This window comes from Macrococcus epidermidis (assembly GCF_024205965.1).
Lineage (GTDB): Bacteria > Bacillota > Bacilli > Staphylococcales > Staphylococcaceae > Macrococcoides > Macrococcoides epidermidis.
Genome location: NZ_CP073819.1, coordinates 692059 through 749729 on the forward strand (window position 1 = coordinate 692059; position 57671 = coordinate 749729).

General features: G+C 33.8%; 57 protein-coding genes and 2 pseudogenes (2 of these 59 only partly in view). 41 read left to right on the plus strand and 18 right to left on the minus strand.

All coding sequences use genetic code 11. From position 1 onward, the window contains the following. The 5 genes from recQ to KFV12_RS03750 form a co-directional block, all read left to right on the plus strand. Positions 1-156: the 3' end of a DNA helicase RecQ gene (gene recQ / locus KFV12_RS03730; protein ID WP_254257621.1), read on the plus strand. It extends 1617 nt beyond the left edge of the window; 156 of the gene's 1773 nt are visible here — the last part of the coding sequence; its start codon lies off the left edge, out of view; its stop codon occupies positions 154-156. Positions 157-249: 93 nt separating this feature from the next. After that, a complete protein-coding gene (locus KFV12_RS03735; RefSeq protein WP_254257335.1) occupies positions 250-1173 on the plus strand; it encodes an ABC transporter ATP-binding protein in 924 nt (307 codons plus the stop codon). Next, positions 1173-2687, plus strand: a complete 1515-nt coding sequence (locus KFV12_RS03740; RefSeq protein WP_254257336.1) for an ABC transporter permease/substrate-binding protein — start codon at positions 1173-1175, stop codon at positions 2685-2687. The genes KFV12_RS03735 and KFV12_RS03740 overlap by 1 nt, the downstream gene beginning before the upstream one ends. Before the next feature lie 95 nt (positions 2688-2782). Then, positions 2783-3841, plus strand: a complete 1059-nt coding sequence (gene hisC / locus KFV12_RS03745) for a histidinol-phosphate transaminase (protein ID WP_199798204.1) — start codon at positions 2783-2785, stop codon at positions 3839-3841. Between the two features lie 108 nt (positions 3842-3949). Further along, complete coding sequence (locus KFV12_RS03750; RefSeq protein ID WP_099580267.1) at positions 3950-4480, plus strand: 5' nucleotidase, NT5C type; 531 nt, start codon at positions 3950-3952, stop codon at positions 4478-4480. A gap of 57 nt (positions 4481-4537) precedes the next feature. Here KFV12_RS03750 and KFV12_RS03755 read toward each other — a convergent pair whose 3' ends face one another. After that, positions 4538-5452, minus strand: a complete 915-nt coding sequence (locus KFV12_RS03755; protein WP_254257337.1) for a diacylglycerol/lipid kinase family protein — start codon at positions 5450-5452, stop codon at positions 4538-4540. On the opposite strand from KFV12_RS03755, the gene KFV12_RS13355 reads away from it, so the two are divergent. The 4 genes and pseudogenes from KFV12_RS13355 to KFV12_RS03765 all read left to right on the plus strand — a co-directional run. Continuing rightward, positions 5447-5626: a (4Fe-4S)-binding protein gene (locus KFV12_RS13355; RefSeq protein ID WP_367304765.1), complete on the plus strand. Its 180-nt coding sequence runs from the start codon at positions 5447-5449 to the stop codon at positions 5624-5626. The genes KFV12_RS03755 and KFV12_RS13355 overlap by 6 nt on opposite strands. A gap of 246 nt (positions 5627-5872) precedes the next feature. Further along, a pseudogene (locus KFV12_RS13270) lies at positions 5873-6010 on the plus strand (GNAT family N-acetyltransferase); the annotation flags it as partial. A gap of 49 nt (positions 6011-6059) precedes the next feature. Beyond that, entirely contained in the window at positions 6060-6656 is a 597-nt protein-coding gene (locus KFV12_RS03760) for an alpha/beta hydrolase (protein ID WP_254257622.1), read from the plus strand. A 131-nt stretch (positions 6657-6787) separates the two neighbouring features. After that, positions 6788-7051 (plus strand): annotated as a pseudogene (locus KFV12_RS03765) (oleate hydratase); the annotation flags it as partial. Positions 7052-7132: 81 nt separating this feature from the next. Here the strand turns inward: KFV12_RS03765 and KFV12_RS03770 are convergent. From KFV12_RS03770 to queF, 3 genes are all read right to left on the minus strand, one after another. After that, a complete protein-coding gene (locus KFV12_RS03770) occupies positions 7133-8638 on the minus strand; it encodes a peptide MFS transporter (RefSeq protein ID WP_111714272.1) in 1506 nt (501 codons plus the stop codon). Positions 8639-8876: 238 nt separating this feature from the next. After that, entirely contained in the window at positions 8877-10388 is a 1512-nt protein-coding gene (locus KFV12_RS03775; protein ID WP_254257338.1) for a peptide MFS transporter, read from the minus strand. 142 nt (positions 10389-10530) lie between these two features. Beyond that, positions 10531-11028: a preQ(1) synthase gene (gene queF / locus KFV12_RS03780; protein ID WP_096077122.1), complete on the minus strand. Its 498-nt coding sequence runs from the start codon at positions 11026-11028 to the stop codon at positions 10531-10533. 467 nt (positions 11029-11495) lie between these two features. Here queF and nrdI point away from each other — a divergent pair, with 467 nt between their 5' ends. The 4 genes from nrdI to KFV12_RS03800 all read left to right on the plus strand — a co-directional run bounded on the left by nrdI (position 11496) and on the right by KFV12_RS03800 (position 15576). Continuing rightward, the gene (gene nrdI, locus KFV12_RS03785; RefSeq protein WP_254257339.1) at positions 11496-11891 is read left to right on the plus strand and encodes a class Ib ribonucleoside-diphosphate reductase assembly flavoprotein NrdI; all 396 of its coding nucleotides are present in this window, start codon (positions 11496-11498) and stop codon (positions 11889-11891) included. Then, the gene (nrdE, locus tag KFV12_RS03790; RefSeq protein WP_111714275.1) at positions 11854-13959 is read left to right on the plus strand and encodes a class 1b ribonucleoside-diphosphate reductase subunit alpha; all 2106 of its coding nucleotides are present in this window, start codon (positions 11854-11856) and stop codon (positions 13957-13959) included. The genes nrdI and nrdE overlap by 38 nt, the downstream gene beginning before the upstream one ends. Positions 13960-14067: 108 nt before the next feature. After that, positions 14068-15036, plus strand: a complete 969-nt coding sequence (nrdF, locus tag KFV12_RS03795; protein WP_254257340.1) for a class 1b ribonucleoside-diphosphate reductase subunit beta — start codon at positions 14068-14070, stop codon at positions 15034-15036. Between the two features lie 129 nt (positions 15037-15165). Next, a complete protein-coding gene (locus KFV12_RS03800) occupies positions 15166-15576 on the plus strand; it encodes a FixH family protein (protein ID WP_111714277.1) in 411 nt (136 codons plus the stop codon). A gap of 59 nt (positions 15577-15635) precedes the next feature. Here KFV12_RS03800 and murB read toward each other — a convergent pair whose 3' ends face one another. Together murB and KFV12_RS03810 are read right to left on the minus strand one after the other, a co-directional pair. Then, complete coding sequence (murB, locus tag KFV12_RS03805) at positions 15636-16550, minus strand: UDP-N-acetylmuramate dehydrogenase (protein ID WP_254257341.1); 915 nt, start codon at positions 16548-16550, stop codon at positions 15636-15638. Positions 16551-16607: 57 nt separating this feature from the next. Further along, on the minus strand, positions 16608-17108 hold the full coding sequence (locus tag KFV12_RS03810) for a GrpB family protein (RefSeq protein WP_254257342.1): 501 nt from the start codon (positions 17106-17108) through the stop codon (positions 16608-16610). A gap of 104 nt (positions 17109-17212) precedes the next feature. On the opposite strand from KFV12_RS03810, the gene KFV12_RS03815 reads away from it, so the two are divergent. After that, positions 17213-18106: an EMYY motif lipoprotein gene (locus KFV12_RS03815; protein WP_254257343.1), complete on the plus strand. Its 894-nt coding sequence runs from the start codon at positions 17213-17215 to the stop codon at positions 18104-18106. Positions 18107-18136: 30 nt separating this feature from the next. On the opposite strand, the gene KFV12_RS03820 is transcribed toward KFV12_RS03815, so the two are convergent. Further along, positions 18137-18349: a hypothetical protein gene (locus KFV12_RS03820; RefSeq protein WP_111714281.1), complete on the minus strand. Its 213-nt coding sequence runs from the start codon at positions 18347-18349 to the stop codon at positions 18137-18139. 142 nt (positions 18350-18491) lie between these two features. Here KFV12_RS03820 and ytxJ point away from each other — a divergent pair, with 142 nt between their 5' ends. After that, positions 18492-18812 carry a bacillithiol system redox-active protein YtxJ gene (ytxJ, locus tag KFV12_RS03825; RefSeq protein WP_111714282.1) on the plus strand — a complete coding sequence of 107 codons (321 nt, stop codon included), beginning with the start codon at positions 18492-18494 and terminating at the stop codon, positions 18810-18812. Positions 18813-18888: 76 nt separating this feature from the next. Further along, positions 18889-19971 (plus strand): glycerate kinase, encoded by a 1083-nt coding sequence (locus tag KFV12_RS03830; RefSeq protein ID WP_254257344.1) that lies wholly within the window; start codon positions 18889-18891, stop codon positions 19969-19971. Between the two features lie 62 nt (positions 19972-20033). On the opposite strand, the gene pepT is transcribed toward KFV12_RS03830, so the two are convergent. The 6 genes from pepT to KFV12_RS03860 all read right to left on the minus strand — a co-directional run bounded on the left by pepT (position 20034) and on the right by KFV12_RS03860 (position 25627). Then, a complete protein-coding gene (gene pepT / locus KFV12_RS03835) occupies positions 20034-21257 on the minus strand; it encodes a peptidase T (protein ID WP_254257345.1) in 1224 nt (407 codons plus the stop codon). Positions 21258-21372: 115 nt separating this feature from the next. Continuing rightward, positions 21373-21858, minus strand: a complete 486-nt coding sequence (locus KFV12_RS03840) for a threonine/serine exporter family protein (RefSeq protein WP_111714285.1) — start codon at positions 21856-21858, stop codon at positions 21373-21375. A gap of 12 nt (positions 21859-21870) precedes the next feature. Next, entirely contained in the window at positions 21871-22629 is a 759-nt protein-coding gene (locus KFV12_RS03845; RefSeq protein WP_254257346.1) for a threonine/serine exporter family protein, read from the minus strand. 43 nt (positions 22630-22672) lie between these two features. Further along, on the minus strand, positions 22673-23737 hold the full coding sequence (gene gdpS / locus KFV12_RS03850; RefSeq protein ID WP_254257347.1) for a GGDEF domain-containing protein GdpS: 1065 nt from the start codon (positions 23735-23737) through the stop codon (positions 22673-22675). Positions 23738-23748: 11 nt separating this feature from the next. After that, positions 23749-24603 (minus strand): YitT family protein, encoded by an 855-nt coding sequence (locus KFV12_RS03855; protein WP_111714287.1) that lies wholly within the window; start codon positions 24601-24603, stop codon positions 23749-23751. Positions 24604-24670: 67 nt separating this feature from the next. Next, the gene (locus KFV12_RS03860) at positions 24671-25627 is read right to left on the minus strand and encodes an LCP family protein (protein ID WP_254257348.1); all 957 of its coding nucleotides are present in this window, start codon (positions 25625-25627) and stop codon (positions 24671-24673) included. A gap of 187 nt (positions 25628-25814) precedes the next feature. Here KFV12_RS03860 and KFV12_RS03865 point away from each other — a divergent pair, with 187 nt between their 5' ends. Further along, positions 25815-26858 (plus strand): glycosyltransferase family 4 protein, encoded by a 1044-nt coding sequence (locus KFV12_RS03865; protein WP_239242339.1) that lies wholly within the window; start codon positions 25815-25817, stop codon positions 26856-26858. A gap of 61 nt (positions 26859-26919) precedes the next feature. On the opposite strand, the gene KFV12_RS03870 is transcribed toward KFV12_RS03865, so the two are convergent. After that, positions 26920-27549 carry a YigZ family protein gene (locus tag KFV12_RS03870; RefSeq protein WP_254257349.1) on the minus strand — a complete coding sequence of 210 codons (630 nt, stop codon included), beginning with the start codon at positions 27547-27549 and terminating at the stop codon, positions 26920-26922. A 142-nt stretch (positions 27550-27691) separates the two neighbouring features. Between KFV12_RS03870 and fakB1 the strand changes: the two genes are divergently transcribed. From fakB1 to whiA, 22 genes are all read left to right on the plus strand, one after another. Next, on the plus strand, positions 27692-28546 hold the full coding sequence (fakB1, locus tag KFV12_RS03875; protein ID WP_254257350.1) for a fatty acid kinase binding subunit FakB1: 855 nt from the start codon (positions 27692-27694) through the stop codon (positions 28544-28546). A 70-nt stretch (positions 28547-28616) separates the two neighbouring features. Next, entirely contained in the window at positions 28617-29846 is a 1230-nt protein-coding gene (locus KFV12_RS03880; protein ID WP_254257351.1) for a DEAD/DEAH box helicase, read from the plus strand. Continuing rightward, the gene (locus KFV12_RS03885; protein WP_254257352.1) at positions 29836-30522 is read left to right on the plus strand and encodes a phosphoribosyltransferase family protein; all 687 of its coding nucleotides are present in this window, start codon (positions 29836-29838) and stop codon (positions 30520-30522) included. Before KFV12_RS03880 ends, KFV12_RS03885 begins: the two co-directional genes overlap by 11 nt. A 61-nt stretch (positions 30523-30583) precedes the next feature. Continuing rightward, complete coding sequence (hpf, locus tag KFV12_RS03890) at positions 30584-31147, plus strand: ribosome hibernation-promoting factor, HPF/YfiA family (RefSeq protein WP_111714294.1); 564 nt, start codon at positions 30584-30586, stop codon at positions 31145-31147. 200 nt (positions 31148-31347) lie between these two features. Next, positions 31348-33876 (plus strand): preprotein translocase subunit SecA, encoded by a 2529-nt coding sequence (gene secA, locus KFV12_RS03895; RefSeq protein WP_254257353.1) that lies wholly within the window; start codon positions 31348-31350, stop codon positions 33874-33876. A 5-nt stretch (positions 33877-33881) separates the two neighbouring features. Further along, a protein-coding gene (gene prfB / locus KFV12_RS03900) for a peptide chain release factor 2 (RefSeq protein ID WP_239242334.1) occupies positions 33882-34983 on the plus strand; the annotation gives its coding sequence in 2 pieces (ribosomal slippage) (positions 33882-33944 and positions 33946-34983; 1101 coding nt in all). Between the two features lie 112 nt (positions 34984-35095). Continuing rightward, positions 35096-35413 (plus strand): cytochrome c551, encoded by a 318-nt coding sequence (cccB, locus tag KFV12_RS03905; protein WP_096077097.1) that lies wholly within the window; start codon positions 35096-35098, stop codon positions 35411-35413. Positions 35414-35536: 123 nt separating this feature from the next. After that, a complete protein-coding gene (locus KFV12_RS03910; RefSeq protein ID WP_254257354.1) occupies positions 35537-36565 on the plus strand; it encodes a C40 family peptidase in 1029 nt (342 codons plus the stop codon). A 345-nt stretch (positions 36566-36910) separates the two neighbouring features. Further along, positions 36911-37351, plus strand: coding sequence for a CHAP domain-containing protein (locus KFV12_RS03915; protein WP_254257355.1), 441 nt, complete (start codon positions 36911-36913; stop codon positions 37349-37351). A 118-nt stretch (positions 37352-37469) separates the two neighbouring features. Beyond that, positions 37470-38009: a TlpA family protein disulfide reductase gene (locus tag KFV12_RS03920; protein ID WP_096077094.1), complete on the plus strand. Its 540-nt coding sequence runs from the start codon at positions 37470-37472 to the stop codon at positions 38007-38009. 15 nt (positions 38010-38024) lie between these two features. Further along, positions 38025-38672, plus strand: coding sequence for a YfbR-like 5'-deoxynucleotidase (locus KFV12_RS03925; RefSeq protein WP_096077093.1), 648 nt, complete (start codon positions 38025-38027; stop codon positions 38670-38672). After that, positions 38669-38899 (plus strand): CsbA family protein, encoded by a 231-nt coding sequence (locus tag KFV12_RS03930; RefSeq protein ID WP_099580343.1) that lies wholly within the window; start codon positions 38669-38671, stop codon positions 38897-38899. Before KFV12_RS03925 ends, KFV12_RS03930 begins: the two co-directional genes overlap by 4 nt. Before the next feature lie 130 nt (positions 38900-39029). Then, positions 39030-41009: an excinuclease ABC subunit UvrB gene (gene uvrB, locus KFV12_RS03935; protein ID WP_254257356.1), complete on the plus strand. Its 1980-nt coding sequence runs from the start codon at positions 39030-39032 to the stop codon at positions 41007-41009. 4 nt (positions 41010-41013) lie between these two features. Beyond that, complete coding sequence (gene uvrA, locus KFV12_RS03940; RefSeq protein WP_111714300.1) at positions 41014-43836, plus strand: excinuclease ABC subunit UvrA; 2823 nt, start codon at positions 41014-41016, stop codon at positions 43834-43836. Positions 43837-43944: 108 nt separating this feature from the next. After that, positions 43945-44874 carry an HPr(Ser) kinase/phosphatase gene (gene hprK, locus KFV12_RS03945; RefSeq protein ID WP_111714301.1) on the plus strand — a complete coding sequence of 310 codons (930 nt, stop codon included), beginning with the start codon at positions 43945-43947 and terminating at the stop codon, positions 44872-44874. A 1-nt stretch (position 44875) separates the two neighbouring features. Further along, a complete protein-coding gene (gene lgt / locus KFV12_RS03950) occupies positions 44876-45718 on the plus strand; it encodes a prolipoprotein diacylglyceryl transferase (RefSeq protein WP_254257357.1) in 843 nt (280 codons plus the stop codon). Continuing rightward, a complete protein-coding gene (locus tag KFV12_RS03955) occupies positions 45696-46178 on the plus strand; it encodes an acyltransferase (protein ID WP_111714303.1) in 483 nt (160 codons plus the stop codon). Before lgt ends, KFV12_RS03955 begins: the two co-directional genes overlap by 23 nt. Positions 46179-46210: 32 nt before the next feature. Continuing rightward, positions 46211-47629 carry a tetratricopeptide repeat protein gene (locus KFV12_RS03960; protein ID WP_254257358.1) on the plus strand — a complete coding sequence of 473 codons (1419 nt, stop codon included), beginning with the start codon at positions 46211-46213 and terminating at the stop codon, positions 47627-47629. A gap of 55 nt (positions 47630-47684) precedes the next feature. After that, a complete protein-coding gene (gene trxB, locus KFV12_RS03965; protein WP_254257359.1) occupies positions 47685-48611 on the plus strand; it encodes a thioredoxin-disulfide reductase in 927 nt (308 codons plus the stop codon). A 49-nt stretch (positions 48612-48660) separates the two neighbouring features. After that, entirely contained in the window at positions 48661-49602 is a 942-nt protein-coding gene (rapZ, locus tag KFV12_RS03970) for an RNase adapter RapZ (RefSeq protein WP_111714306.1), read from the plus strand. Then, complete coding sequence (locus KFV12_RS03975) at positions 49589-50581, plus strand: gluconeogenesis factor YvcK family protein (RefSeq protein ID WP_111714307.1); 993 nt, start codon at positions 49589-49591, stop codon at positions 50579-50581. Before rapZ ends, KFV12_RS03975 begins: the two co-directional genes overlap by 14 nt. A gap of 1 nt (position 50582) precedes the next feature. Then, positions 50583-51533 carry a DNA-binding protein WhiA gene (whiA, locus tag KFV12_RS03980; protein WP_111714308.1) on the plus strand — a complete coding sequence of 317 codons (951 nt, stop codon included), beginning with the start codon at positions 50583-50585 and terminating at the stop codon, positions 51531-51533. 49 nt (positions 51534-51582) lie between these two features. Here the strand turns inward: whiA and KFV12_RS03985 are convergent, their stop codons facing one another. The 4 genes from KFV12_RS03985 to clpP form a co-directional block, all read right to left on the minus strand. Further along, positions 51583-52986: an alkaline phosphatase gene (locus KFV12_RS03985; RefSeq protein WP_254257360.1), complete on the minus strand. Its 1404-nt coding sequence runs from the start codon at positions 52984-52986 to the stop codon at positions 51583-51585. A 102-nt stretch (positions 52987-53088) separates the two neighbouring features. Further along, on the minus strand, positions 53089-53814 hold the full coding sequence (locus KFV12_RS03990) for a hypothetical protein (RefSeq protein WP_111714310.1): 726 nt from the start codon (positions 53812-53814) through the stop codon (positions 53089-53091). A gap of 79 nt (positions 53815-53893) precedes the next feature. After that, positions 53894-55264 carry an alkaline phosphatase gene (locus KFV12_RS03995; protein WP_367304766.1) on the minus strand — a complete coding sequence of 457 codons (1371 nt, stop codon included), beginning with the start codon at positions 55262-55264 and terminating at the stop codon, positions 53894-53896. 299 nt (positions 55265-55563) lie between these two features. Then, on the minus strand, positions 55564-56157 hold the full coding sequence (clpP, locus tag KFV12_RS04000; RefSeq protein ID WP_099580368.1) for an ATP-dependent Clp endopeptidase proteolytic subunit ClpP: 594 nt from the start codon (positions 56155-56157) through the stop codon (positions 55564-55566). A gap of 265 nt (positions 56158-56422) precedes the next feature. Here clpP and KFV12_RS04005 point away from each other — a divergent pair, with 265 nt between their 5' ends. Together KFV12_RS04005 and KFV12_RS04010 are read left to right on the plus strand one after the other, a co-directional pair. Further along, complete coding sequence (locus KFV12_RS04005) at positions 56423-56674, plus strand: glutaredoxin family protein (RefSeq protein ID WP_254257361.1); 252 nt, start codon at positions 56423-56425, stop codon at positions 56672-56674. 156 nt (positions 56675-56830) lie between these two features. Next, positions 56831-57671: the 5' portion of a sugar-binding transcriptional regulator gene (locus tag KFV12_RS04010; RefSeq protein ID WP_111714313.1), read on the plus strand. 203 nt of this gene lie beyond the right edge of the window; the window shows 841 of its 1044 coding nt (coding positions 1-841); its start codon is at positions 56831-56833; its stop codon lies beyond the right edge, outside the window.

The window sequence follows — 57671 nt, forward strand, 5'->3', positions numbered from 1 at the left end:
CCATTTACGATATTTTCAGATCATACGTTGCAGTTATTTGCCACGAAAAAACCAGTGTCAAAAGATGAAATGATTCTTATTGAAGGTGTAGGATCATATAAATTAAAACATTACTGTCCAGAATTTATTGACGCAATCAAAACATATTCGGCATGACAAGCAATTGTCATGTCTTTTTTTAAAAAAATATATGTTTTAATTCAATATAATAGGCTATAAGTTAAACATTAACTTTTTAAGAGGTGGCATATGATACGTTTTGAAAATGTGACAAAGCAGTATAATGATAAAATTGCTGTTGATAATATTTCCTTTGATATTGCTGAAGGAGAATTTTTTGTTTTAATTGGTCCTTCCGGTAGTGGCAAGACAACGACGCTTAAGATGATCAATCGATTGATACCATTATCGAAAGGATATATTTATTTTAAAGATAGACCGATAAGTGATTATCAACTAGATCAAATGCGCTGGGATATTGGTTATGTGCTACAGCAAATAGCATTATTTCCGCATATGACGATTAAAGAAAATATTAGTCAGGTGCCATTGATGAAGAAATGGTCTAAGGATAAGATAGATGCACAAGCGGATCGTCTGCTTGATATGGTTGGTTTACCTGCTGCTGAATTTAAAAACAGATATCCAAGTGAACTGTCAGGAGGACAACAACAACGTGTAGGTGTAGTCCGTGCTTTAATGGCTGATCCACCTGTTATACTGATGGATGAACCCTTTAGCGCACTTGATCCATTATCAAGAGAGAAGTTACAGGATGATTTAATTCGCCTGCAATCAGAAATACATAAGACAATCGTTTTTGTTACACATGATATTAGTGAAGCATTGAAATTAGGAGATCGTATTTGTTTAATGAACGAAGGACATATTGAGCAGATTGGTACACCAGAATCTTTTATCAATCATCCAAACAATGAATTCGTAAAATCATTTATCGGTGATAATGCAAATCATGTTACATACGTACGCAATTATATTGAATCTGATAGAAATGTTGTTACTACTGCTGCTATTGATGCCAATGCATCTGCTAAAGAAATGTTTATACTATTAAGTCAGCATGAATATTTGACTGTTACTGAAGCGGGACAAACAATCGGTGTTATTTCGCGTGACAATGTATTTAAAAAATTAAGTCAGGAGGCGAAATAATGAAGGCATTTATTAATACTTTTCAAGAACGTAAATGGGAATTGCTACAAACATTATTTGAGCATATTCAAATATCATTTATTGCTTTACTGATTGCAACTTTAATCGCTATTCCGATTGGTATATGGCTAACAAGACATACAAAAATCGCTGAACCAATTATTAATATTGCTGCTATCATGCAGACAATACCTTCATTAGCACTGCTTGGTTTAATGATACCGTTTTTCGGTATTGGTCGAGTTCCTGCTATTATTGCCTTAGTAATTTATGCCTTACTACCCATCCTGCGTAATACGTATACTGGTATTAAAGAAGTGGATCCTTCTTTAAAAGAAGCTGCACAAGGTATTGGTATGAATACATACCGACAGTTAAAAAATGTAGAAATTCCACTTGCTATGCCTGTTATTATGGCTGGTATAAGAACTGCTATGGTGCTGATCATAGGTACAGCAACACTTGCAGCATTTATCGGTGCCGGTGGTCTGGGAGATTTAATTTTACTGGGTATCGATAGAAATAATATGAATATATTATTGCTCGGTGCAATACCTGCAGCCTTACTTGCGCTGTTATTTGATTTTGTACTAAAACGTATGGAGAAATTAAGTTATCGTAAGATGATGATTGTCACTGGATTACTGTTATTAACATTTCTATTAGTCGCGATTTGGCCATTATTCTTCCAGAAGGATAATCAAATGAAATTTGCAGGGAAATTAGGTACAGAACCAGAAATCATTACCAACATGTATAAATTAATCATTGAAGACAAGACCGATGTTAATGTTGATATTGAACCTGGTATGGGTAAAACAACGTTCTTATTTAACGCTTTGAAATCAGATGATATTGATGGTTACCTGGAATTTACGGGGACAGTATTAGGTGAGATTACAAAAGAAGATGCAAAATTTACGACTGAAAAAGAAGTATATCAACAGGCAAATGATAGTATCAATAAAAAGTATCAGATGTCACTATTAAAGCCAATGCAATATAATAATACGTATGCACTGGCTGTAAAAAAAGAATATGCAGATAAATATCAATTGAAATCAATCAGTGATCTACAAAAAGTAGAATCCACAGTCCGTGCAGGGTTTACTTTAGAATTTAACGATCGTTTGGATGGTTATAAAGGGATTCAGAAGAAATATGGTATTAAGTTTGATAATGTAAGAACGATGGAACCGAAAATTCGTTATCAGGCAATCGAGCAAGGAAAAATTGATCTGATTGATGCATATTCTACCGATGCTGAATTAAAAAAATATGGCATGGTCGTATTAAAAGATGATAAACATCTATTCCCTCCTTATCAAGGTGCACCATTATTAAAAGATGAAACGATTAAAGAACATCCGGAAGTGGTGAAGGCACTCAATCAATTAGCCGGTAAGATCACTGATGAAGAAATGCAGACGATGAACTATGCTGTAACTTATGAGAATAAATCACCGGAAAGTATAGCGCGTGCGTATTTAAAGAAAGAAAAACTGATTAGGTAATAAAGGTCAGATCATCGAAATATTTGTATCAAATTGTCATTTCATATATCATGATTCTAATATACTTTTATATATTAGAGAAGGTAGGGATATTTTTGAAACCACAATTAAAATCATTACAAGTGTATTCGGCTGGATTATCTGATGAAGCTTTAAAGCGTAAGACCGGTTATGAAGGTGAATTTAGCAGACTTGCTTCAAATGAAAATCCAATTGGCCCAACGCCTAAAGTAAAAGAAATGTTAGCAAAGTCTTTGACAGGTTTAAATTATTATCCAGATCCAGAAGCCAATGCATTAAAAGAAAAATTATCTGCATTTTATGATGTACCGGCTGAACAGATTTTTGTCGGTGCAGGTCTTGATGAAGTCATTATGTCGATATCTCGAGCAGTACTGGTTCCTGAAGGCGACGTTTTAACAAGTGAAGGTACTTTTGTACAGTATGCTACACATGCATTAATTGAAGGTACACATTTAAAAACAGTCCCACTAAAAGATGGTTACTTTGATCTAGATGCAATGGCGGAAGCGATAACAGATAATACGAATATAATATGGATCTGTAATCCGAATAATCCTACTGGAACGTATGTAACTGAAACTGAATTAAGAACATTCTTAAGTAAAGTACCTCAATCAATTACTGTTGTGTTAGATGAAGCTTACTTTGAATTTGTAGATGCAAAAGATTATCCGGATGGCGTCAAGTTATTAAAAGAATTTCCAAATTTAATTATATTACGTACATTTTCTAAAGCGTATGGATTAGCAGCAATGCGTGTAGGCTACGCAATGACTTCGAAAGCATACGTAAGTGAATTTAATAAGGTAAAGCTACCTTTTAATGTTACTACTTTGTCTTTACTGGCTGCTATTACTGCTTTAGAAGATCAGGCCCATTTAAAGAAATATGTTGCATTAAATAAAGCACAACGTGAGCAATTATTTGCAAAACCATACAGCAAACATTTTCTGCCGAGTCAGACGAACTTTATCTTTATTAAGACAAATCAGCCACAAGCGTTGTTTGACACTTTCATTCAACATGGTGTCATATCTCGTCCTATGCCAATTGGTGTTCGCGTAACCATTGGACAAATTGAGGATAATAAAAAGATTGATGCTGCCTTAACAGCATTCTTTGGTGAATAATACTAAGCTAAACGATATGGTAAACGTATCGTTTAGCTTTTTTAATGCATTGATTTATAATAGAAATTAAGCGATAAATTTCTTTAAAAATATAAATGAGGTGTAAGAATGAAAAAGTCAATTGCAATTGATATGGATGAAGTATTAGCTGATACGCTAAAGAAAGTAATCTTTCAATTTAATGAAAGTACGGGAATGTCTTTAACGAAAGAAGATTTATATGAGAAAAAATTGCGTACTGAATATCCAGAGCATGTCGATAAACTAGATGAATTATTACTTGATCGTGCATTTTTTAGAGATTTAGAAGTTTTACCTGATGCAATTCGTGTCGTTGAAAAATTAAATGAGCATTTTGATGTTTATATTGCAACAGCAGCGATGGATGTTCCAACTTCATTTGATGCGAAGTATGAATGGTTACGCGAACACTTTCCATTTTTAGATCCTCAGCATTTCATTTTCTGTGGTAATAAAGGTGTTGTAGGAACAGATTATTTAATTGATGATAACCCAAGACAACTGGCAGCTTTTAAAGGTACTGGTCTAATCTTTGACGCTGTGCATAACCAAAGTATAAAGGAATACGACAGAATGAAGAGCTGGCTGGATGTTGAAAAGTATTTCTTTGAAGATTAATGCGTTAATCTAATATAAAAATAAAAGGCAGGTGACAAAAGTCACTTGCCTTAAATATTATTCATTGATAACAACACGATCTGTTGCCGTGAGTATTTTAAGTTTACTAGGTATTACTTGAATTGAAAGTGGTGTTTCAAGATCAATTTCGCCATCCACATCGACATCCATCGCTTTATTTGTATTGATCGTAATATTTTCTCCCGAATAATGTTCGATATTCTGGCTGATTTCATTCCAGTTAATTTCTGACTTCATAGCAATCATTTCAGTAAATAGCTTCAAACCACTTTCTTTGAAGATAAATACATTTAGCTTGCCGTCATTAGGTGATAGTTCAATTAAAGGAATTTTATTACCACCGACGAAAGCACCGTTCGCTACAACAATCATAGAAGATTCTCCATGATATTTTGTACCATCAATCTCGATATCATATTTAAAGAAAGTTGGGTTTGTAACATTTTTTATCGTTGAAAAAAGATAGCTGAATTTCCCGATTTTACTTTTAGCATCAGGATTAACACTATTTGAATTTTCAACGATAAGACCCATTCCTGCAAAGTTGAGTGCATATCGCTCATTCGTTTGCATAACATCATAATATTTCACTTCTGCAGTTAATAATTGCTCTACCGCTCTTACTGGGTTTGGATAGAGATTTAAAGTCTTTGTAAAGTCATTAAATGTACCGCCAGGCAGTATACCGATTGGAACATGGTGATCCCCATCGATAATACCATTGATGAGTTCATGTACAGTACCATCCCCACCTAAGATAAGATAAATATCAAAATCTGATTTACCTTCTTTTAAGTAAGTATATATTTCACCTTGTTCTACACTGCGATAAATTGTTAAATGGTCGATAAATCTTGTTAAACTTTTAGATACTTCACCGATGATTTGATGTACATCGCCTTGGCCGGCATGATCATGATAGAATAATATACCTGTTTTAAATTTTTGCATAAAGTTTCACCCCATTCTCAATATTTTATCATATCCTACTATTCCCGTTTTATATTTATTAAATCATATCAAAATAATGACATTACAGTTCATTTCGAAGCTTCTAGATGTATACATGGTACTGAATGTAGGGAAGGTTTACCACAAGTTTTCGATGTGAATAAACGACCCTGAATTGATGTTACAATGCATCGAAAGAGGAAATTACAGAAGTAATAAGTTGTTCTAGTGGTGGATTGACATTTACAAGAGACGATCATTTTGAGGAAATTTATCCTACTACAGTGATAAGAACAGGTCCAGATGTATATCGGTCATGTACATGCACCTAAAGCGTTAATGACTTATTTTCAATCTAAAGAAGGTCATATGATTATAAATCATACTGTACTGTCTAGCGAACTGTAAGGGCAACATGTCGGTCAATCTCTAGTAGATTTTGCAGCAAATTATGCGAGAGAAAACAATTTGAAAGTTATACCTGTATACCCGTTTGCGAAACAGGTTATGACAAATGATAGTAAATATGATGATATACTTGCAACAGCAGGGGAATAATATTAAATAACACTTCTTTAATGAAGAAGAGAGGGAGATTAATATGACGATGAAACATATTATAAACAACGGTAATAATGATACAACATTGTTATTATTACATGGGACTGGTGGTAATGAACAAGACATGTTACCTCTTAGTGGTTTAATAGATAATGATGCAAACGTATTAAGCGTAAGAGGAAATGTCAGTGAGCAAGGTATGCCTCGTTTCTTCCGCAGAATCGCTGAAGGTATATTCGACGAAGAAGATTTAGTGAAACGTACACACGAACTTAATGATTTTATTACAACAACTGCTCAGGAGAATAATTTAAACCGTAATAATGTTGTAGCAGTAGGATACTCTAATGGTGCAAATATTGCAGCAAGTTTAATGTATCATGATAAAGATGCATTACATGCAGCAATTCTATTCCACCCGATGGTACCACTTCGTAATATTGAATTACCTGATTTAACAGGTAAGAAAGTATTTATCGGTGCTGGGGTGAATGATCCAATATCATCGAGACAAGAAACTGAAGAACTTGCACAAGCATTAACAGCGGCTGGTGCAGATGTTGAGATTTTCTGGCATCAATCAGGACATTCTCTAACACAAGAAGAAGTACAGCATGCTGCTGAATGGTATAAATCACTATAAAATAAATAAGCACTGAAGATGCAGTTTCACATTAAACGCTATTGCATCTTTCGAGCTTTTATTTTAATTTTTTTCGATTCTTGATGATTATTGAGAAAGTATCCACCGATAAAAAGCAAAAGTAACAACACACAGTATTTGCAACGGAATATTCTGTAAGAACCGCAATGGAAGCAGTTTATAAATTGCTTGATAAAGATCGTGGTGTACCAGAAGTTTTTGGTTCAGTATATGATATACGCATGTTACTTCATGCTATTTCGGTATTAAATGATGGTAAGAAGTTAGAAGAATTGGATATGCCATTCTATGAAAAGATTGTAGAGAAAAGACGCATGAAAAAAGTAAAAGACACTTTTATTGAAGAGTTGCTTGAAAAAGCTAAATTAATATAAAAAATAAAAGATAAGGACATTGAAAAATATTCAATGTCCTTATCTTTTATCTTTATATAATTATTGGTTAGGCAAGATTAATTAGTGTATACCTTGCATCTTTCTAGAGATAAATCTACTTAATAAGAAAATAATAACAAACAATGCTATTGCTAAACTTCCGATAAATAAGAAGTAGTTCGCATAACCTAGTGGCTCGATTAATTTAACTAATTGAGCGTTAATACCTTGTGCTGTCGCATTTGATAGGAACCACAAGCTTAACATTTGAGAGTTAAACGCAACAGGTGCTAATTTAACTGACGTTGAAGAACCTGTTGGTGATAAACAAAGTTCACCGATGACACAGATAAAGAATGAAGCAACTAACCACATTGGGTTAATTAAATTCGTAGAACTTGCATCTTGGGCAGGAATAACCATGATTAAGAAACTGATACCTGCCATTAATATTCCTATCGCAAATTTAATCGGAGTAGATGGATTATATTTACCTAATTTAGACCATAAAGCAGAAATGACAGGTGCTAAAGCGACAACAAATAATGGATTCAGTGACTGGAACCATGCTGCAGGTACTAAGTAATCAATTCCTGAAACTTTATTAAGGTCGAGCTGAGTAAATTTCGCAGCAAATATTGCTAACGTATTAGCACCTTGCTCTTGAATAGACCAGAACATAACGCTCGCTAAGAATAATGGAACATATGCAACTAGTCGAGAGCGCTCGATATCATCTACATCTTTACTACGATACATTGTTGTCCAGTAAATGATTGGAAGAACTACACCTAGAATCGTTACTATTATTGAGAAAGTATTAAAGGTAAGGAATCCACTATAAATACCAATAGCAACAAGTAAAACGATGACTAAAAATCCAATTGAAAATAATTTTTTATATTTTGATTTTTCTTCACCTTCAAGAATGTGTGTTGGTTCAACACCAACTAAACCTAGAGATTTACGGTTAAAGATAACATATGCAATTAAAGCTAATGCCATACCAATCGCAGCGGCTAAAAACCCGATGTGATAGTTATATTGCTTTTGTAGTTCACCAACTATTAATGGTGATAAAAATGCACCCATATTCACTGACATATAGAAAATTACGAAACCAGCATCCATACGGTTGTCATTTTTGTGATACAAACCACCCAATACATTTGAAATATTAGGTTTCATTAAACCTGATCCAACAATAATTAAAAACATTGAAGCTAAAAATGCAGGAATACCAAATGGTAAACTCATTGCAATATGACCCAGCATAATAAGTGTCGCACCGTATAGTAAGGCACGTCTTGAACCTAATATTCGGTCAGCAAGCCATCCACCTAATATACCAGTCATAAAGATTAAAGCACCATACATTGATCCAATACTCGCAGCTGTAGTTTCACTCATTCCTAAACCGCCGTTAGCTACAGTATCATACATGTAGTAAACTAATATCGCTCTCATCCCATAATAACTAAAACGTTCCCAGAATTCTACGAAGAAAAGAATTCCTAACCCCTTCGGATGGCCGAAGAAACCGGTTTGAGGCACACTTTCAACCATCTGTTCTCTTGTATACTTCATTTTTTCATCCCTTTCGATTTATAAATATTTCGAAAATTTATATTATTTTAGAATATTATTTTACCATTATTATTGTCACATTCAATCTTTCAGTTAATAGTCGAAATTTTCTAAACAAGAATTGTTCAATTGTTTGTAACAATCATTATTTTTACAATTATATATTTATAAAAATAATATATTGCAATAAAAAAAGAAGCATACTTAATCGTATGCTTCAATAGTAATTGATTCTTTATTAATGAATACCACGCATGAATTTTTTCATAAATGGACTGACAAGCAATAAAACAACAGCTATAGCAAGTGTTACTAAACCGATATTGTTAAAGTACTGGTGATTATCTACAGCTTCATAATAAAGTACAAGTTTACTGTTAACTAATTGTGCTACTGTATTTGCCAGGAACCATACACTCATCATTTGTGATGTATAAGCTTGTGGTGCTAATTTCGTAGTAACGGATAAACCCGTAGGTGATAAGCAAAGCTCAGCCATTGTTACTAGAAGATAGCTAAGGATTAACCAACCTGGATTCATTAACTGATCGCCATTATGTGTTAACGGATAAACCATTACTAAATAGCTTATTGCCGCTAGGAATAGCGCGATACTGAATTTAATGACTGTCGGTGGATTAAATCGTCCGAGTTTAACCCATAACCAGGCAAATAATGGTGCTAAAGTTACAATGAATAAAGGATTAAGTGACTGGAACCACGCTGCCGGGATTTTAAAATTAATTGCATTATTTGTTAAGACACCTAGATTAAGCTGCGTATTTTTATCAGCAAAATGTGCAAGTACTGTTGATCCTTGTTCCTGAATAGACCAGAATGTAACAGATGCTAAGAAAAGGGGCACATATGCAAATACGCGTGCTTTTTCATCTCTCGTAGTTTTCTTCGATACGATCATTGTAATAAAGTAATAGAATGGTAACGCCATTCCAAGTACTGTTACAAAGTTCATAAAACTTTCAAGTGATAAATTACCCATAAGGCCTGTAACTAAGAAATAAAGCAGGAATGCAGCTATAACGATACCAGTGATTGTAATTGTTTTCTTTTTATCAGCTTCCGTCACTGGATTAGGAACATCTAACCCTGAAAGTCCTAATGTTTGTTTAGAACGTAACATAAAGATGATTAATCCGAAGAACATACCAATAGCTGCAACTGCAAATCCATAATGGAAGCCTACATTATCTTGTAACCAGCCAACAAGTAATGGTGAAATTAATGCACCCATGTTAATTGACATAACAAATAGTGTAAATGCTGAATCTACCTTTGGATCATTTTTTTCGTATAATTCTCCTACATTTGTTGAAATATTTGGTTTTAATAATCCTGTACCCAAAATGATGAATAACAATGCAATAAGTAATAAAGTGAAGTTGTTTGGTAAAGATAAAAGTATGTGACCAATCATGATAAGGATTGCGCCATATAGTATTGCTTTACGTGTACCGATGAATCTATCAGCTAACCATCCACCGATAACACCACTCATATAAATTAATGCACCGTAGATAGATACAATTTGCATCGCAAATCCTTCATCTAATCCAAATCCACCTTTATTCACAGAATAATAAAGATAGAATAAAAGAATAGCTTTCATTCCATAATAACTAAATCTTTCCCAGAACTCAGTCAGCATTAAAGTGAATAAACCTTTAGGATGACCGAAGAAACCTGTTCTCGGCATACTGTTGACCACTTCTTCGCGCGTGTGTTGCGCCATACCATTTCCCCCTTGTTTCAAATAAAGTTGTACAAATAAAAGACGAATAGTTTATACACATAAACTATTCATATATAATACACTTATTTTAATTTTAAGACAATTCAACTTTTTGAATGGTAATCATTTTAAAAAAGGAAATTTATCTATTAGTAATTGTTTCAGGATATAGATCATGGTTCATTAATCTATAATTCGCGATCTCTTCATATTTCGTCCCTGGACGTCCGTAATTTGTATAAGGATCAATTGAAATTCCACCACGTGGCGTGAATTTTCCCCATACTTCGATGTAGTGTGGATCCATAAGATCAATTAAATCATTCATAATAATATTCATACAGTCTTCATGAAAGTCACCATGATTTCTAAAGCTGAATAAATAAAGTTTGAGAGATTTTGACTCGACCATCTTTATATTTGGGATGTAGCTGATATAGATGGCTGCAAAATCAGGTTGACCTGTAATAGGGCAAAGGCTTGTAAACTCAGGACAATTGAATTTTACGAAATAATCTCTGCCCTGGTGTTTGTTATCGAACGATTCTAAAATTGATGGATCGTATTCATAAAGATATTTATTATTTTGATTACCGAGTAATGTGATATCTTGTAGTTCTTCTTTTTGTCTGCCAGTCATTTTCTGCCTCCGATATTTTTGATTGTTCTATTATAATAGATATCTCGATATATGTAAAAAGACATATATACACCTTTAGTGAAGAGAAGTTGTTATTTATTATCATTTTTTAAATGAAATTTCAACAGAATTTTATAGAATTAAATTTCATTATTAACCTTACAAATTTTCAAGTCAATTAAATATAGTCGTATCAATGGATTAAAAAATTTGATAAAAAGTCAACATTAAAATTAATTTTTTTTGGAGTTGTTAAGATTGAAAAGCAATTTTTAAGTGCTATAATTAATCGTATATCTTGTGTGTGTGTTTCGAACGCACCACTATATCTTGTGTTAAAAAAGAAAAACAACACAAGATAATATTAAACTAAAAATAGAAAATTACGTTTCATAATACATACATTATTGGTTTGAAATGTTTCATGTATTTTTTAGTGACATTCCTTACAGTTAGGAGTGAGGCCAATGTTAATTGTATATTATTCATTAACAGGGAATGTGCGTCGTTTTATTCAAAAGTCAGGACAACCTCGTGTGATACCTCTTGAAACTGCCATGGAAGAAGGTGTGGCAGAACCATTTATCATCGTCACTGGTACTATTGGTTTTGGACAAGTTCCAGATGCAGTATCGCAATTTTTAGAAAGATATCATCTTCATTTAACGGCAGTAGTAGGAAGTGGAAACCGTAATTGGGGACAAAACTTCGCCAAAGCTGGTGATACGATTAGTGAAACATACCACGTTCCGCTTCTTATGAAGTTTGAACTTCATGGAAATAATCGAGACGTAGAATTATTTAATAAAAAGGTGGAAGAATGTTATGAAAACAGTAGAAGAGAAACAATACAATCATATTGAATTAAATAACCAGGTTACAAAGCGCCGTGAAGATGGTTTCTTTGATCTAGAGAAAGATCAGGAGGCATTAGCTGTTTATTTAGAAGAAATTCATGACTTTACAATCCATTTTGACACGCCATTAGAGCGTTTACGTTTTTTAGTAGATCAGGATTTTTACTATAATTTGTTTGAAGAATATTCGGAATTAGATTTAATGGAAATCATTAAATATGCTGAGAACATTCCTTTCCAGTTTGCAAGTTACATGTCTGCAAGTAAATTCTTTAAAGATTATGCATTAAAGACAAACGATAAGAAACAATATTTAGAGGACTATAAACAACACGTTATTATCGTTGCATTATACTTAGCAAAAGGCGATAAAGAAAAAGCAAAAGCATTAGTTTCTGCAATGATTGAACAGCGTTATCAGCCGGCGACACCGACATTTTTAAATGCAGGTCGTGCGCGTCGTGGTGAACTAGTGTCTTGTTTCTTACTTGAAGTAGATGACAGTCTAAATTCAATCAACTATATCGATTCCACAGCGAAACAATTATCTAAAATTGGTGGCGGTGTAGCGATTAACTTATCAAAGTTACGTGCACGTGGTGAAGCTATTAAAGGTATTAAAGGTGTAGCAAAAGGTGTGTTACCTGTAGCGAAAGCTTTAGAAGGTGGATTTAGCTATGCTGATCAATTAGGACAACGCCCAGGTGCTGGTGCTGTATATTTAAATATCTTCCATTATGATGTATTAGAATTTTTGGACACTAAGAAAGTAAATGCGGATGAAGATTTAAGATTATCAACAATTTCTACTGGATTAATCGTTCCATCGAAATTCTTTGAACTCGCTAAAGAAGGAAAAGAATTCTTTATGTTTGCGCCGCATACTGTAGAGCGTGAATATGGGCAAACATTAGACGATTTAGATATCGAAGTAATGTACGAAGAGCTTGTTCAAAATCCGAATGTGATGAAGAAATCAAAAGACGCACGTGAGATGTTAAACTTAATCGCCCAAACACAATTACAATCAGGGTATCCTTACTTAATGTTTAAAGATAACGCGAATAAAGTTCACGCAAATTCTAACCTCGGTCAAATTAAGATGAGTAACTTATGTACTGAAATTTTCCAGTTACAAGAAACTTCAGTGATTAATGATTATGGTACAGAAGATGAAATTAAACGTGATATTTCGTGTAACCTGGGCTCACTTAATATCGTTAATGTTATGGAATCTAAGAAATTCCAGGATTCAGTACATATCGGTATGGACGCATTAACGACAGTTAGTGATGCTGCTGATATTAAGAACGCTCCTGGTGTTGCAAAAGCAAACCGTGAACTACATTCTGTAGGGTTAGGTGTGATGAACTTACACGGTTACTTAGCAAAAAATAAAATTGGCTATGAAAGTGAAGAAGCGAAGGAATTTGCTGCAACATTCTTTATGATGATGAACTATTATTCAATTGAACGTTCAATGCAGATTGCGATGGAACGCAACGAACGTTATGCAGATTTTGAAAAATCAAACTATGCAACAGGTGAGTACTTCGTGAAATATGAAACGACTGATTATGCACCGAAATCAGATAAAGTGAAAGCTTTATTTGAAGGTATGGATGTACCGACACAAGCAGACTGGACGACATTAAAAGAAGCTGTGATGAAAAATGGTTTATTCCATGCATACCGTTTAGCGATTGCACCAACGCAAAGTATCTCATATGTTCAAAATGCAACAAGTTCAGTAATGCCGATAGTTGATCAGATTGAACGTAGAACATATGGTAATGCAGAGACATTCTATCCAATGCCATTCTTATCTCCTGAGTCTATGTGGTTCTATAAATCAGCATTCAATACGAACCAAATGAAATTGATTGATTTAATCGCAACAATTCAGGAGCACGTGGATCAAGGGATATCAACAATTTTATTTGTTAACTCTGATATTTCTACAAGAGAATTATCTAGACTTTATGTCTATGCGCATCATAAAGGGTTAAAATCTCTGTACTATACACGTAATAAATTATTAAGTGTAGAAGAATGTACAAGCTGTGCAGTGTAATATCTGTATTAATAATAAACGATAACTACAATGAATAATTAAATTATAAAGAGACCGCAAGGTCTCTTATTACTGCTTTTAAAATCACTTATACAAAGGACTGACAAAATGAAAGCTGTTAACTGGAATACACAAGAAGATATGACGAATATGTTCTGGCGTCAAAATATCTCACAAATGTGGGTAGAATCTGAATTTAAAGTATCAAAAGATATTGCAAGCTGGAAAGAACTAACTGAAGATGAGAAGTACACGTTTAATCATGCACTTGCAGGTTTAACAGGGCTAGATACGCATCAGGCAGATGATGGTATGCCGTTAATCGGATTACACACACAGGATTTACGTAAAAAGGCAGTGTACTCATTTATGGGCATGATGGAACAAATTCATGCGAAGAGTTATTCACATATTTTTACAACATTACTACCGTCTTCTGAAACAAATGATTTATTAGACAACTGGGTAGTTAATGAACCACATCTTAAATTTAAATCCGATTTAATCGTTGGTCGTTACCATAAATTATGGGCTAAAGATGCCTCTATATATGATCAGTACATGGCACGTGTAGCATCAGTATTTCTTGAGACATTTTTATTCTATAGTGGGTTCTATTACCCATTATTCCTAGCTGGACAAGGGAAAATGACAACTTCAGGAGAAATTATCCGAAAAATTTTACTTGATGAATCTATTCACGGTGTGTTTACAGGTCTTGACGCACAAAGTCTGCGCAATGAATTAACAGATGATGAGAAGCTACGAGCGGATAAAGATATGTATGATATGCTTCAAAAGTTATATGCGAATGAAGAAAGCTATACAAAGATGTTGTATGATCGTGTAGGTTTAACTGAAGATGTCTTAAACTATGTACAATACAATGGGAATAAAGCTTTAGCGAATTTAGGATTCGAACCATACTTTAACGAAAAGGATTTTAATCCGATCATTGAAAATGCTTTAAATACATCGACGAAAAATCACGATTTCTTTAGTGTAAAAGGTGATGGATATGTTATAGCATTAAATGTTGAAGCTTTGACTGATGAAGATTTTGTCTTCGAAAATTAAATTAATTTGACAAGCTAATGACAAATTTTGCATTAGCTTGTTTTTTTATGCTTTGTCACAGTTTGTTCATTGAATAACAGAATGAAGTTCATGATAATTATATGGACATTAAATTTTAGGGGGATAACTATGAAGAAATTATTCATCATTGCAGCAAGTGCATTAATGCTTACTGCATGTGGTCAGGAAACACAACAAGAAGGTCATGAAGGGCACGGAACGCATTCAGAATCTAAATCAGTAACACCTTTAACTGTTGATTTAAAGGTGCCTGCTAAAGCAAAAGCAGGTGATTCAGTGAAGATAACTGCAACGGTTAAACATGGTAAGACTTTTGTAAACGAAGCGGATGAAGTCATGTTTGAAATCATTAAAGATAAAGATATGAAAAATTCTGTGAAAGAAAAAGTTAAAAAAGCTAAAGATGGCGTATATACTTTAGAATATACATTTAAAGAAAAAGGAAACTATAATGTCATCAGTCATGTGACTGCACACAATCAACATACGATGCCTAATGCAGATATCGTTGTTGAATAAGTTCTAAAATTTATTATTGTATTATAAAAAGGGATGTGGACACGCGTGTCCATATCCCTTTAAATCTTATCACCAATAACGCGAACTTCAGGCTGTAATTCAATACCACTATTTTCTAATACGACCTTTTGTACATGCGCAATCATTTCTTCATAATCTGTTGCAGTACCATTATCGACATTTACAATAAAACCAGCATGCTTTTTAGAGACTTCCACGCCTCCGATACGATAGCCCTGTAACCCAGCTTCTTGTATCAGTTGACCGGCAAAATGTCCTGGTGGTCTTCTAAAAACGCTACCACAAGAAGGATATTCTAATGGTTGTTTGTCTTCACGACGTTCTGTTAAGATATCCATTTGAGATTGTATTAAATTAATATCGCCACGTTGTAATTTAAATGTTGCTTCAAGTACGACATAATGTTCTGATTGAATAATACTAGTTCTGTAATCTAAGGCTAGCGCTTCATTCGTTAATGTAAGGATTTCTCCGTGCTGATCGACTACAGTGGCACTTTCAATAACATCTTTAACTTCTCCGCCATAAGCACCAGCGTTCATATAAACTGCCCCACCAACAGAACCAGGTATTCCACAGGCAAATTCTAATCCTGTTAAATGATGGTTGCGTGCAATACGTGATACGTCGATAATCGCTGCACCACTGCTGGCAATAATCGTATCGTATTCAACCTGTACATCCGTTAATCCGAGCAGGCTAATAACGATACCACGTATGCCACCATCTCTGATGATAATGTTTGATCCGTTGCCTAGGAAAGTTACTGTTATATTGTGTTCATTAGCGTACTGAATTGTTTTTTGTATTTCGGAATATTTTATCGGCGTAATATATATATCAGCATTACCACCTGTTTTTGTATACGTGTAATTTTTTAATGGTTCATTCATTTTAATATGGATAGGATCGATAATTGTAGTCAATTGATTATATATTTCAGTTACTTGCATTCTTATTACGCCCTTTCGGTGAATTCAAACTTAATTATATCAGTTAAAGGAATGATTTTAAACTGACAGTTTACGTTTGAACCATTCTGACTTTTTATTTTCATATTCTTTCACAGAAATTTCATGATTAAGATCTTTCTTATATTGATTAAACGCTTGAATTTGTTCTATTAAAATAGCTTGGCCAGTTAAGTAATGATTTAATTTTTTACTGTCTTCTTCTACGATATGTAAACGCACAACTTCAGTTAGTGATTGTAAATCACTAAACTGTGCATATACACACTTCTTTTGATAGGGGTGATGTAATCGATAAAAGTGTTGCAGGTTTAGACGTTTTTCATCAAGTGTTGTCATTGCATGCAAACTTTTTACTACAACAAGTATATCAATAATACCACTTGTTAAGGCTCCGTCTACGGAAGTAGAACCGATATGCAATGTTTTGATAATAGGAGTGTCTAATAGTGTGATTAGCATTTTATTAATCTCTTCAAATTTTTTTCTGTATTGTTCTGTTCTATTATTGATTGTAAGTATTGGTTTCTGTTTTTGCATGTACCATTTTTCCTTTCATAAGTAACTATAGCCCTTTGATTAATGAATGTAGGTTTTATTTCTCGGCTAAATTAGGTATAATATTGATATTGAGGAGAGCATATATGAAAAAATTATATTCTATTGTATTAATATTATTTATAAGTACAGTTATTGCAGGTTGCGGTAATAAAGTAAAGTCTGATATTAATGATTATAAAGCTCAAATGAAAGATGTACAATCTGAAGAAAAGAAACTGGTTCAACAAATCGATGGTTTAGGATTGGATAAAGCCGACCAATTACTAGGCTCAGAAGTTACAGAAGAGAAAAAGAAAAAGTTAAAAAAGATTGAATTAGATATCAATGAAAAAATAAAACCACAACTTAAAGCTTATGAGAAAAAAGTTATGGCCGTTAATCCTGATACGAAAGAAGTTAAAGATGTTCATAGTATATACGTGAGAAACTTAAATAAAAAGAAACAATTCATTTCTGAACTTGATCGATATATGAAGCTATTTAATCAGTCAATATTATCCAATGAAAAAATTTTAGAATATACGAAAGTATTTGAAAAAAATAAAGCTTTAAATGAAAAGTATGCAAAAAAAGCAGAAAGCAATAGTAATGAGTCCGAAGATTTTGATACATTAACTAAATTAGTAAATGACAATAGCGATATTTTAAAAGAAAAAGTAGCCTATTTAACATCAAGTGGAAGTGTGAACGAGAAACAAGAGTATATTGATGAAACGTTAATTCCATTACTAAAATCAAGCGTCAATAAATTGAATCAAACGAAACTGAAATCTAAAAATGTAATCGGGATGCGCAAAGCTACAATTGAAACATATTACAGTTTAATTAATTATTATAAAGAACGCAAAGTTGCCATGAAGACAGGAAGTGAACTTCAAAAATTACCGATTCAAAATATTTTAGAAAATACGAAATATATTAAGTCGATTGATGAAAAGTATTATGATGCTTTAAATAGTTTAGAAGCAAAACAATAAAAGTATAAAAGGCAACTGCCTTTTATACTTTTATTTGAGTGTTTCATTTTTATCATGCTTAGAAATAATGATATTCTTTGCAATCACGGTTAATATCCATATTGCTATTGCAATAAATATAACGATAGTAAGCGTAGGATTTTTATTAATATCCTTAAAAAAGAGTAACACATAAATTAAAACGCAAGTATTTAATGTATCGATAAAGGTCCAGCGTTTAAGAGGGAATTTATTGTTGTTCATCGTGTAACCTCCAAATATTTGTTAAAGTCATTATACCAATGTGTAATTATTTGAGATAGGGGTAATATTAAATAATACATTGCAAAAATAATCTTACCATGATATATTTTAAAAATCGAAAGCACAATTATGGGGTGAAATCATGATTATAAAATTGAATACGATTGAACAGTTTGAAGAGATGCTTGAATCGAATAGTAAGGTATTTTTTCTGAAGCATTCAAACACATGCCCAATATCTGCGAGTGCATATGATCAATTTGATAATTTTGCTTATGAACGCGATATTAACGCATATTATTTAATCGTTCAGGATGCACGTGATTTATCCAATTATATTGAAGCGAAGACAAACATCAAACATGAATCACCTCAAGCATTTTACTTTAATAATGGAGAAGTTATGTGGCATGACAGTCATAAAAATATAACAATTGCTAATCTTTCTAAAGCAGAAGAATAGTGAAGAAGATTCAGAAATAAATAATAATTATATTAACTAATAGTGCTACTATTAGTTATTTATTTTGGAGGAAAAGATGAAGATATTAGTTGCTATGGATTCATTTTTTGATATTTTATTCTCTCATCACGCGAATCAATATGTTTTTGATGGTATTAAAGCAGTTGATAATACTGCAAATATCGTAATGGTCCCGTTATTTGAGAGCGATAAAAATATGATAGACGCTTTATTAGTATGGGAAAAAGGTCGTAAAATTAAACGAAATGTCAGCAGTGATTTATTAATGCCGATTGAAGTAGAAGTGGCTATTTTAGAACAGGACACTATGCTCATTGATGGAAAGACGATTTTAAGCAGTAAAAATCCATTAGCAGCTTCGAGTTATGGTCTTGGCCAATTGATTACACAAGGGTTAGATATGGGGGTAAAATCATTTATCATATCAATTGGTGGCATCACCACTTTTGATGCAGGTCTTGGGATGCTCAATGCATTCGGTGTAAAATTCTATAATCGAGATTACATATTAATAGATGGTCCACTTAAACAGAGTGATCTAAAAGAAATTAGACATATTGAGTTGGGTGATATGGATGATCGTTTAAAAGAAGTTTCATTTACAGTAGTGAGTGACCACCAGTATAAGATATATGGTAAAGAAAGTCATATTGCGAATAGTGAGTTTGATTTTGAAACGAAACAGACTATAGATAATAGTATTTGGTATATTTCAGAGCAATTTAAGAAATTTGGTATTGATTTAAATGCTTCAATTTATGGTGGCGATGGTGGTGGCCTTCGCGCTGTGTTTGAACAGCTATTCAATGCTAAGACGAAAACATCTGCTGAACTAATTTTTATGCGTACACACATCGGCAGTTTGATAAACGAAGCAGATATGGTGATATATGGTGGTGGAAGTGTGAATGAAACGACGGGTTCACTAGTCGTTAGTGAAATTAATAAGCTGCAGAATCCTGATAAGATAAACATATATTTAATGGGTGGAAAACAATATAAGCAAATGAGTAATGATAAAGAAGCGATTGAGCTTAATATTTATCCTGAAGTAAGCTCGGATACTGAAGATATTCAAATCGGTATTCAATTACAGAATACTGCAAAGCAAATTGTGATGGCTACAAGAAAACAATAATTATTTATTAAAAGGGAAGAGGGTGAGACATAAGTCTTAGCCCTCTTCCCTTTTTATATGATTTATGCGATTTCTTCAAATTTAGCTAATATACCAACAATCGTCATCACTGATTTTTCCATATCATCGATTGATACGTATTCATATGGTCCATGGAAGTTTTCAGCCCCTGTAAAGATATTTGGAGTAGGTAACCCCATAAATGATAACTGACTACCATCTGTACCCCCTCGTATCGGTTCAACAATTGGTTCGATATTTAATGATTTCATAACTTCTAACGGTACATCGATTAGCGCTTTATGAGGTGTGATTTTCTCGCCCATATTGAAGTATTGATCTTTAATTGAAATGCTCGCTGCATCATTACCATATTCAGTTTGGAATGATTTAATAATCTCTTCCATAGTTGCTTTACGTGCTTCGAACTTTTCACGGTCATGATCACGGATAATGTATGAAAGTTTCGCATGTTCGACGTTACCGTTCATATCCATTAAGTGATAGAATCCTTCATATCCTTCTGTATGCTCTGGACGCTCCTGCTCAGGTAATGTACTTTGGAAACGCACAGCTAAGTTTAATGCGTTAACCATTTTGTCTTTCGCACTTCCTGGATGCACGTTAACACCATTAAATTCAACTTCAACACCTGCAGCGTTAAAGCTTTCATATTGCAATTCACCACGACGTCCACCGTCAATAGTATATGCAAATTGTGCACCAAAACGTTCAACATCAAATTTGTGCGGTCCGCGACCAATTTCTTCATCAGGAGTGAAACCGAAACGAATTTTTCCGTGCTTGATTTCTGGATGATTGATTAAGTATTCAATTGCTGTCATGATTTCAGTAATTCCGGCTTTATTATCAGCACCTAAAAGTGTTGTTCCGTCAGTTGTCATCAATTTATGACCTGTATAAATTTCTAGTTCAGGGAACTTTGCTTTTTCAATGACTAAACCACTCTTTAAGGTAATATCTTTTCCATTAAAGTTGTCGATAATTTGTGGAGACACATTCGTCCCTGTGAAATCAGTAGCAGTATCAACGTGTGCAAGTAACCCGATAGTCGGTACTTCTTTGTCTGTATTTGCTGGTAGTGTAGCAAATAAATAACCATATTCATCGATATCAGTTTCAAGACCTAAAGATTCGATTTCATTTTGTAACAAGTTAAGTAAATCCCATTGTTTTTCTGTTGATGGCGTAGTAGTGCTTGCTGCATTCGATTGCGTATCAATTGTTACATAGCGTGTTAATCGTTCAATTAATTTATCTTTCATTTGTAATCCTCCTGTTGTGAATATAAGTTAATATAATTATTTTAATCTTAAATGTCAAAAAAATCACACTTATTTTTAATTTTCTTGAAAATAGAAAACTAAAAATAAATGCGATTTATAGTTTGATTGGTTTTTGACCTTTCTTTCTGCGATGTTTATTATATTTAAAACGGGAATAACCTTTAAGAAATGTCTGGAACAATATTTCTGCGATTAATAATCCGAATGCAATTGCACCAGATGCAAGTGTGGCTTCCATACCTTTCGCTAATGCTTCACTAAAGTCCGAAATAATAAGATTCTTTGTTGCATCATAGGCAACGCCTCCTGGTACGAGTGGAATAATACCTGCAACGTTAAAGATAATTACAGGACGTTTATAATATCTCGCAAAAAGATGTGCACATAAACTGAGCGATAGGGATCCTAAAAATACACCGACAGCAAGAGTAAGTTTTGTAGATTCTGCAATCGTAAATACCATCCAGCCAATTGCACCGACAAATCCACATGCCATCAGTAGTTTACGCGGAGCATTAAATACGATTGCAAAAAATACAGATGCAAAGAAACTAATGATTGTTTGAAATAATAACGTCATCGATTAATCCTCCTAGAATATTATAAGAACTGTGGCAACACCTGCACCGATGGCAAATGCGGTTAAGGCAGCTTCTACCCCTTTAGAAATACCAGCTATTAATTGACCCGCCATCATATCACGTATAGCATTTGTTATCGGTACCCCTGGTACAAGGGGCATCACTGCTGAAATAATAATCTTATCAAATTCCCCTTTATATATATAATTTACAAAGAATAATCCGAAAAGTGCGATGGCCATCGCACCGGCATATTCTGCGAAAAACTGGATTTTATATATTTTACTAAAATAATCACAGACAAAATACCCAATCGCTCCAGCAATAAAAGCGGGTACAATATCTGCAGGTTGACCTTTGAACATTAAAAGGAATAATGCACAGACAAGCGCACTCGATAATACTTTTAACCAAAATGGATATTGCAGATTTGCTTTTTCCAATTCATCTAATGCTAGTTTCGCGGCTTCTAACGTCACGTTTCCACTCGTAATCGCACGGGAAATATCATTAACTTCTGAGATTTTTTCGAGATCGGTGGTACGACTGGAAATACGATATAATCGCGTAGAACTTTTTTCATTGAGTGAAAATATAATTGCTGTGGGCGTTACGAAACTATGTGTATTGTGTAAACCATAGTGTGAGGCAATACGGGTCATTGTATCTTCAACTCGGTAGGTTTCAGCACCAGACTCCAATAATATTTTACCGGCAAGCATTGCAACATCTTTTACTTTTTTTTCATCATATAACTGAATAGAAACCATATAGACCTCCTTAATAAAAAAATAACAGAAAGTATACTTCCTGTTATTTTATGATGGGATTAAACATTACAGTATTTTGTCCTTGATGCTTTGCAGCATGTAACATTTCATCTGCTTCTTTAAATATTTTACGGTGCGTCTTGACCTCTTCATTCGTAATATAACCTATACCAATTGTTACAGATAAGTTAATCACTTCTTTGTTTGGGAGATGAAATGTTGCGTTCATTACGCCGAGTCGAATACTTTCAGCTATTTTTACAGTATCATCAAGTGAGTGATTCGTAAAGATGACACTAAATTCTTCACCGGCATTTCTGAATGTTTTGGAATCTGTCGGCACATAATTTTTTACAACTTGTGCCATTTGTTTTAGTACAGCATCTCCTGCATCATGTCCAAAACGATCATTGACCTCTTTAAAATCATCAATATCTATTAATAGTAAAGATAATGAATGTTTCGTTTCCGATGCATTTTTACTCACGATATTGAGATAACGATCAAACTCACGAACATTTCCTAGGCCAGTTAGATGATCGATTTCATCTTCTTTTTCATAGCGTTGTATCACTTTGTATATGCGCCATATATCTACGAACATCATACTTGACGTTAAAGATAAAATAAAGCTGGAAATAGCGAGCAGAATTATTTCTAAACCATTAAAGGTATGGTTATAAAAATTGTATAAACCTGTGATAAGAATACTCATCAAAGTTAACCACTGAATTGCATTAAAATCACTTTGTTTAATAAAGGGACCAATCATACTAGCAAGTGTTGCAATAATCAATAGATCGAATGTTTCGACTGGCGATTCATTAAAAATATAAATTTCTGCAAGGACTAAGATAATGGCACTAAATATTGTATAGAAAAAATTAGTATAGCGGCCAAGAAATAAAAGTGGAATAAAAGCCAGATGAAACGCTATCGTATGATATGTAATGGGATAAGTCATTAGTAAAAATGAAATAAGTGTCATCAGTAATGTAATATAATTTTTTGAAAAAACGATTTCTTTCTCTTCAAAAAATTGAAATCTATGAAATAAATAGATTCCACTAACAGTGACAGCAGCATTAAAGATAATTGCTTCAATCATAAAATTCCTCCTTACTTACTACGATAAATTTTTGCCTTAGAAAAGCCTCTGCCAATTATTTCAGATGTATTGATGAAGATGACAAATGAATCGGGTTCTTCGCGTGTAATAATCTGCTTGAAATAAATCGCTTCTTTTTGTTCCATCACAGAAAATAATAAACTTTTTCCTTCTCGATTATATCCACCGAATGCATTAACGCTTGTAACACCACGTTCAACATGCTCATGTATGAGTTTAATGATTTCCTGTTCTTTAGTTGTAATGATAAATACAAGTTTATTATCTCCAGCATGTAATTGTACGATATCAATGACTTTACTTGTAACATATATTGAGATTAGTGCATATAATGCAAGTTCAAAATTAAATACGAATGCACTAAGAATTACTACAAATGCATCTACGATTAATTGACAGAACCCACTTGATAAACCAGTATATTTTTTTACGATTTGAGCAAGCGTAGCAGTACCACCAGTGGAACCATTACCACGATAAACGAGCCCTAGACCAATACCTAGCACAATGCCACCATAAAGTGATGCTAATAATGCATCAGTTGTTCCTTTTTCGACGAGGCTAGATGTTAAAAATATTGTGAGTGGTACAATAAATGTTGCGATAACAGTTTTTAAACTGAATGATTTTCCTAATGTAAACCAACCGATAATGAATATAGGGATATTAAATAGAAATTGAATCATTGCAGGATCGGATCCTATCATTTTATTTAAAATGGTACTCAGACCCGAAATACCACCAGCTGCAATCTGACCAGGTAGTAAAAATAAATTATAGCTAATACCAACGATGATTGAACCTATTACTGTATATAAAATATCAATAAGCACTGTTTTATTCATATCTTTACTCCTTTTTGTCAAAAAAATAGTAAAGCAGTGTGATCATTGCTTTACACATTTTTGAAGATTAAATCCCGAGATTATCTTTCATCTGCTGTTTGACATCTTCTTTAGAAGCTTCGTTAGGGATGAAGTACCATAGACCATCTGAATCAATTTTATTTTCGCCGTTTAATTGCAACTTCTTAATTGTACCGATAGCAGGGGGATAATGTCTTCTTAATTTATTGATGTCCTGAAAGGCTATATTTGTTGTAACACTAGCAGAAATCGTCTTTAATATTTGATTGAATTTGGGTACGGACTCTATGCTGAGTAGTTTATCAGTCACAGCTTTTACAATAACCTGTTGACGTACTTGACGACCTTCGTCTCCCATTGCACCCGCTTCTTTTCGGCTACGTGCAAAAGCTAATGCATCTTTTCCATTTAGGTGATATTGCTTGCCGGCCTTAAAGTCATACTCAGCAAATTTGAAGGTATGTGGACTTGTTACATCTATCCCTCCGATATTATCGATGATAAATACAAAATCATCCATATCGACAGTTGCATAATAATCAATTGGCATATTGAAGTATTTTTCAATTGAATCTATCGCCATTTTAGGGCCACCATAAGCATAAGCGTGATTTATTTTTTCTTTAGTACCATGCCCGACAATATCTGCTTTCGTATCTCTTGGTATACTTATAATTGTCGTAAGCTGTTTAGATGGATTAACCGTTGCTAGTATCATTGTATCTGATCGCTTGCCTTCCTGACGAAAAGCTCTACCGGCATCCGAGTCAAGACCAAATAAAGCAATTGAAATAGGCTGACCAGAATTTAAGTCAATATTAGCGTTGCGAAGTTCAGATGTTGTACGTGAATATTTTGGATCTTGTAAAGTATCCGTTGTATGTTTCAGCTGAAAAAAAACATATATAAAAAGTAATGCAAATATAAATATACAAACCATAAATAGTGAGGCAAGTATAAAAAATAGTTTTCTTTGTGTTCTAACTCGTGCGCGAGAACTCATAATAAAACTCCTTCATTAAATTGAAGATACTTTCTTTTAACCGTATTATTATGTAACAAATTTAAGCATTCGTCAAACAAATGTTCAACTTAAAAATATATTGTTTCATATTTATTACATATAATTTGATAGGCGACATACGTATAATGTGCTATAGTAAAAAAGAATGAAGAGCTTGAGGTGGCTTATGTTTACATTAAAATTAATAATGATAACAATTATAATTTCGTTTATTCTAACACCGGTTATTATCAAATTTTCACATGTTGTTGGTGCACTGGATAAGCCTAATTTTCGTAAAGTACATACAAAGCCAGTTTCAGTATTGGGTGGCGTAGTCATTCTAATTTCTTTTCTTATTGGAATCTGGATAGGACATCCTGTTGAACCTGAAATTAAACCGATTATTATTGGTGCAGTATTAATTAATATCCTTGGCATCATTGATGATTTGTTTGATTTATCAGCAATTGTTAAATTAATTGGTCAAATAGGTGTGGCATTAATTGTTGTGATGCATGGTATCACGCTGGATCTCATAACGTTACCTTTTGGTGTCGTTATAGAATTCGGATATTTAAGTATACCGATGACGATTCTCTGGATTGTAGCTGTTACAAATGCAATCAATTTAGTCGATGGATTAGACGGACTTGCTGCGGGCGTATCGATGATTGCTTTAGGAACGATAGGTTTTATTGCGATACTACAACAAAATATTTTTATTATGATGATATGCAGTGTATTAATAGGTTCATTAATAGGATTTTTACGATATAATTTTTATCCAGCAAAGATTTTTCTAGGTGACAATGGCGCTTTAATGCTAGGATTCATAATAGGTGTATTAAGTTTACTTGGGTTTAAGAACATCACTTTAATCTCACTGTTCTTTCCAATTATTATATTAGCGGTTCCATTTATTGATATGAGTTTTGCGATGATTAGAAGGTATCGTCAAGGTAAACCCATTATGCAGGCAGATAAATCTCATTTACATCATAAATTACTCGGCTTAGGCTATACACATGCCCAAACGGTCATTTTAATTTATTCAATTGCGATTTTGTTTAGCATCGCATCAATAATTCTTTATCTTTCTACACGAATTGGAGCAATCTTAATTGTGACACTTATTATTATAACGATTGAATTAATTGTAGAATTTACTGGTTTAATAGACGATGATCATAAACCGATGTTAAAGACGATACGTCGTTTATTAAAATAATGTTTATTACATAAATTAAACAAGCAAGAGGAACAACCTATATTGTTCTCCTTGCTTTTTTTTACAGGTCAAAGGGCAACATCATTTCTTCTTCAATTGAGTATTGGGCTGAATCCTGTGTTGTCTCAATAATAAACTGCTCAAACTGCTCTTTATTCTCAGCTGTGATCTGGACAACGTACGTAACTTTATCGGTATACATTGTATCGAGAATAACGAAAGGTTCACTTGCTATCAGATGCTCAAATTTACCGGTGTTCTCATAATTCAATATCACATGATATTTTAATGCATTTTTTATAATAACTTTTTCAGCGACCTTAATCCCTTCAACGACGCCACCCTGATAAGCACGAATAAGTCCTCCTGTACCTAATTTAACGCCACCAAAATAGCGTGTGACAATAGCAAGTGTATTATGCACATCATTCTTCTTTAATGCTTCAAGCATAGGGACTCCTGCTGTACCACTTGGTTCCCCATCATCACTTGCTTTTTGAATCTGATGCTGGTCACCGATAGTATATGCTGAACAATTATGATTAGCATCCTTATGTTTTTTCTTAATTTCAGCAATTTTTTCTTTTGCTTCATCTTCATTTTCTATCTTAAATAGATAGGTGATAAAACGAGATTTATTAATAATCTCTTCATTTTCAATTTCTTTTTTTATCGTGATATAATTTTGCATCTTATCCCTCATAACTGATTAATTATTTGTAATATCATTTTAACAGAGTCATCAAAATATTATTATACTATTTGTATTACTTTATTTTTAGTAATAAACGGTATAAAATATATATTGGGATGTATTGGGACGGAGGTATTTTATGAAAACAGCTATTATTACAGATTCAACTGCATATATTCCTGAATCAATCCTGAAGTCAGAGGATATTCGTATCATTTCACTGAATGTTATCTTTAAGGATGAAATATATTTAGAAGAAAAGTATGATGCGCAAACTTTCTATGAAAGAATGCGTACTGAAAAAGAATTGCCAACGACAAGTCAACCGACAACAGGTTCGTATGTCGCTCTTTTAGAGGAATTGAAAGCAGAAGGTTTTACCGATTGTATTGCAATACATCTATCTAGTGGTATCAGTGGTACTTATCAAAATGCCATAACAGCTGGATCGATGGTTGATGGTATTAATCTTCATGCGTTTGATTCAGAAATTGCAGCGATGGCAATGGGCTTTTATGTTCAACGTGCATCAGAACTGAAAGATAAACTTAGTCCTGAAGCGATTATTGCTGATTTAGAAGAGATGAAGCAACATACAAATGCTTATTTTATTGTAGATGATTTAAAAAATCTGCATAAAGGTGGACGACTCACTGGAGCTCAGGCATTAATAGGCAGTATGCTACAAGTTAAGCCGATACTTCATTTTGAAGATACTAAAATTGTACCATTTGATAAAGTGCGTACAAAGAAGAAAGCACTTAAGCAGATTAAAGATTTGTTTGCACAGGAAATTAAAGATTACGAACATGTAACGGCTGTATTAATTCACGCCAATGCTGAAGAAGAAGCGGATGCAATACTCGCTGATTTAAAAGCAGAATTTCCACATGTTAAATTTATTAAAAGTTATTTCGGACCTGTTATCGGAACGCACCTTGGAGAAAAGTCGATAGGTCTTGGATTTACGAATAAAAAGTTTGATATTTTATAACATTAATCGTCTTATATTTTATATTACCGGCACACATTTATTTGTGTGCTTTTTTTTTATGGAGGAAATGATGAGAATATTAGTTTCAGAACAGAAGTCAGAGATTTCGGCAATCGAAATAGAAAGAAAAATAAAGTGTAATTTTTGTTTGAATGAAGATAAAAAACTATTCTATCACTATTATCACCATGGCTTTAAAGAAATAATATATTACTGCAGAAACTGTATCACACAAAGTATAAATTCCAGGCTATTTATTCACTATTACGAAACACCACAAAATAGTGAACAGATAAAGATTGATCTACCATTTAAGCTTACTGAACAGCAACGTAATGCCTCTCAATTTATTAAAGAACAAATAACACTTCAGCAATCTTGTTTATTATATGCAGTAACCGGTGCAGGTAAAACGGAGATGATCCTTGAAGGTATCGTGAAAGTTAGAGGAGAAGGAGGAAACGTTGCTGTTGTTTCTCCACGTACAGATGTTGTAAAAGAATTATCGTTACGACTTAATATTTATTTGAAGACAGAGCAAATCAGTACGTTATATGCGGGTCATTCTGAAATAACACAGCCGTACCTTATTATCAGTACGATTCATCAGTTGATGTATTTTAAATCACACTTCGATTTGATTATTGTTGATGAAATTGATGCCTTTCCAGCACAACACGATCCTAGATTGATGAAATTATTAGAAAGAGCATTGACGCCAAAAGGTATTTTTGTGTACTTGTCAGCGACACCACCAAAAAATATTATTCGCGCTTGTAATGGAAATATTGTTTATTTACCGTTGAGACATCACAAAAGACCATTACCTGTCCCACAGTTTAAATATTTAAGTCATGGATCAGTAAAGAAGAAACTTGATGATATGTTAAGAAATATCAAAGGAGATAAAATCATTTTAATCTTCTTCCATGATATACGATTAATGGAACAGACTTTTCGTTCTTTAAATAAAAATATACAAACAAAGACTGTATGTGTATATTCAGGTGATGATGAACGTCACGAGAAAATTGAAGCGATTAGAAATGCAAGCTATCAATTTGTTTTTACGACGACGATACTGGAACGAGGGTTTACGATGCATGGATTAAGTGTCTGGGTTATGAATAGTCATCTATTTCGAAGTGACAGTTTAATTCAAATTGCAGGTAGGGTAGATCGAAAAGGTGATGAAAGTAATGGAGAAGTCATCTTCTTTCATGATGGCATTAGTTTATCAATGTTAGCAGCAGTTAGAGACATACGACAGATGAATATAAGGGGTGCTCATGTATCATAATCAATGTATTATTTGTCATGAGAGAATAGCCAATCCCTTAACCATTGACAATCTATTTTCAAAGCTTGATGTTGTCTGTCAAAGTTGTATTGATAAAATGCTTATGACAACGGAGTGTAGACGTTGTCCAAATTGCAAGAAAAAACTTGAAGAAGGAGAAACTAACTGTCTGGACTGTATGTTTATTGAGAAACATTTCGGATTTGTGAATAAAGTCGACTATGTGTGCGATTATCATGAAATGGCAGCTAATCTAATACATCAGTATAAATCGAATGGCGATATTCTACTTGCACAAGCATTTGCATCATGTATAAATGCCAAATTTAATCGGCGCTATTTCAGACAGTTTGATTATATTATCCCATTGCCTATATCAGCAGAACGTCTAAAGGTGAGAGGGTTCAATCATATAACAGAAATTATGAAATATGTTAAAGTGCCATATCATCAGATAATTGAGACAGAATTTCGTGAGAAACAAATGAATCTTAGTAAAACTGAACGAATGCGTCAAGAAAATCCTTTTCGATTAAATCATCCTATTAAAGATAATTCACGCATCTTATTAGTTGATGATATTTATACGACAGGTTTGACGATCAGCCGTGCGCGTAGTGTATTTTTATCCTATAAACATTGTGAAATCAAAGTGTTAGCGTTTGCAAGAGCCTGAATATTTGGTAAAATATAAGTAGGAAGAAACAACAAGAATAGTTTCAAAGGAGCGATTCATTATGATTAGATATGAAATCCATGGAGATAACATCTCAGTAACAGAAGCGATCAGAAATTACATCGAAGAGAAATTAAGCAAACTTGAAAGATACTTTACAAACGTGCCGGATACGAATGCACACGTAAAGATTAAAACTTATCAAGATGGAAAATCTAAAGTAGAGGTAACAATTCCTCTTAAAAATGTTACATTACGTGCCGAAGAACGTCACGATGATTTATATGCAGCAGTTGACTTAATTGTTGAAAAATTAGAGCGTCAAGTACGTAAACACAAAACAAAAGTAAATCGTAAATTCCGTGAAAAAGGTATTGAAAAAGAAGTTTTCCCAAGTTTACCGGAAGTTGAAGAAGTACCAGCTGAAAAAGAGGATGAAATTGAAATCATCCGTTCTAAACAGTTTGACTTAAAACCGATGGATGCTGAAGAGGCGGTTTTACAAATGAATCTTTTAGGACATGATTTCTACATCTTTAATGATGCTGAAACAAACGATACAAATATCGTCTACAAACGTAAAGATGGTAAATATGGCCTTATTGAAACAAGCGTTAACCAATAATTGAATTAAAGTATATATCAAACTGAAGCGATTTTTCGCTTCAGTTTTTTTCTCGCTATAAATATATATCATTTATTTATATTTAATTTTTATGGTTTATTTTAACAGATAAAATATACGAAATATTTTTATAAAATCACGATAAGTGCTATTATTATTAGTTGAAGACGTATGTATACGTATTAAAAGGAGAGAACACAATGGGATTCATTAAAAAGATGTTAGATGGCAATAAAAGAGAACTTAAAACGTTATCTAAAATTGCTGATAAAGTAGAAACATTTGCAGAAGAAATTGCTTCATTATCCGATGAAGACCTTAAAAATAGAACAGCGAAATTTCAAGCTGATTTAAAAGAGATTGAAGATTATAGAAAACAAGAAAAATATTTAGATGATATTCTACCTGAAGCATATGCGATTGTCCGTGAGGCTTCAACGCGTGTGTTAGGTATGCGTCCATTTAAAGTTCAAATTATGGGTGGTACTGCGATACATCGTGGAGATATTGCGGAAATGAGAACTGGGGAAGGTAAAACGTTAACTGCTACAATGCCGGTTTATTTAAACGCATTAACAGGCCGAGGCGTTCACGTTGTAACTGTCAACGAATACTTATCTAGCACACAAGCAGAAGAAATGTCTCAGTTATATAATTTCTTAGGCCTATCAGTAGGTGTTAACTTAAACCATTTATCTACTGAAGAAAAACGTGCTGCATATAATGCAGATATTACGTATAGTACGAACAATGAATTAGGATTCGATTACTTACGTGACAACATGGTTACGTATAAGGAAGAACGTGTTATGCGTCCTTTAAACTTCGCTATCATTGATGAGGTTGACTCAATCTTAATTGATGAAGCACGTACGCCATTAATTATTTCAGGTCAGGCTGAAAAATCAACGAGTCTTTATATTCAGGCGAATGTCTTTGTCAAGATGTTACGTGATGAAGAAGATTATAACTATGATGAGAAGACTAAAGGGATTCAGCTTACTGAGCAGGGTATAGATAAAGCTGAGAAAATGTTTAAAGTAGATAACCTTTATGATGTTAAGAACGTTAACTTAATGCATCATATTAATATCGCTTTAAAAGCAAATCGTTCAATGCTGAAAGATGTAGATTATGTTGTACAGGATGGCGAGATTGTTATCGTCGATCAGTTTACTGGCCGTACGATGCCTGGTCGTCGTTTCTCAGATGGGGTACATCAGGCAATTGAGGCGAAAGAAGCCGTTGAAATTCAAAATGAATCAAAAACAATGGCTTCAATTACATTCCAGAACTTCTTCCGTATGTATAATAAATTGTCTGGTATGACAGGTACAGCAAAAACAGAAGAAGAAGAATTAATGAATATCTATAATATGGCAGTTACACAAATCCCGACGAATAATCCGATTGCCCGTGTCGATGCAGCTGACTTAATCTTTGCTTCTGAAAAAGGTAAATTCCATGCTGTAGTCGATGAAGTCATTGAACGTCATAAACAAGGACAACCAGTGCTACTTGGTACTGTTGCAGTTGAGACGAGTGAATATATTTCTGATTTACTTAAGAAACGCGGTATTCGACATAATGTATTAAATGCTAAAAACCATGAACGAGAAGCAGAAATCGTTCAATATGCCGGTGAAAAAGGTGCTGTAACGATTGCTACCAATATGGCTGGTCGTGGTACGGATATTAAATTAGGTGAAGGTGTTAAAGAATTAGGTGGATTAGCTGTTATTGGTACTGAACGTCATGAATCACGTCGTATCGATGATCAGTTACGTGGTCGTTCTGGACGTCAAGGTGATCCAGGTTTCTCAAGATTCTACCTTTCACTTCAGGATGAACTGATGGTGCGTTTCGGTTCAGAACGTATGCAGTCAATGATGACAAAGCTAGGTATGAATGATGAAGCACCGATTGAATCAAAAATGGTTTCACGCGCAGTTGAATCCGCACAAAAACGTGTTGAAGGTAACAACTACGATAGCCGTAAACGTGTATTAGAATATGACGATGTTTTACGTAAACAACGTGAAATTATTTATGAAGAACGTAACGAAATCCTAGAAACTGAAGATTGTTCAGCAATGGTTCATGGCATGATTGAGCAATCTGTACGACGCGCAGTTGACTTCCATTTTGCTGGTGAAGAAGATACGCATGACTATGAAACGTTTATCAATTATGTTGAAGATATGTACCTTACTGAAGGTGCACTGAATGTTGAAGATATTAATCGACGAGATAATGATGAAATATATGAAATTGTTATGAAAGCTGTTGAGAAACAATTATTACATCAACAAGATGAATTGGGCGAACAATTCTTAGAATTTGAACGTATGATTCTGCTTCGCACAATTGATATGAAATGGACGGATCATATCGATACAATGGATCAGTTACGTACAGGTATCCATTTAAGAAGTTATGGACAAATTAACCCGTTACGTGAATATCAAAATGAAGGCTTAACGATGTTTGATGCAATGCTTGAAAATATTGAAGACGATGTGAGTAAATATGTATTAAAATCTATCGTCGAAAAAGATGAACATGTTGAACGTGAACAAGTTGCAGTAGGACAAGCAATGGTTGCAAATGACGGAAAAGAAAAAGTGAAGAAACAACCGAAAACAAAAACTGAGCCAGACATTGGTCGAAACGATCCATGTCCATGTGGTAGCGGTAAAAAGTATAAAAACTGTCACGGAAGAGAGTAGTCTGAATGGAACAATTTGAAATTAACAATGCTTTAAATGAGATTAAAGAGAAAATAGATAGCTTTAGGGGGTCTCTTTGACTTAGAAGAAAAAGAGACAAACATTCAAGAATATGAAGAGATGATGGCTGATCCGGATTTCTGGAATGATGGGGATAAAGCCCAAGAGATTATCAATAAAAATAATGCTTTAAAAGAAGTTGTAAATGGCTTTAATGCATTAGTAGAAAAGTATGAAAACATTGAAGTATTAATAGAAATGTTGAAGGAAGAATCAGATAAAGAAAGTGAAGCAGAGCTGATTCAACAACTTCAAAGTTTAACCGAAGATACAAATGAATTTGAACTTAAAATGTTACTGAATGGTGAGTTTGATGCAAATAATGCGATTTTAGAGTTACATCCAGGTGCTGGTGGAACAGAGTCACAAGACTGGGGAGAAATGCTCTTACGTATGTATCAGCGATTTGCAGATAAACGTGGATTTAAAGTTGAAACACTTGATTATTTACCGGGGGATGAAGCTGGAATAAAGAGTGTCACAATCTTAATTAAAGGCCATAATGCTTATGGTTATTTAAAAGCTGAAAAAGGTGTTCATCGATTAGTGCGTATCTCTCCATTTGATTCTTCTGGAAGACGTCATACATCATTTGTATCATGCGATGTAACACCAGAACTAAATAATGAGAATATTGAAATTGAGGTTAGGACAGAAGATATTAAAGTCGATACGTATCGTGCTAGTGGTGCAGGTGGACAGCACATCAATACGACAGACTCTGCTGTCCGAATCACCCATACTCCAACAGGAATTGTTGTTACTTGCCAGAATGAACGCTCTCAAATTAAGAACAGAGATCAGGCTATGAAAATGTTAAAGGCGAAATTATATCAGCGTAAGATTGAAGAACAAGAAGCTGAGCTTGCGGCAATTCGTGGTGAACAAAAAGAAATCGGCTGGGGATCACAAATTCGTTCTTATGTATTCCATCCTTATTCAATGGTGAAAGATCACAGAACAAATGCGGAAACTGGAAATACAGGAGCAGTGATGGATGGCGATCTTGATTTATTTATTGATGCTTATTTAAAAAGCCAATTATAAGCATTCCAAATGTTTAATAAAAGTATTAACGATAAAAGAGATAGAGACAATCATTTGTCACTATCTCTTTTTTGGGTATAATTAAAGTAATATAAAATATGGGGGTATTATCATGAAAAAATTATTTACAGGACTTGCACTTTCAGCATTAGTACTCGGGGCATGTGGAAATGGTGAAGAAGAAAAAACAACGGACAAAACAACTTCAAATGATCCAGGCAGAGAAGCATTTGCCAATAGTTCATGTATTGGATGTCATGGTAAAGACTTAGAAGGTGGAAGCGGACCAAACTTAACAAAGGTCGGAGGAAAATATTCTGAACAGGAAATTTTAGAAATTATAAAGAATGGTAAAGGCTCTATGCCAAAGAATTTAGTTGAAGGTAAAGATGCAGAAAATATAGCGAAGTATTTAGCAAAACAAAAATAATAAAATTTTATAGAATACTTAAAGATAATATTACAAGTACGTAACAAATGCCTGAAATTAGATGAACATATGCTATATTATTTTTAAGTAAACACATGGGCTTACAGGAGGCATTTGTACAATATGAAAAGATTAGTTTTATCGATTGTTGGCTTAACAACAATCATTACAGTTGCTTCACAGGCACAAGCAAGTAATTATCATGTGAAGCAAGGTGATACACTTTATACGATTGCAAAAGAAAATGGTACAAGTGTCTATGAATTAAAGCTTTTAAACAATTTGAATGAAACACAGCTTACGCCAGGACAAAAAATAAAGATTTCATCAGATTATTATAAAGTGACAAAAGATGATACAGTACAGAGTATCGCGAAGAAATTTAAGATTACACCATTTGAAGTTAGATTCTGGAACAGATTATCTTCAAATGAGTTGACAATAGGTAAAAAACTAATTGTTTCTGAAGATGCTTATCGTAAATATAAAGAAAAAAAACGTAAAAACCATCATGTAACGCCGGCGCTTTCACCGGATTCGGCAAGAATACTTGATGAAATTGATCAAAAAGAATTAAAAGAATCTATAAACAACGAAGAAACTGATATTAATGAAGAAATGGATAGTAATGATATTCAAGTCACAGTAGATGAAAACTATTCATCTGAATCGGATGCCCAAAATATTGATGCAGAATATTATACTCAAAATAGTCAGTCATTAAATGAGTCATCGAATGCAATATCAGAAGAAAATACTCAATTAAATACACTAGTAGATAAGTCGACTCAAAAAAAACCATTCAATATGATTGAAGGCGATGTTGCACGAATAGCCCATCGCATTGCTGAAGGTAAATCATATGTTTATGGTGCCAACAGTAATAATGCTGTAGATTGTTCAGCATTTGCGCAACAAGTCTTAAAAGCTTTAGGTAAATCAATTCCACGAACAACTTATGAACAGATGGCAGTCGGTACAAGAGTTCTACAGCCACAGCCGGGAGACCTTGTATTTTTTAATAATGGCAGTCATGTCGGAGTTTACATTGGCAATGGCCAGATGGTTGATGCATTGAATCCAAAAGCTGGAGTGGGCCAGCGAGCAGTAAATTACATTAGTGGAACGATTACAGGATATTATCGTTATTAATATGGTGTTTAATAGAAGCGCGTGTCTATTATGTCATGCGTTTTTATTTTTTAGTTTTTCCGATTTTAGATGCTATAAATTAATAAAATATAAATATATATATATAATAATTTGAAAATTTGAAATCTTAATGAGAGAAGTAATATTTAGAGCATAAATCTACTATAGTATTACAAACTGAACATACTTTTGTAATATTGATGCAAAAAATTACGTGTGTCATGACACTTGTATTACATATCCGTAACATTGAATTCTTAATACTTTCTTTATGGTAATATAATTTCTGTTGATAAATAATTCATTATTTATACATAAATATATTATTCGGAGGAAAAAGAAATCATGAAAAAAATCGTTTTATCATTTATTACTACTATGATGTTATTGACTACTGCCGAGTTTACTGAAGTTATGCCACAATCACAAGTTAAAACAGCTGAGGCTGGTTCTTATGGATATTCAAATCCTTATTACTGGGGAAGTTGCGCATATTATGCATACCAACGTCGTGCACAATTAGGAAGACCGGTTGGTAAGTATTGGGGCAATGCGGCAAACTGGGCATATAAAGCACGTTATGCAGGATATAAAGTTAGAAGATCACCAATTAAAGGTGCTGTACTTGTTTCTCAAAGTGGATATTATGGTCATGTTGCAGTAGTGGAAAGAACATATAGTAATGGATCAATTTTAGTATCAGAAATGAATTATCCTCGTCAAGGTGTTAAGACTTATCGTGTGATTTCTAAATATCAAAAAGGAAACTATCAATATATTTATTAAAATTATACAGAAGATGAACATTAAATGGTTCATCTTCTTTTTTGTTTTTAAGTTGACTTAGGTTTAAACTTATTTCTAATTACGTTATGATAGACATAATAACTATTGAGGTGGAAAGATGAAGCATTTAATCACGGCAATACTTCTTTTTATATTTTTAAGTTTAGTGGGATATAGTATTTATCAAGCGACACAATTTAATACAGCTTCAGATGATGCAAAGCAGGTAACAACCCATGAACATCCTATCAACAATCAAAATATTAGTAATGTAACGGTAAATGATTTAGAATCAAATCAATTTAAATTGAAAGAACAATTAAAACATGATATCAATATCATTAATTTCTGGGCATCATGGTGTGGCCCATGTAATGAAGAGATGCCTGAACTTGTTGCTTTTGATAACGAGAAACCTAATCATGTAGGATTAATCGGTATGAATGTGCAGGACAAAGAGAAAAAGCGAACTGCGTTTATACAGCAGTATAAAGCGAAATACCCGATGTTAGTTTTAGATGAAGCACAAATGAAACAATATAAGATTAACAATATTCCTACAACAATTTTTGTTGATAAAAATGGTAAGGTTTTAAAAACTTATATTGGTGAACTCAATAGAAATAAGTTAGAAAAAATAATAGCAGATTTAAAATAAAGAGGAGTGATTGTAGTGGGTGTACATCAATATTTTAAAAGTTTATCTGACTTAGAAAAGCTGATACGCTGTCCAGGTAAGTTCAAATATCAGGAGCATAATGTAGCAAGTCACTCTTTTAAAGTTACAAAAATTGCGCAGTATCTTGCTACAGTTGAAGAATATCATGGCACTGAGATTAACTGGAAAAATGTCTATGAAAAAGCACTCAACCACGATTATCCTGAAATTTTTACAGGTGATATAAAAACACCTGTTAAATATGCTTCTAAAGAGCTTAAGCAATTATTCAGTGATGTGGAAGAACAGATGATTGCACGTTTTATAGACTCTGAATTTCCGGAAAGCTATCGAGCGATTTATCATGAACGATTAAAAGAAGGAAAAGATGAAACGATAGAAGGTCAAATCCTTTCAGTGGCTGATAAAATTGATTTACTATACGAGTCTTTTGGAGAGATCCAGAAAAGAAATCCAGAACCGCTATTCTTTGAAATATATGAAAAGAGCTTACGCACAATTATACAATTTGACCACTTACATTGTGTACAGGATTTCCTTGAAAATATACTTCCTGAAATGTTACAGGAAAAATTTATTCCACGTTCAGAATTAAAGGAATTAACGGTATCAATATTAGAAGTAAAAGAGTCAGATCTATGACGATATGGTATTGGTTAGCATCATTATTACCAGCGCTTATGGTCGTTATATTTAGTATGATTGTCAGAAATAAATACACGGGCATGATACTATCTACTATAGTAATCGGTGTATCAGTCTATAAAGGATTTTTTCATTCACAGATGATCGTATTTTTAGATACGATGAGTCTAATTATTGGTTATTTAATTGTGGACTTTTATAAATTAGATAAAGGAAATGACTAACAGTTCAAACATTTTATGTTCTGAGCTGTTTTCTTTTTATATGATAAAGTTAGTGTAATATCTCGTCCGAACAAATGTTTGTATTTTTTATTTTTTTTTTGGTAAAATATTATCGAAAAGGAGGGCGCATATGGAACATCATCCGTTTGTTATTAAATCAGATTATAAGCCTGCTGGCGACCAGCCAGAAGCGATTAAAAAAATCGTAGAAGGTATTAAAGAAGGTAAGCGTCATCAGACTTTACTTGGTGCAACAGGTACAGGTAAGACGTTTACAATGAGTAATGTTATTAAAGAAGTTGGTAAACCTACGTTAATTATGGCCCACAATAAGACTTTAGCAGGTCAATTATATAGTGAGTTTAAAGAGTTTTTCCCTGATAATCGTGTTGAATATTTCGTGAGTTATTATGATTATTATCAACCTGAAGCGTATGTGCCTTCTACAGATACTTTTATCGAGAAAGATGCATCGATTAACGATGAGATCGATAAATTACGACATTCGGCAACGAGTGCTTTATTTGAACGTGATGATGTGATCATCATCGCTTCAGTAAGCTGTATCTATGGATTAGGAAACCCTGAAGAATATAAAGATATGGTTGTAAGTATGCGTGTAGGGATGGAGGTTGAACGCAATCAATTATTACGTAAATTAATTGATATTCAGTATGCACGAAATGACATCGATTTTAAACGTGGTACATTCCGTGTGCGTGGAGATGTCGTCGAAATTTTTCCGGCTTCTCGTGACGAGCAATGTGTACGTGTTGAATTCTTTGGAGATGAAATTGAACGAATTCGTGAAATTAACTACTTAACAGGAGAAGTACTTAAGGAACGTGAGCATTTCACATTATTCCCAGCCAGTCACTTCGTTACACGTGAAGAAAAAATGCAGATTGCAATTGAACGTATCGAGAAAGAATTGGAAGAACAGCTGAAAAAATTTAGAGAAGAAGGTAAATTACTTGAAGCACAACGTCTAGAGCAACGTACGAACTATGATTTAGAAATGATGCGTGAGATGGGATTCTGTTCAGGCATTGAGAATTATTCTGTGCATTTGACATTACGTCCACTAGGTGCAACACCTTATACTTTACTTGATTATTTCGGTGATGACTGGTTAATCATGATGGATGAAAGTCACGTTACATTGCCACAGGTTAGGGGTATGTATAATGGTGACCAGGCACGTAAAAATGTGTTGGTAGATCACGGATTCAGATTGCCGAGTGCGCTTGATAACCGACCGCTTAAATTTGAAGAATTTGAAGCAAAAGGACATCAGTTTGTCTATGTTTCTGCAACACCAGGGCCTTATGAAATTGAACATACAGATGAAATGGTAGAACAGATTATTCGACCAACTGGATTACTTGATCCAATTGTTGAAGTACGTAAATCTGAACATCAAATTGATGACTTAATGGAAGAAATTAGACAACGTATTGAAAAAAATGAACGTGTACTCATTACGACATTAACGAAGAAGATGAGTGAAGATCTAACGACCTATTTAAAGGAAGCAGGAATTAAAGTTAACTATCTTCATTCTGAAATAAAAACTTTAGAACGTATAGAAATCATTCGTGATCTAAGATTAGGTGTTTTCGATGTACTTGTCGGAATCAACTTATTAAGAGAAGGATTAGATATTCCTGAAGTATCTCTCGTTGCAATTCTTGATGCGGATAAAGAAGGTTTCTTACGCAGTCATCGTTCTTTAATTCAGATAATCGGTCGTGCTGCACGTAACGATCAAGGGAAAGTTATCATGTACGCAGATAAAATGACTGATTCAATGAAGATAGCGATTGATGAAACCAATCGTCGTCGTGAAATTCAGGAGCGTTATAATACAGAACATGGCATCACACCGATGACCATTAATAAAAAAGTACGCGATATAATTAGTGCAACACCAGATGTTGCAGAAGATTTACCGACTAAAGATAAGCAAAAGAAAAAATTAACGGTAAAAGAGCGTAATGCAATGATTGAAAAAGTTGAGTATGAAATGAAAGAAGCAGCAAAAGCACTTGATTTTGAACGTGCTACTGAGCTGAGAGACATTTTATTTGAGCTTAAAGCTGAAGGGTGACAATATGAAAAATAAATCAATCGTAGTTAAAGGTGCGAGAGCACATAATTTAAAGAATATAGATATAGAAATACCGCGTGATAAACTGGTCGTTATGACTGGACTTTCAGGATCGGGTAAATCAAGTTTAGCTTTCGATACTATTTATGCTGAAGGTCAAAGAAGATATGTAGAATCACTAAGTGCTTATGCCAGAATGTTCTTAGGCCAAATGGATAAACCTGATGTCGATGTAATAGAAGGGTTATCGCCTGCGATATCAATTGATCAGAAAACGACGAGCAAGAATCCACGAAGTACAGTTGCGACAGTTACTGAAATTTATGATTATCTGAGATTGTTATATGCACGTATCGGTATACCTTATTGTCCGATTCACGGTATTGCGATTGAATCACAAACGATTCAACAGATGGTAGATAAAGTTATGGCGATGGAAGAGCGTACAAAGATTCAGATTTTCGCACCAGTTATTCGTGGGCGAAAAGGGACACATAAGAAGTTGATAGAAGAAATTTCTAAAAAAGGTTATGCACGTATACAGGTTGATGGCGAAGTATATGATGTTACCGACGAAATTGATTTAAATAAAAATCAAAATCACGATATTGATGTAGTAGTCGATCGTCTTGTTGTAAAGCCAGGTATCGAAGCAAGACTTGCAGACTCTTTAGAGAATGCTTTAAAACTTGCTGAAGGGAATGTCGTGGTAGATGTTATTGGTGGTGAGCAGGTAAAGTTTTCTGAACATCATGCATGTCCGATTTGTGGTTTTTCAATTGAGAAACTAGAACCGAGAATGTTCTCATTTAATTCGCCGTTTGGTGCTTGTCCTGATTGCGATGGATTAGGCACTAAATTATCGGTTGATGTCGACCTTGTTATTCCGGATAAATCGCTCACACTTGATAAAGGAGCGATTCTGCCATGGGAACCGATTAGTTCTAACTACTATCCAACTTTGCTAAAGCAAGCTTGTAAACATTTTAATATCAGTATGAAAAAACCTTTCGAAAAGTTAACAGAAGAAGAACAGCATATTATTTTATATGGTCATAATGACGAAATATCTTTTACATTTAAACAGGATAATGGAGTTACGCGTAAACGTGTAATGCAGTATGAAGGTGTATTAAATAATATCGAACGTCGTTATAAGGAAAGTCCTTCTGAATATACACGCGAACAAATGCGTAAATATATGGTGGATGAAGCTTGTCATACGTGCCATGGCTATCGACTCTCAAATGAAGCGATGAGTGTGAAGATAAAAGACCAACACATTGGACAAGTTGTAGAATTTTCAATCGGTGAAGCATTGAAATATTATGATTCGATTGAATTAACTGAGAAAGAGCAGCAAATCTCTAAACTTATATTAAAGGAAATTACTGAACGCTTGAGTTTCTTAAACAATGTTGGTCTTGAATATTTAACATTAAACCGTGCCGCTGGAACGCTTTCAGGTGGAGAAGCTCAACGTATCAGATTAGCAACTCAAATTGGTTCTCGTTTAACAGGTGTAATGTACGTATTGGATGAACCATCCATCGGGTTACATCAACGAGATAACGATAAGCTAATTGATACATTGAAGTCTATGCGAGATATGGGAAATACATTGATTGTTGTAGAGCATGATGAAGATACGATGCTTGCTGCAGACCATTTAATTGATATCGGACCAGGCGCGGGTGTACATGGTGGTGAAATTGTAGCGCAAGGTACACCGAATCAAGTCATGAAAAATAAAAAGTCATTAACAGGGCAATATTTAAGTGGTAAAAAACAAATAGAAATGCCTGAAACGCGTCGTAAACCAGATGGACGTTTTATAACCATCGAAAATGCGACAAGTAATAACTTAAAGGGTGTATCTGTCAATATTCCATTAGGTATGATGACCTTAGTCACTGGTGTATCAGGTTCAGGTAAAAGTAGCTTAGTTAATGATGTGTTGTATAAAGCACTTGCTCAAAAATTATATAAAACAAAAGCAAAACCTGGTCCCCATGACGCAGTGACAGGTATTGAGCATATTGATAAAATTATTGATATTGATCAATCACCTATCGGACGTACACCACGATCAAATCCAGCCACATATACAGGACTATTTGATGATATACGCGATGTATTCAGTCAAACGAATGAAGCGAAGTTACGCGGCTATCAAAAAGGCCGTTTTAGCTTTAATGTTAAGGGCGGCAGATGTGAAGCTTGTCGAGGTGATGGTATCATCAAGATAGAAATGCACTTCTTGCCAGATGTATATGTACCGTGTGAAGTGTGTGGCGGAAAACGCTATAACCGCGAAACATTAGAAGTAACCTATAAAGATAAAAATATTGCTGATATATTAGATATGACAGTAGAAGATGCATATCACTTCTTCGAAAATATTCCTAAAATTAAACGTAAACTAAAAACGATAGTAGATGTTGGTTTAGGTTATGTGAAGTTGGGACAACCTGCTACTACATTATCGGGTGGAGAAGCACAACGTGTTAAATTAGCCAGTGAGTTACATCGTAGAAGTAACGGTAAGACTTTATATATTCTGGATGAGCCGACAACAGGTCTTCATGTCGATGATATTGCGAGATTACTTAAAGTATTAGAGAAGCTTGTAGAAAATGGTGATACTGTCCTGATTATCGAACATAATTTAGATGTAATTAAAACAGCAGATCATATTATTGATTTAGGACCGGAAGGTGGTGACAATGGCGGTAAGATTATCGCCATTGGTACCCCGGAACAAATTATGGAATCAAGCGCATCTTATACAGGAAGATATTTAAAACGACATGTAGAACGTCAGTAAATAATAAAGAGACATTGACATGAATTTGTCAGTGTCTCTTTGTCGTTTTAAATTGTATTATTGCGTAAAGTTATTTAATATGAAAGTATTGGATGATGGAGGTTTAACATGATAACAAGTATAGAATTGATCGAGAAGTTTGACTTAGAAATTATTGCAGGTAATGTAGCGATAGAAATTCCTATTATCAATACGAATATATCGAGACCAGGATTAGAAATGGCAGGATTCTTTTCACATTATTCTTCTGATAGAATACAGGTGCTCGGAACAACTGAAATGTCGTTTTTCGAAACATTGAGTAAAGAAGACAGAAGAGAACGTATGCAAAAACTATGTAGAAAAGAAACACCTTGTATTATTTTAACGCGAGATATTGATGCGCCTGAAGAACTAGTGGATGCTTGTAACCGTAAAGGAACACCATTGTTAAGTAGTAGTGATGTTACGACAAGTTTAATCAATAAAATTTCTTCATTCCTGGAAAGAGAGCTCGCACCTGAAACAAGTCTTCATGGTGTTTTGGTTGATGTATACGGAGTCGGTGTACTCATCACGGGTGATTCTGGTGTAGGGAAAAGTGAAACGGCATTGGAGCTTGTTAAACGTGGACATAGATTGGTTGCTGATGACAATGTTGAAATTAAAGAAATTTCAAGAAATGTTTTAATGGGAAAAGCACCGAAACTTATTGAACATCTGCTTGAAATTCGTGGCTTAGGTATTATCAATGTCATGACACTTTTTGGAGCTGGTAGTGTATTACCTGAAAAAAGACTAATGTTAAATGTCAATCTTGAATTCTGGGCGAAAGATAAAACGTATGATCGTGTGGGTTTAGTAGAAGAAACATTAACGATACTTGACTCTAAGATTACAAAGAAAACTGTACCGGTAAGACCTGGACGTAACTTAGCTGTTATAATCGAAGTTGCAGCGATGAATTATCGATTAAATAAGATGGGTACAAATACTGCAAAAGATTTTAATGACAGGTTAAATGCACAAATTAAAAATCAATCATTAAAGGAGATTTAAAATGCTGTTAACGCTTAACCCTATAGCACTAGAGCTTGGTCCGATACAAATTCGCTGGTATGGCGTCATTATAGCGGTAGGTATATTACTTGGATATCTACTCGCACAACGTGAAACAGAAAAGAAGCATTTTCCTGAAAATACGCTGATAGATATTGTGATCAGTTCAGTAATTTCGGGCATAATTTGTGCGAGAATCTATTATGTTGTATTTGAATGGTCATATTATAAAGAACATCTGTCTGAGATACCGATGATTATGAATGGTGGTATAGCGATACATGGTGGCTTGATTGGAGCACTTGGGATGGCTTACTTTTTAACACGCAAGAAGCATGTATCATTTTTCCAGCTTGGTGATATTGCAGCACCAAGTATTATTCTTGGTCAGGCAATCGGACGCTGGGGGAATTTTATGAATCAGGAGGCGCATGGTGGGGAAGTATCAAGAAGTTTCTTAAAGCAACTTCATATACCTGAATTCATCATTAACAACATGAAGATAGACGGCGTTTATTATCATCCTACTTTTCTTTATGAATCGATATGGAATTTCACGGGTTTTGTTATTTTATTATTACTCCGCAAACATTTGAAGATTGGCCAGACGTTACTTAGCTATGCCATTTGGTATTCAATCGGACGTTTTTTCATCGAAGGTATGCGTACGGACAGTTTAATGTTAACGGAACATTTAAGAATTGCACAGATGATTTCAATTACGATTATCATTGCTGCACTTGCGATATGGATTTATCGTAATTTTAAATATCAATTGCCTAAATATAAAGACGTTAATTTTCCGATGAGGAGTTCAAGTGATGCGCAAAACGTCAAGCATTAGATCAAATGGAGTTAATCCTTTATGGCATATGTATCGCACAGTTTCATTTATTAAAGTAGCCAAGAATTTTGTTGTGATAGAAAGTGGCAGAATATGTCCTTCAGTTAAATTAAAACGTCATTTATATCGTATATTTCTCGGTATGAAAATCGGCAATAAAACTTCAATTGCATATAAAGCGATGCCTGACTTGATGTTTCCTGAAAGAATTACAATCGGTGATAATTCAGTAATAGGCTACAATGCTACTTTGTTAACACACGAATATTTAATCGACGAGTATCGTATTGGAAATATTGAAATCGGATCAAATGTATTAATAGGTGCTAATGCACTCGTATTACCTGGCGTAACAATCGGTGATAATGCAATCATTGGAGCGATGACACTCGTGTCCAAAGATGTGCCGGAAAATTCATTTGCATATGGTAATCCAATGATTATTAAAAATAAGGTATAATTGAAGTATCGACATAAAAAGGGGTGTGATGGATGGATAACATTATAAAATTTCCTAGTAATGATGATGAATTTTATAAGATCGGTTTAAAAAAACAGAGCCAGCAATCATATGATGAAGCCATCTCATTTTATATAAAATCCCTTCAAAAAGAAAACAAATGGAAAGTAAATAAAAGCTTATCAGAATGTTTACAGATGATTGGTAAGTTTGATGATGCAGAACAAACGTTAATTAAGTATTTAAGTACGGATTTTGATTGTATAGATGTGTTTTATGAACTCAGTCAACTGTTCGTAAAACGTCGCGATCCTAATAAGGCTTTTTTATTTGGTATGTACTACTGCTTGCATTCAGATGATATTTCATATCTTGATGAACTACAGACATTGTTTGAAGTATTTTACGAAGATCAATCAAAGGTTGAAAGTGAAAGTGAAAGTTTTGTTGTGCACTATATCTTTCAGAATTTCTTTCAGAACTTTCATTATGAATTAGCGCTGGACTGGATTAATTATCAGCCTGTTGATATACAGGAACGTTCAGAAATACGTAATTTAAAAGCGATGACTTTACTTTTTATCGGACAATACAAGGAAAGTGGCGCGATATTAGAGCAGCTATTATATGAAGATGCGACAGATATACATGCACTTTGTCATTATACTCTACTGCTATATAATACGAATCAAACAGAACAGTATGAATTATATTTAAAACGTCTTAAAAAAATTGTACCGATTAATGATGAAGAGAAGTTTAAGCTAGGTATCGTGCTAAGTTTCCTGAAAAAATTTGAATCATCTCAAGATTTACTTTTACCATTGTACAAAAAGGGTAAATTTGTGAATAGTCAAATGTTACACGCACTTAGTTTTAATAGTTTTGCTTTAGGTCATCACAGTCAGTCTGATCAATTGTGGGCAAATCTTACTGAAATGGTACAGAATCCAGGACCTAGTCCGAGACAAATTTATGATGGCCAACAATATTTGAGTGATGAAATTTTACCCTTTCTTGAACATATCGATTGCAATCATCGTTTGATCGGCATCTTTTTAATTTCGCAGATGAATGATAAGACACTTATTATCAATCGTAAAGTATGGGAAATTCTAGAAGGTATGCCTGACTTTGAAAAGCTCTACCTTTCATATATCTTTCATAATATTAATCTAATAAAACTTGATTTTATCCATAAAGGATTGAAAGTGTTATTCGATGAAGTATATGATATTGCTTTATTTGATTATTGGATTGAAAAAGCTGAAGCAATTATTGATGCTAAGATGGATCTGAAAAATATCCAGGCATACACTGCAGTATGTTACTTCTTATATATGAGGATGTCGAATGATAAAATAACTAAGCGAGAAGTTATCGAAAAATTTAATACGACGCGTTATCATTTTGTAAAAGTATATGATGCCTTTAAGCAAAATAATATTTAAAATTAATAAGTTGTTGTATATTGAACTTACGAATTGAAATAATGGAGGTAAGAAAATGACTGAAATAAAAGAATATGATGTAGTAATCGTTGGTGCAGGCCCTGCAGGAATGACTGCAGCAGTTTATGCATCGCGAGCTAATCTATCAACAATTATGATTGAACGTGGTATGCCAGGTGGACAAATGGCAAACACAGCAGATGTAGAAAACTTTCCTGGATTTGATTTAATCACTGGACCAGATTTATCTACAAAAATGTTTAATCATGCGCAAAAATTTGGTGCTGAATATGCATATGGAGATATTAAATCTGTAACATTAGACGGAGATATGAAAATTATCGATCTAGGTGAGAAACAATTAAAAGCAAAAGTACTAATCATAGCAACTGGTGCTGAATATAAAAAGATTGGTGTACCTGGTGAACAGGAATTAGGTGGCCGAGGCGTTTCATATTGTGCTGTATGTGACGGAGCATTCTTTAAACAGAAACACTTAATCGTTATCGGTGGTGGAGATTCTGCAGTTGAAGAAGGTGTATACTTAACTAAGTTTGCAGACAAAGTTACAATCGTCCATCGTAGAGATAAATTAAGAGCACAAAAAATCTTACAGGATCGTGCCTTTAAAAATGAAAAAGTTGATTTCATCTGGAATTCAACATTAAAATCAATTAACGGAGATACAAAAGTGAGTTCTGTAACGTTAGTTGATAATGATGGTGTTGAATCAACTGTACCAACAGACGGTGTGTTCATATATATCGGTATGCAGCCATTAACGAAACCATTTTTAGATTTAGGTATTACTGATGAAGTAGGATACATTATTACAAATGATGAAATGGAAACAAGCATTCCTGGCATTTATGCTGCAGGAGATGTACGTGTTAAAAAATTAAGACAAATTGTTACTGCAACAGGTGATGGTAGTATTGCCGCACAAAATGCACAACACTATATTGAATCTTTAAACGACTAATGATAACCAGAAAATAGATACGCATTCGCGTGTCTATTTTTATGAATTCATGTATTATAGAAGTAATAGCTTTTTGAGGGGGATTTCAGTGAATAATGAAGAAAATTTTAAAAAATTAGTCGTTGTAACAGGAATGAGCGGCGCTGGAAAATCTGTTGCTATTCAGTGTTTAGAAGATCTAGGTTATTTCTGTGTTGATAATCTACCGCCAATATTATTACCTAAATTTGTTGAATTGATGCAGGATAATAATCAGTCACTTTCACGTGTTGCATTAGGTGTAGATTTACGTGGTAAAGATTTTTTCGACAATTTACGTGAAGAACTTCAAAATATAACAAATTTAACAGATATACTCGTTCAGGTATTATTTATTGAAGCAAATGATAATGTACTTGTTTCGCGTTATAAAGCGACACGTCGAACGCATCCTATTTCATCTGGTGGAACACCTTTAGAAGCAATAAATGAAGAACGCAGATTGCTAGCAGATTTAAGAGGCGTTGCAACCCATATTGTTGATTCATCAGATTTTAAGCCTAAAGAATTACGTTCAAAAGTGATTGAATTATTCGGCTCTGGAAAAGATAATATATTTTCTATCAATGTGATGAGTTTTGGTTTCAAACATGGTGTGCCAATAGATGCAGATATTGTATTTGATGTACGATTTTTACCGAATCCTTATTATATTGAGGAACTTCGTCCTTTAACTGGAATGGATGCACGTGTTTATGATTATGTGATGAAATGGAAAGAAACTGAAATATTCTATACGAAGCTGATGGACTTATTGAAATTTGTAATTCCTGGATATATGCGTGAAGGAAAGTCACAAGTTGTAATTGCGATTGGATGTACAGGTGGTCAACACCGTTCTGTTGCTTTAGCAGAACGTATTAGCAATGAACTTATAGATTTCTTTGATTTTGAATTGAATACTCGCCACAGAGATGCATTAATAGAAGGAATCATTGATGAGAAGGCTTAAGATTTGTCTGATTGGCGGTGGTACAGGATTATCCGTAATGGCGAGAGGTTTAAAGCATTATCCTGTAGAAATAACGGCAATTGTAACAGTAGCAGATGATGGTGGAAGTACTGGTAAAATTCGTGATGTCATGGATATACCCGCACCTGGAGATGTGCGTAATGTACTTGCAGCATTAAGCGATGTGGAGCCGATGCTTGAGAAATTGTTTCAGTATCGTTTTAATGATGAAACTTTAGGTGGGCATCCAGTTGGAAATTTGATGCTTGCTGCAATGACAGATGTAACAAGTGATTTTGGGCATGCGGTCAAAGAGCTGAGCAAAATATTAAATGTTAAAGGTACAGTAATACCTTCTACAAATACGAGCCCTATTCTCAATGCAATTATGGAGGACGGAGAAATTGTAGTCGGAGAATCTTTAATACCTTTAAAAGATAAAAAAATTGAAAGTGTATTTTTGACACCTTCAAACATTAAACCGATGAAAGAAGCGGTAGAAGCTTTACTTGAATCTGATTTGATTGTAATGGGACCAGGTAGTCTATATACAAGTATCATCCCGAATTTAGTTTTGGATGAACTTGCTGAAGCGATTGTTAAAAGTGATGCTAAAAAACTTTATGTCTCTAATATTATGACACAACGCGGTGAAACGATTGATTATACAGTCGGTGATCATATTGAAGCGATTCATAAGCATGTTGGGCAGCCATTTATACAATTTGTTATTGCAAATGATACTACATTTGATAATAAAATTCATGATAACTATGCACGAAACAATTCGACTTTTGTTCATTGCGATTATGATAGCATCCGAAAAATGGGCATTGAACTGATTACTGATAACGAACTTGTTGATATCAATTTAGACGGTATTGTACGTCATAATAATGAAATCCTCGCTGATATGATATATGAACTTGCATTAAGTGAAATCAGTACAATAGAGTTTAACCAGAAAGAAGGCGAGTAATATGTCTTTTGCCTCAGAAATGAAAAATGAATTAACGCGGATTGAAACAGATATGTGCTGTAGTAAAGCAGAATTATCAGCGCTAATTCGTATGAATGGCAATTTGAGCATTCAGAACATGAAATGGGTAATCAATGTTCAATCTGAAAATGCTGCGATTGCAAGACGAGTATATAGTTTAACGAAGAAAATCTTTGGTGTAGATATTGAATTGCTCGTTCGTAAGAAGATGAAACTTAAAAAAAATAATGTCTATATCTGTAGAATAAAAATGAAAACGAAAGAAATTCTGGACGAACTTAAAATATTAACTGATGGTGAGTTTAAACAAATTGTCGATAAGTCTTTAGTATCAGATGAATGCTGTAAACGCAGCTATTTACGCGGTGCTTTTTTGGCAGGGGGATCAGTTAATAATCCTGAGACATCTTCTTACCATCTTGAAATATTTTCTTTATATGAAAGCCACTCACTTGGTTTAACAGCATTAATGAATGAATATGAATTAAACGCAAAAACTTTAGAACGTAAAAAAGGTTATATTTCATATTTAAAAGAAGCAGAGAAGATTTCTGAATTTCTCAGTATCATTGGTGGCTATCAGGCGCTATTAAAGTTTGAAGATGTAAGAATTGTACGAGATATGCGTAACTCTGTTAATCGTCTTGTGAATTGTGAAACAGCAAATTTAAATAAAACAATCAGCGCAGCGATGAGACAAGTAGAGAATATTAAATTAATCGACCAGGAAATTGGAATCGATGAATTACCGGAGCGACTTAGAGAAATAGCACGTCTAAGGGTATTACATCAGGACATATCACTTAAGGAATTAGGTGAAATGGTTTCTACAGGTGTTATATCTAAATCAGGCGTGAATCATCGTCTAAGAAAACTAGATGAAATAGCTGATAAACTACGTTCAGGAGAGTCAATTGAATTGAAGAAATAAAATAAACCGGATGAGCAATGTTGCTCATCCGGTTTCATTCGTTCTATTATTATTTCTTTAAGAATGATTTGATGTTCGTAGCATTTTGGATATTATGTTGAACACCTGCAAATTTCTCTTTACCTGGGCCATATGCGTAAACATGGATTTCTTCACCAGTATGAACTAATGATCCCCATCCAGCATTTGCACGAACGTCTACAACTTTATTGATTGCTTTTAATGTTGCTGTTTCGTCTTTTGCTGTTGCAGCATTGACGATTGCTTGACGCTCTTCAGCAGATAAATCTTCAAATTTGATGTTATCAGAGATTAATTTTTCAATATTAGCCCCGTCTTCAATTAATTTAGCTGTTAAACCTTCAGCAGTCATCTTCATATTGTTAACTACTTTTGGATGGAATTCATATTTATCACCTGTACCTACTGATAAACCACCAGTAGCGTGGTCAGCTAAAGCAATTACTAATGTATTACAATCTTTTTTAGCATAATTTACAGCTGATTGGTATGCTTTATCGAAAGCAGCAATTTCACTCATCATACCAGTTAAGTCATTAGCATGACCTGACCAGTCAGGTTGAGACCCTTCTACCATTAAGAAGAAACCTTTTTTGTTTTTAGATAACTTGCTGATTGCAGTATCTGTCATTTCTTTTAAAGAAGGCTCTTCAGCTGGACGATCGATGTCTTTACTCATCGCAGATGGAGCGAATAAACCAATTAAACGACTTGATTTAGATGCTTTTTCTTTTAACATTGCATCACGTGTTGTAACGTATTTAAATTTAGAACGTTTTTCTAAAGTTTTTACTAAGTCTAAAGTCACTTTACCGTTTTCATCTTTTTGTTTGAAGAAATCAACACCCCCACCAAGCATGACATCAACGATTGGGCGTTTGTATTTTCCTACTTTTACAGTACGAGACATTTGCTTAGCAATATCCATTTCATTTTTACGAGATTCATTATGCGCAGCAAATACTGCAGGTGTTGCGTGTGTTAACTCACTTGTTGCAAGTAAACCAGTTGAACGACCTGCTTTTTTATAAGCTTCTAATACAGTTTCAACAGGTTTTTTGTTTTTATCAACTGAAATTGCCCCATTGTAAGTTCTTACACCTGTTGCTAATGCAGAACCAGCAGCACCTGAATCAGTGATGTTTAATTTTTCATCGTCACTGATTGTTAATTGAGAACCTACTAAATATTGATCAAAGAAAATTTTGTCTAAACCAGGTGTTTTTTCATTGTCTTTGTAGTAGCGGTAAGCACCTAATTGTGATATCCCCATACCATCACCAATCATTAAGATTACATTTTTAGGTGTTTTAGAACAAGTTGCTTTCTTTGCTGTCGCTGCGTCAGCAGTTGTTGCATTGAAAGGGATTACTGTTGAAGCTACTGTTGTTGCGATTAAAGTTGATGCTGCAATTGACTTGAAATTAACCATGTGGATAAATCCTCCTAATATTTGATAGCTTTAATATATCAGTATAATGTAAAGGATTTATTTCTAAGCAGTAAATTTCATATTAATAAATTGTAAAGATTCCTATTTGGAACTTTTGAAGTTTTCAAATGATTTAAAAGGAGTATCTTCTATTACAAAACTTCCTTCTGTTTCATTATTAACCTGATGAATTGCTGTAAACATTAATAATTCACGTTTACTGTCGTATTGCGTTGCGCCGAATTTTTTTGCATAATTCTCATAAGCTATATAATCTTTATCATTTTTATTTAGCGTATCTAAATATTTATAATCTTCTTCGTGCATTTCAAACTTTGGATAAAAATGTGCTGATTTATCGCTACTAACAATTTCAACATGCTTTGGATCAGCAGTAATAAAGCGACCATCCTGCAGCATATACATTTTTAGATCCTTATATGTTACTTCAGAAATAGCCGTAAATTCATGGTTTTCACCTGCAGGTATCGTTGGAATTCCGTGCCCTGTATCTTCTGAATAGATGATTGTGTCATTATCTTTAACTTTGATCACTTTACTAATGGTTTTTGATTCTACACCTTTAACCGGATATTTTTTTATTTTTCCTGGTCTTAATTTTTCAACGGAACCAAATATTTTTTTAGCTTGCTGCTCTGTATAAGGTTTAATGTTTTTATTTGCTGAATTGCTAGACTTATCTATATTTGATTTTGTATCAGTAGTACTTTCTGTAGACGTTTCTTTTTTAACTTGAGAGGAATGATCTGCATTACATGCAGTTAACAAAAGTGTAGTAGATAAGAATAATGTAGATAGAGATTTCATTTTAAAACTCCTTCTGATTTAAGTATAAAAAAATATATCCAGACACAATTTGTGCCTGGATATTCTTTAAATAAGTTGACTATTTGAAGAATTTAAAGATGCGTTTCGCGTTATCTGTATTATCCATGCTACCACGCCATTGTTCACTACCTGGTCCATATCCGTAAATGTATACGTCTTCACCAGTGTGTCCGCCAGTTGTCCAACCAGTAAAACTTCTTTTGTTTACAGGTTTTTCGATAGCGTCTTCAATCTTCACAGCTTCTTTAGAAGCTACTGCATCTTTAATAGCTTGAATTTCTTCAGCTTCTAATTCGAAACCGATATTGTCTTTAATGATAGCATCGATGTCAGCGCCATCTTTCATCATTTGAGCACGTAAATATTCAGGTGTATGTTTCATCTTTTTGATTGGATCTACGAAGAAGTTATATTCTCCACCTTGTCCCATTGATAAACCACCAGTAGAGTGGTCAGCTGTTGCGATAACTAATGTATTACAGTCAGTTTTAGCGTATTTAATTGCTTCCTGGAATGCAGCATCGAAATCTTGCATTTCACTCATTGCACCAGTGATATCATTTGCATGACCAGCCCAGTCAATTTGAGAACCTTCTACCATTAAGAAGAATCCTTTTTTGTTAGAACCTAATTTTTTAAGTGCTGTATTTGTCATATCTTTTAATGATGGCATATTTTTATCACGGTCGATCATTTTTGGCATTCCACCAGGAGAGAATAAGCCGATAACTTTCTTTTGTTTAGAGTTGCTTGAAACTTTCTTTAACCATTTTTTGTTTGATACAAATTTGTATCCATCTTTTTGGAATTCTTTAATTAAGTTACGGTCTTCACGCTCGAAATAATCTCTGCCGCCGCCTAAGATTACATCAACTTTATGTTGTTTGTTAATCATTTCATCAAAGTAGTCATCAGCGATTGCAGCCATGTTTTTACGAGACTCATCATGCGCACCAAATGCAGCTGGAGTTGCATGTGTTACTTCACTTGTTGCAACTAAACCAGTTGATTTACCTTTTGCTTTAGCTTGCTCTAATACTGTTTTAACTTCTTTCTTATTAACGTCTACTGCGATTGCATTATTGTAAGTTTTAATACCAGCACTCATTGCTGTTGCAGCAGAAGCAGAATCCGTAATATTTTGATGTTCATCATCCGCAATTGTAGTTTGTGCACCTAATAAATAGTCATCGAATGAAATTCTGTCTAACTTCTTAGTAGCGGCATTGTCACGCATATATCTATGAGCAGCAACGAAAGATGGACCCATTCCGTCTCCGATCATAAAGATAACGTTTTTAGGTTTTGAACTTGCCTTACATACTTTTGTTGCAGCTTTTGCAGTGTGTGATGCATCAGTTACTGGCAGAGATGTTGCTAATAAACCAGCAGTTAAAGTAGTAGCTAATACTTTGTTGATTTTCTTCATGATAATCCTCCAAAAAGTTAATAGTTTTTTAATGCAATCTAAATTTATCAAAATTTTGTAAATAAATGAGTGTGATTGTGTAAAAGTTTTGTAAATTACTTTGTCTAAATAGTAACTATTCCTAATAGGATTGATTACTGTTAGGAATGGTTACTATTTGCGTTAATCTTATTAATCTATTTGTTATTTTAATATAAGAAATAGATTCACATAAAAATGAAAAAGCACTTAGACATACAAATGTCTAAGTGCTTAGTATAAATAATTTATTCAGTTAATAATCTGTACCTATATTCTGATTATTTCTTCTCATCAATAGGATGCATAACTTCATCAATTAATCCATATTCTTTAGCTTCATCAGCAGATAGGAAATTATCTCGATCAGTATCTTTTTCAATTTTTTCAACAGGTTGACCTGTACGTTCAGAAAGAATACGATTAAGTTTTTCACGTGTTTTTAAAATATGACGTGCTGCAATTTCAATTTCAGTTGCTTGACCTTGCGCACCGCCTAAAGGTTGATGAATCATTACTTCTGCATTAGGTAATGCAAAACGTTTCCCTTTTGCACCTGCTGCTAATAAGAATGAACCCATTGATGCAGCCATACCAATACAAATCGTTTGAACATCTGGTTTAATATGTTGCATCGTATCATAGATTGCCATACCAGCAGTGACACTTCCACCTGGTGAATTGATGTATAGGTAGATGTCTTTCTCAGCGTCCTGTGCTTGTAAGAATAATAACTGAGAAATAATTGAATTTGCTACATTATCATCAATAGCAGATCCTAGCATAATGATTCTATCTTTAAGTAAGCGAGAATAAATGTCATAAGCACGCTCACCTCTGTTAGTTGATTCGATAACTGTTGGAATTAAATTCATAATTTATTGCCTCCTTGTTTACTGTTAAAAATAATATACACTATAACGTCAAATATAGTCAAAGATTTGAAACTGTATTATAAAATTTTTTAATTTACTTGTTATTCATTATAATAGTAGATATTACATATTGATAGTGAAGTGCTATGAGGTTTATTAATTTACAAATAATAAATAATAAAAAATGAATCGAAAAAATGAATATTAAAGAATAAACATTAAATAACAATAAAAGACGCTTATTAAAATATAAAGGTAGGTCATTATGGAACATATTATTTTTTATACACAACCAAACTGTAATTTATGTGATGATGCAAAGCTTCAGATTTCATTTGCACAGGAAGATATCGATATTAATGTGACTGAAGTTAATATTCAGCAAGATGATAAGCTTAATGAATTATATTGTTTAAGTGTACCTGTGTTGATCGATAAAGATACTGGTGCAACAATACAGGAAGGTAATGTCGATTTTGTAACAATTATTGATTATTTTCAAAGTAAATATAAATAGATTAAAATAATATAAAATGTAAACGTTTTTAAGTTTTCTAATTACTTGCAAAACTTTTTTAGTCTTGTTATTATTGCATTGTAACGTTAGTTAGTTTTTGACCCATGTGGGTCGTATTTAGTCCAACTAATTGTTATCGATTAAAGGAGGAGTCATATGAATCATTTATTAAAGGTTCAACAATTACTGATTCCCGATTTAATTGAAAAGATGTATCGCCGTTATTTAATCTTAGATACGATTCATCTTCATCAACCGATTGGTCGTAGATCTTTAAGTGATATTCTTTTGATTACTGAAAGAGTACTCCGAACTGAGATTGATTTATTGAAAGTACAAGGTTTAGTTAATATTTCATCTAAAGGTATGACAATTACTGATGAAGGGATAGACGTACTTGCAGATCTTCAATCTTTAATGGAAGGTTATGCAGCATTAGAAAGTTTATCTCAACAAATCAAACAATATTATGGTTTAGAAGAAGTGATTGTAGTGAATGGTAATGTAGATACTGATGAAGTTGTTAAGAACAGACTTGGTGAAGCAGCTAGTAATGTTTTACAAAGATTAGTGATTAACGGTGATATCGTATCTGTAACTGGTGGTTCAACGATGCTCAGCGTAGCGAATCAGTTAAAACCGCTCAATAAGCGCGTTATCTTCACACCTGCCCGAGGTGGATTAGGTGAAGACTTGTCTTTTCAAGCGAATGCAATTGTTCAGCAAATGGCTGAACACGGGAAATGTCAATTTGAAGTATTATATGTACCTGACCAGGTAAGTGAAGAAGCATATAATACACTTGTCAATGAACCATCTGTAAAGCGTGTACTCGATCATATTAAAAATGCAAACATTTTAATTCATGGTATCGGGGATGCGATGAAGATGGCAAAGCGTAGACATTCATCTAGTAATGATTTCGAAATTTTAAAACAAAAGAATGCTGTCGCAGAAGCATTCGGTTATTACTTTGATGCAGCTGGTGAAGTCGTCC

Excerpts from the sequence above, each read along its gene's own strand:
- KFV12_RS03735 (WP_254257335.1), top strand. The coding sequence starts at position 250 with ATGATACGTTTTGAAAATGTGACAAAGCAGTATAATGATAAAATTGCT.
- KFV12_RS03740 (WP_254257336.1), top strand. The coding sequence starts at position 1,173 with ATGAAGGCATTTATTAATACTTTTCAAGAACGTAAATGGGAATTGCTA.
- KFV12_RS03750 (WP_099580267.1), top strand. The coding sequence starts at position 3,950 with ATGAAAAAGTCAATTGCAATTGATATGGATGAAGTATTAGCTGATACG.
- KFV12_RS03755 (WP_254257337.1), bottom strand. The coding sequence starts at position 5,452 with ATGCAAAAATTTAAAACAGGTATATTATTCTATCATGATCATGCCGGC.
- KFV12_RS03760 (WP_254257622.1), top strand. The coding sequence starts at position 6,060 with ATGAAACATATTATAAACAACGGTAATAATGATACAACATTGTTATTA.
- KFV12_RS03770 (WP_111714272.1), bottom strand. The coding sequence starts at position 8,638 with ATGAAGTATACAAGAGAACAGATGGTTGAAAGTGTGCCTCAAACCGGT.
- KFV12_RS03775 (WP_254257338.1), bottom strand. The coding sequence starts at position 10,388 with ATGGCGCAACACACGCGCGAAGAAGTGGTCAACAGTATGCCGAGAACA.
- queF (WP_096077122.1), bottom strand. The coding sequence starts at position 11,028 with ATGACTGGCAGACAAAAAGAAGAACTACAAGATATCACATTACTCGGT.
- nrdI (WP_254257339.1), top strand. The coding sequence starts at position 11,496 with ATGTTAATTGTATATTATTCATTAACAGGGAATGTGCGTCGTTTTATT.
- nrdE (WP_111714275.1), top strand. The coding sequence starts at position 11,854 with ATGAAAACAGTAGAAGAGAAACAATACAATCATATTGAATTAAATAAC.
- nrdF (WP_254257340.1), top strand. The coding sequence starts at position 14,068 with ATGAAAGCTGTTAACTGGAATACACAAGAAGATATGACGAATATGTTC.
- KFV12_RS03800 (WP_111714277.1), top strand. The coding sequence starts at position 15,166 with ATGAAGAAATTATTCATCATTGCAGCAAGTGCATTAATGCTTACTGCA.
- murB (WP_254257341.1), bottom strand. The coding sequence starts at position 16,550 with ATGCAAGTAACTGAAATATATAATCAATTGACTACAATTATCGATCCT.
- KFV12_RS03810 (WP_254257342.1), bottom strand. The coding sequence starts at position 17,108 with ATGCAAAAACAGAAACCAATACTTACAATCAATAATAGAACAGAACAA.
- KFV12_RS03815 (WP_254257343.1), top strand. The coding sequence starts at position 17,213 with ATGAAAAAATTATATTCTATTGTATTAATATTATTTATAAGTACAGTT.
- KFV12_RS03820 (WP_111714281.1), bottom strand. The coding sequence starts at position 18,349 with ATGAACAACAATAAATTCCCTCTTAAACGCTGGACCTTTATCGATACA.
- ytxJ (WP_111714282.1), top strand. The coding sequence starts at position 18,492 with ATGATTATAAAATTGAATACGATTGAACAGTTTGAAGAGATGCTTGAA.
- KFV12_RS03830 (WP_254257344.1), top strand. The coding sequence starts at position 18,889 with ATGAAGATATTAGTTGCTATGGATTCATTTTTTGATATTTTATTCTCT.
- pepT (WP_254257345.1), bottom strand. The coding sequence starts at position 21,257 with ATGAAAGATAAATTAATTGAACGATTAACACGCTATGTAACAATTGAT.
- KFV12_RS03840 (WP_111714285.1), bottom strand. The coding sequence starts at position 21,858 with ATGACGTTATTATTTCAAACAATCATTAGTTTCTTTGCATCTGTATTT.
- KFV12_RS03845 (WP_254257346.1), bottom strand. The coding sequence starts at position 22,629 with ATGGTTTCTATTCAGTTATATGATGAAAAAAAAGTAAAAGATGTTGCA.
- gdpS (WP_254257347.1), bottom strand. The coding sequence starts at position 23,737 with ATGATTGAAGCAATTATCTTTAATGCTGCTGTCACTGTTAGTGGAATC.
- KFV12_RS03855 (WP_111714287.1), bottom strand. The coding sequence starts at position 24,603 with ATGAATAAAACAGTGCTTATTGATATTTTATATACAGTAATAGGTTCA.
- KFV12_RS03860 (WP_254257348.1), bottom strand. The coding sequence starts at position 25,627 with ATGAGTTCTCGCGCACGAGTTAGAACACAAAGAAAACTATTTTTTATA.
- KFV12_RS03865 (WP_239242339.1), top strand. The coding sequence starts at position 25,815 with ATGTTTACATTAAAATTAATAATGATAACAATTATAATTTCGTTTATT.
- KFV12_RS03870 (WP_254257349.1), bottom strand. The coding sequence starts at position 27,549 with ATGCAAAATTATATCACGATAAAAAAAGAAATTGAAAATGAAGAGATT.
- fakB1 (WP_254257350.1), top strand. The coding sequence starts at position 27,692 with ATGAAAACAGCTATTATTACAGATTCAACTGCATATATTCCTGAATCA.
- KFV12_RS03880 (WP_254257351.1), top strand. The coding sequence starts at position 28,617 with ATGAGAATATTAGTTTCAGAACAGAAGTCAGAGATTTCGGCAATCGAA.
- KFV12_RS03885 (WP_254257352.1), top strand. The coding sequence starts at position 29,836 with ATGTATCATAATCAATGTATTATTTGTCATGAGAGAATAGCCAATCCC.
- hpf (WP_111714294.1), top strand. The coding sequence starts at position 30,584 with ATGATTAGATATGAAATCCATGGAGATAACATCTCAGTAACAGAAGCG.
- secA (WP_254257353.1), top strand. The coding sequence starts at position 31,348 with ATGGGATTCATTAAAAAGATGTTAGATGGCAATAAAAGAGAACTTAAA.
- cccB (WP_096077097.1), top strand. The coding sequence starts at position 35,096 with ATGAAAAAATTATTTACAGGACTTGCACTTTCAGCATTAGTACTCGGG.
- KFV12_RS03910 (WP_254257354.1), top strand. The coding sequence starts at position 35,537 with ATGAAAAGATTAGTTTTATCGATTGTTGGCTTAACAACAATCATTACA.
- KFV12_RS03915 (WP_254257355.1), top strand. The coding sequence starts at position 36,911 with ATGAAAAAAATCGTTTTATCATTTATTACTACTATGATGTTATTGACT.
- KFV12_RS03920 (WP_096077094.1), top strand. The coding sequence starts at position 37,470 with ATGAAGCATTTAATCACGGCAATACTTCTTTTTATATTTTTAAGTTTA.
- KFV12_RS03930 (WP_099580343.1), top strand. The coding sequence starts at position 38,669 with ATGACGATATGGTATTGGTTAGCATCATTATTACCAGCGCTTATGGTC.
- uvrB (WP_254257356.1), top strand. The coding sequence starts at position 39,030 with ATGGAACATCATCCGTTTGTTATTAAATCAGATTATAAGCCTGCTGGC.
- uvrA (WP_111714300.1), top strand. The coding sequence starts at position 41,014 with ATGAAAAATAAATCAATCGTAGTTAAAGGTGCGAGAGCACATAATTTA.
- hprK (WP_111714301.1), top strand. The coding sequence starts at position 43,945 with ATGATAACAAGTATAGAATTGATCGAGAAGTTTGACTTAGAAATTATT.
- lgt (WP_254257357.1), top strand. The coding sequence starts at position 44,876 with ATGCTGTTAACGCTTAACCCTATAGCACTAGAGCTTGGTCCGATACAA.
- KFV12_RS03955 (WP_111714303.1), top strand. The coding sequence starts at position 45,696 with ATGCGCAAAACGTCAAGCATTAGATCAAATGGAGTTAATCCTTTATGG.
- KFV12_RS03960 (WP_254257358.1), top strand. The coding sequence starts at position 46,211 with ATGGATAACATTATAAAATTTCCTAGTAATGATGATGAATTTTATAAG.
- trxB (WP_254257359.1), top strand. The coding sequence starts at position 47,685 with ATGACTGAAATAAAAGAATATGATGTAGTAATCGTTGGTGCAGGCCCT.
- rapZ (WP_111714306.1), top strand. The coding sequence starts at position 48,661 with ATGTATTATAGAAGTAATAGCTTTTTGAGGGGGATTTCAGTGAATAAT.
- KFV12_RS03975 (WP_111714307.1), top strand. The coding sequence starts at position 49,589 with ATGAGAAGGCTTAAGATTTGTCTGATTGGCGGTGGTACAGGATTATCC.
- whiA (WP_111714308.1), top strand. The coding sequence starts at position 50,583 with ATGTCTTTTGCCTCAGAAATGAAAAATGAATTAACGCGGATTGAAACA.
- KFV12_RS03985 (WP_254257360.1), bottom strand. The coding sequence starts at position 52,986 with ATGGTTAATTTCAAGTCAATTGCAGCATCAACTTTAATCGCAACAACA.
- KFV12_RS03990 (WP_111714310.1), bottom strand. The coding sequence starts at position 53,814 with ATGAAATCTCTATCTACATTATTCTTATCTACTACACTTTTGTTAACT.
- KFV12_RS03995 (WP_367304766.1), bottom strand. The coding sequence starts at position 55,264 with ATGAAGAAAATCAACAAAGTATTAGCTACTACTTTAACTGCTGGTTTA.
- clpP (WP_099580368.1), bottom strand. The coding sequence starts at position 56,157 with ATGAATTTAATTCCAACAGTTATCGAATCAACTAACAGAGGTGAGCGT.
- KFV12_RS04005 (WP_254257361.1), top strand. The coding sequence starts at position 56,423 with ATGGAACATATTATTTTTTATACACAACCAAACTGTAATTTATGTGAT.